At 45.9% G+C, this 57,671-nt stretch carries 49 protein-coding genes (2 of these 49 cut by a window edge); 33 read left to right on the top strand and 16 right to left on the bottom strand.

The genetic code is table 11. The features are described from left to right. From E8M12_RS05645 to E8M12_RS05570, 16 genes are all read left to right on the top strand, one after another. Positions 1–303, top strand: partial view of a hypothetical protein gene (locus tag E8M12_RS05645; protein WP_136735120.1) — the 3' portion only. Its footprint begins 111 nt before the window's first position; only the last 303 of its 414 coding nucleotides appear in the window; its start codon lies beyond the left edge, outside the window; its stop codon occupies positions 301–303. A 1,341-nt stretch (positions 304–1,644) separates the two neighbouring features. After that, positions 1,645–2,766 (top strand): polysaccharide export protein, encoded by a 1,122-nt coding sequence (locus tag E8M12_RS05640; RefSeq protein WP_169303046.1) that lies wholly within the window; start codon positions 1,645–1,647, stop codon positions 2,764–2,766. Between the two features lie 20 nt (positions 2,767–2,786). After that, positions 2,787–3,218: a low molecular weight protein-tyrosine-phosphatase gene (locus E8M12_RS05635; protein WP_136735119.1), complete on the top strand. Its 432-nt coding sequence runs from the start codon at positions 2,787–2,789 to the stop codon at positions 3,216–3,218. A 136-nt stretch (positions 3,219–3,354) separates the two neighbouring features. Then, positions 3,355–4,335, top strand: a complete 981-nt coding sequence (locus tag E8M12_RS05630) for a KpsF/GutQ family sugar-phosphate isomerase (RefSeq protein ID WP_136735118.1) — start codon at positions 3,355–3,357, stop codon at positions 4,333–4,335. A 17-nt stretch (positions 4,336–4,352) separates the two neighbouring features. Beyond that, positions 4,353–5,132, top strand: coding sequence for an ABC transporter permease (locus E8M12_RS05625; protein ID WP_136735117.1), 780 nt, complete (start codon positions 4,353–4,355; stop codon positions 5,130–5,132). Further along, on the top strand, positions 5,129–5,800 hold the full coding sequence (locus E8M12_RS05620) for an ABC transporter ATP-binding protein (protein ID WP_136735116.1): 672 nt from the start codon (positions 5,129–5,131) through the stop codon (positions 5,798–5,800). Before E8M12_RS05625 ends, E8M12_RS05620 begins: the two co-directional genes overlap by 4 nt. Then, positions 5,784–6,983 carry a KpsE/RkpR family capsule polysaccharide export protein gene (locus E8M12_RS05615; protein ID WP_136735115.1) on the top strand — a complete coding sequence of 400 codons (1,200 nt, stop codon included), beginning with the start codon at positions 5,784–5,786 and terminating at the stop codon, positions 6,981–6,983. The genes E8M12_RS05620 and E8M12_RS05615 overlap by 17 nt, the downstream gene beginning before the upstream one ends. Beyond that, entirely contained in the window at positions 6,980–8,629 is a 1,650-nt protein-coding gene (locus E8M12_RS05610) for a polysaccharide biosynthesis/export family protein (RefSeq protein ID WP_136735114.1), read from the top strand. Before E8M12_RS05615 ends, E8M12_RS05610 begins: the two co-directional genes overlap by 4 nt. A 72-nt stretch (positions 8,630–8,701) precedes the next feature. Next, positions 8,702–9,226, top strand: coding sequence for a hypothetical protein (locus tag E8M12_RS05605; RefSeq protein WP_136735113.1), 525 nt, complete (start codon positions 8,702–8,704; stop codon positions 9,224–9,226). Between the two features lie 168 nt (positions 9,227–9,394). Further along, a complete protein-coding gene (locus E8M12_RS05600; RefSeq protein WP_136735112.1) occupies positions 9,395–11,440 on the top strand; it encodes a glycosyltransferase family 2 protein in 2,046 nt (681 codons plus the stop codon). Further along, entirely contained in the window at positions 11,440–12,372 is a 933-nt protein-coding gene (locus E8M12_RS05595; RefSeq protein ID WP_136735111.1) for a DUF6492 family protein, read from the top strand. The genes E8M12_RS05600 and E8M12_RS05595 overlap by 1 nt, the downstream gene beginning before the upstream one ends. A 2-nt stretch (positions 12,373–12,374) precedes the next feature. Then, entirely contained in the window at positions 12,375–13,541 is a 1,167-nt protein-coding gene (locus E8M12_RS05590; protein ID WP_136735110.1) for a nucleotide sugar dehydrogenase, read from the top strand. Between the two features lie 29 nt (positions 13,542–13,570). Further along, a complete protein-coding gene (locus E8M12_RS05585; RefSeq protein ID WP_136735109.1) occupies positions 13,571–15,757 on the top strand; it encodes a glycosyltransferase in 2,187 nt (728 codons plus the stop codon). Then, complete coding sequence (locus E8M12_RS05580; protein ID WP_136735108.1) at positions 15,754–17,817, top strand: glycosyltransferase; 2,064 nt, start codon at positions 15,754–15,756, stop codon at positions 17,815–17,817. The genes E8M12_RS05585 and E8M12_RS05580 overlap by 4 nt, the downstream gene beginning before the upstream one ends. A 1-nt stretch (position 17,818) precedes the next feature. After that, positions 17,819–19,855 carry a capsule polysaccharide biogenesis protein gene (locus tag E8M12_RS05575; protein WP_211244987.1) on the top strand — a complete coding sequence of 679 codons (2,037 nt, stop codon included), beginning with the start codon at positions 17,819–17,821 and terminating at the stop codon, positions 19,853–19,855. Continuing rightward, positions 19,837–21,099 carry a capsule polysaccharide biogenesis protein gene (locus tag E8M12_RS05570; RefSeq protein WP_246034025.1) on the top strand — a complete coding sequence of 421 codons (1,263 nt, stop codon included), beginning with the start codon at positions 19,837–19,839 and terminating at the stop codon, positions 21,097–21,099. Before E8M12_RS05575 ends, E8M12_RS05570 begins: the two co-directional genes overlap by 19 nt. A 514-nt stretch (positions 21,100–21,613) precedes the next feature. On the opposite strand, the gene E8M12_RS05565 is transcribed toward E8M12_RS05570, so the two are convergent. Both E8M12_RS05565 and E8M12_RS05560 read right to left on the bottom strand, forming a co-directional pair. Then, positions 21,614–22,780 (bottom strand): nucleotide sugar dehydrogenase, encoded by a 1,167-nt coding sequence (locus E8M12_RS05565; protein WP_136735107.1) that lies wholly within the window; start codon positions 22,778–22,780, stop codon positions 21,614–21,616. Between the two features lie 144 nt (positions 22,781–22,924). Next, complete coding sequence (locus E8M12_RS05560; RefSeq protein ID WP_136735106.1) at positions 22,925–23,455, bottom strand: acyloxyacyl hydrolase; 531 nt, start codon at positions 23,453–23,455, stop codon at positions 22,925–22,927. A 1,396-nt stretch (positions 23,456–24,851) separates the two neighbouring features. Here E8M12_RS05560 and E8M12_RS05555 point away from each other — a divergent pair. From E8M12_RS05555 to E8M12_RS05505, 11 genes are all read left to right on the top strand, one after another. Continuing rightward, on the top strand, positions 24,852–25,199 hold the full coding sequence (locus tag E8M12_RS05555; RefSeq protein ID WP_169303045.1) for an SH3 domain-containing protein: 348 nt from the start codon (positions 24,852–24,854) through the stop codon (positions 25,197–25,199). 166 nt (positions 25,200–25,365) lie between these two features. Next, positions 25,366–25,956 (top strand): outer membrane beta-barrel domain-containing protein, encoded by a 591-nt coding sequence (locus tag E8M12_RS05550; protein ID WP_136735104.1) that lies wholly within the window; start codon positions 25,366–25,368, stop codon positions 25,954–25,956. Between the two features lie 193 nt (positions 25,957–26,149). Next, positions 26,150–26,686, top strand: coding sequence for an AraC family transcriptional regulator (locus tag E8M12_RS05545; protein WP_136735103.1), 537 nt, complete (start codon positions 26,150–26,152; stop codon positions 26,684–26,686). Between the two features lie 21 nt (positions 26,687–26,707). Then, positions 26,708–28,792 carry a tetratricopeptide repeat protein gene (locus tag E8M12_RS05540; RefSeq protein ID WP_136735102.1) on the top strand — a complete coding sequence of 695 codons (2,085 nt, stop codon included), beginning with the start codon at positions 26,708–26,710 and terminating at the stop codon, positions 28,790–28,792. Further along, on the top strand, positions 28,789–31,674 hold the full coding sequence (locus E8M12_RS05535; RefSeq protein ID WP_136735101.1) for a tetratricopeptide repeat protein: 2,886 nt from the start codon (positions 28,789–28,791) through the stop codon (positions 31,672–31,674). The genes E8M12_RS05540 and E8M12_RS05535 overlap by 4 nt, the downstream gene beginning before the upstream one ends. After that, a complete protein-coding gene (locus tag E8M12_RS05530; protein WP_136735100.1) occupies positions 31,661–32,398 on the top strand; it encodes a tetratricopeptide repeat protein in 738 nt (245 codons plus the stop codon). Before E8M12_RS05535 ends, E8M12_RS05530 begins: the two co-directional genes overlap by 14 nt. Continuing rightward, complete coding sequence (locus tag E8M12_RS05525) at positions 32,391–32,768, top strand: hypothetical protein (protein ID WP_136735099.1); 378 nt, start codon at positions 32,391–32,393, stop codon at positions 32,766–32,768. The genes E8M12_RS05530 and E8M12_RS05525 overlap by 8 nt, the downstream gene beginning before the upstream one ends. Positions 32,769–32,880: 112 nt before the next feature. Next, positions 32,881–33,522: a MotA/TolQ/ExbB proton channel family protein gene (locus E8M12_RS05520; protein WP_136735098.1), complete on the top strand. Its 642-nt coding sequence runs from the start codon at positions 32,881–32,883 to the stop codon at positions 33,520–33,522. A gap of 14 nt (positions 33,523–33,536) precedes the next feature. After that, entirely contained in the window at positions 33,537–34,097 is a 561-nt protein-coding gene (locus E8M12_RS05515) for an ExbD/TolR family protein (protein WP_136735097.1), read from the top strand. Continuing rightward, complete coding sequence (locus tag E8M12_RS05510) at positions 34,097–34,648, top strand: ExbD/TolR family protein (RefSeq protein ID WP_136735096.1); 552 nt, start codon at positions 34,097–34,099, stop codon at positions 34,646–34,648. The genes E8M12_RS05515 and E8M12_RS05510 overlap by 1 nt, the downstream gene beginning before the upstream one ends. After that, positions 34,648–35,622, top strand: a complete 975-nt coding sequence (locus tag E8M12_RS05505; RefSeq protein ID WP_136735095.1) for an AgmX/PglI C-terminal domain-containing protein — start codon at positions 34,648–34,650, stop codon at positions 35,620–35,622. Before E8M12_RS05510 ends, E8M12_RS05505 begins: the two co-directional genes overlap by 1 nt. Before the next feature lie 213 nt (positions 35,623–35,835). Here the strand turns inward: E8M12_RS05505 and E8M12_RS05500 are convergent, their stop codons facing one another. The 3 genes from E8M12_RS05500 to E8M12_RS05490 form a co-directional block, all read right to left on the bottom strand. Continuing rightward, on the bottom strand, positions 35,836–36,810 hold the full coding sequence (locus E8M12_RS05500; protein WP_136735094.1) for a HupE/UreJ family protein: 975 nt from the start codon (positions 36,808–36,810) through the stop codon (positions 35,836–35,838). A gap of 2 nt (positions 36,811–36,812) precedes the next feature. Next, positions 36,813–37,589 (bottom strand): peptidyl-prolyl cis-trans isomerase, encoded by a 777-nt coding sequence (locus tag E8M12_RS05495; protein WP_169303044.1) that lies wholly within the window; start codon positions 37,587–37,589, stop codon positions 36,813–36,815. Between the two features lie 111 nt (positions 37,590–37,700). Then, positions 37,701–39,287: a glutamate synthase-related protein gene (locus E8M12_RS05490; protein WP_136735092.1), complete on the bottom strand. Its 1,587-nt coding sequence runs from the start codon at positions 39,285–39,287 to the stop codon at positions 37,701–37,703. A 164-nt stretch (positions 39,288–39,451) separates the two neighbouring features. Between E8M12_RS05490 and E8M12_RS05485 the strand changes: the two genes are divergently transcribed. The 3 genes from E8M12_RS05485 to E8M12_RS05475 all read left to right on the top strand — a co-directional run bounded on the left by E8M12_RS05485 (position 39,452) and on the right by E8M12_RS05475 (position 42,504). Further along, entirely contained in the window at positions 39,452–40,141 is a 690-nt protein-coding gene (locus E8M12_RS05485; protein WP_136735091.1) for an SDR family oxidoreductase, read from the top strand. Positions 40,142–40,167: 26 nt separating this feature from the next. Continuing rightward, positions 40,168–41,745 carry an FG-GAP repeat domain-containing protein gene (locus E8M12_RS05480; RefSeq protein ID WP_136735090.1) on the top strand — a complete coding sequence of 526 codons (1,578 nt, stop codon included), beginning with the start codon at positions 40,168–40,170 and terminating at the stop codon, positions 41,743–41,745. A gap of 417 nt (positions 41,746–42,162) precedes the next feature. After that, positions 42,163–42,504: an MGMT family protein gene (locus E8M12_RS05475; RefSeq protein WP_136735089.1), complete on the top strand. Its 342-nt coding sequence runs from the start codon at positions 42,163–42,165 to the stop codon at positions 42,502–42,504. 358 nt (positions 42,505–42,862) lie between these two features. Here the strand turns inward: E8M12_RS05475 and E8M12_RS05470 are convergent, their stop codons facing one another. The 9 genes from E8M12_RS05470 to E8M12_RS05430 form a co-directional block, all read right to left on the bottom strand. Beyond that, entirely contained in the window at positions 42,863–43,114 is a 252-nt protein-coding gene (locus tag E8M12_RS05470; RefSeq protein WP_136735088.1) for a hypothetical protein, read from the bottom strand. 595 nt (positions 43,115–43,709) lie between these two features. Then, positions 43,710–44,927 carry an FAD-dependent oxidoreductase gene (locus tag E8M12_RS05465; protein ID WP_136735087.1) on the bottom strand — a complete coding sequence of 406 codons (1,218 nt, stop codon included), beginning with the start codon at positions 44,925–44,927 and terminating at the stop codon, positions 43,710–43,712. Then, positions 44,924–45,529, bottom strand: coding sequence for an isochorismatase family protein (locus tag E8M12_RS05460; protein WP_136735086.1), 606 nt, complete (start codon positions 45,527–45,529; stop codon positions 44,924–44,926). The genes E8M12_RS05465 and E8M12_RS05460 overlap by 4 nt, the downstream gene beginning before the upstream one ends. Continuing rightward, a complete protein-coding gene (locus E8M12_RS05455; RefSeq protein ID WP_136735085.1) occupies positions 45,530–46,327 on the bottom strand; it encodes an alpha/beta fold hydrolase in 798 nt (265 codons plus the stop codon). Between the two features lie 9 nt (positions 46,328–46,336). After that, a complete protein-coding gene (locus tag E8M12_RS05450; RefSeq protein ID WP_136735084.1) occupies positions 46,337–47,812 on the bottom strand; it encodes an aldehyde dehydrogenase family protein in 1,476 nt (491 codons plus the stop codon). Positions 47,813–47,866: 54 nt separating this feature from the next. Further along, positions 47,867–49,300, bottom strand: a complete 1,434-nt coding sequence (locus E8M12_RS05445; protein WP_136735083.1) for an aldehyde dehydrogenase family protein — start codon at positions 49,298–49,300, stop codon at positions 47,867–47,869. Between the two features lie 7 nt (positions 49,301–49,307). Further along, entirely contained in the window at positions 49,308–50,582 is a 1,275-nt protein-coding gene (locus E8M12_RS05440; protein ID WP_136735082.1) for an acyl-CoA dehydrogenase family protein, read from the bottom strand. Between the two features lie 75 nt (positions 50,583–50,657). Beyond that, positions 50,658–51,386, bottom strand: coding sequence for a hypothetical protein (locus E8M12_RS05435; RefSeq protein ID WP_136735081.1), 729 nt, complete (start codon positions 51,384–51,386; stop codon positions 50,658–50,660). 65 nt (positions 51,387–51,451) lie between these two features. After that, the gene (locus E8M12_RS05430; protein WP_136735080.1) at positions 51,452–53,110 is read right to left on the bottom strand and encodes a nitrilase-related carbon-nitrogen hydrolase; all 1,659 of its coding nucleotides are present in this window, start codon (positions 53,108–53,110) and stop codon (positions 51,452–51,454) included. 200 nt (positions 53,111–53,310) lie between these two features. Between E8M12_RS05430 and E8M12_RS05425 the strand changes: the two genes are divergently transcribed. Together E8M12_RS05425 and E8M12_RS05420 are read left to right on the top strand one after the other, a co-directional pair. Then, entirely contained in the window at positions 53,311–54,036 is a 726-nt protein-coding gene (locus E8M12_RS05425; RefSeq protein ID WP_136735079.1) for a hypothetical protein, read from the top strand. 169 nt (positions 54,037–54,205) lie between these two features. Beyond that, positions 54,206–55,522, top strand: coding sequence for an MFS transporter (locus E8M12_RS05420; RefSeq protein WP_136735078.1), 1,317 nt, complete (start codon positions 54,206–54,208; stop codon positions 55,520–55,522). Positions 55,523–55,685: 163 nt separating this feature from the next. On the opposite strand, the gene E8M12_RS05415 is transcribed toward E8M12_RS05420, so the two are convergent. Together E8M12_RS05415 and E8M12_RS05410 are read right to left on the bottom strand one after the other, a co-directional pair. Then, positions 55,686–56,141: a DUF2141 domain-containing protein gene (locus E8M12_RS05415; protein WP_169303043.1), complete on the bottom strand. Its 456-nt coding sequence runs from the start codon at positions 56,139–56,141 to the stop codon at positions 55,686–55,688. An 86-nt stretch (positions 56,142–56,227) separates the two neighbouring features. Further along, a complete protein-coding gene (locus E8M12_RS05410) occupies positions 56,228–56,998 on the bottom strand; it encodes a GntR family transcriptional regulator (RefSeq protein ID WP_136735076.1) in 771 nt (256 codons plus the stop codon). Positions 56,999–57,325: 327 nt separating this feature from the next. Here E8M12_RS05410 and E8M12_RS05405 point away from each other — a divergent pair, with 327 nt between their 5' ends. After that, on the top strand, positions 57,326–57,671 hold the start of the coding sequence (locus E8M12_RS05405) for a maleate cis-trans isomerase family protein (protein WP_136735075.1). The gene runs 443 nt beyond the window's last position; only the first 346 of its 789 coding nucleotides appear in the window; the start codon lies at positions 57,326–57,328; its stop codon lies beyond the right edge, outside the window.

Genomic DNA, 57,671 nt, shown 5'->3' with positions numbered 1-57,671 from the left:
AATAAATTAAAACTACCATCACAAAAATTATTAAATGCATTAAAAAATGAAGGCTTTGATCTGGCGGATTTAGTCGGCAATGGTCCTGCTAAACCGGCAAAAGCCCAACCTACCAAGCGAGCGCCTCGTAAACTGGTATTGGAAAACCAAAGCTTTGCCATTCTTGATGAAAAAAATAAAGAGCTTGCCCATGCGGTAGGGCGAGGTGTCACTTCATATAAAGACAAAGGTTTTAAAGTGGTTAAATATGACGAACTTCCTGCGGCCCTGCAGAAGGTAGCAAAGGATTTGATAGCCAAGTAGCAATGCTGACGCATCGCTACTGTTGAAGAGGTAATCTTCGATGGTGGATTAAATGCTCTCGCTGTCGCATTTACGGTGACAGACTAGCGTCGGTGACAACGAATAGCCTTACACTTGGTCATCCCGGCGACGGCCGGGATCTCGCTCTTTGATTTTTGCTAGGCACAATCTTCGATTGCATGCCCGGATCTAGTTTATCAGCGTGCTAGAAATGGATTGTGCTAGAAACGCAGTATGCTATAGAGCATCTTCCACCTTCCACTTCGACCATAACTCTTCCAGTTATCCGCCCTTTGACTTTCCTCAAAAGTCAACCCTAAAAACACATTTCACTGCAATCATTTACATATTTTTTGGTAGCAATTTGTACGCAATTTCCCTATAATTTTTTTCGTTTTAGAGCAAGGACTCTGAATTTGTTATTAACGGCATTCCAATAAAAACAACAGCCAGTTAGTACCAAAAACAAGTGGGGTAAAGCGTGTTTTGCATGCCCGCTGGATGCTAGCAGTAACAGCATTGGATAAATAACAAAGAAGATTAATGTGCTGTGGATTAGTACCTTATAAAATGTTTAAGGTACTGATGAGTACGCATAACGACAGGGAATTGTCGAAAGATCAACTTCGGTGTGATTTAAACACGCCGTATCACTGATTTACTTCTATTTATATCAATCCGTTGTTTACGCATATCTGCGAAAAATAAAATGTGGCTCAGGGGGATGCGCTAATCCTGCCAAAAAGCCAAGCTAAGCACCGAGGCTCGCGTTTCGGTGCTTTTAAAAGGTCTCCGGTCTCGGGTTTCAGGTTTCTGAAATTTGACAATGGTATTTGGTTTTCTGAGACCTGAAGCCTTAATACTAAGTGTCGATGCTGTGCATCGTCACTGTTAAAAATTATTGGTGTCTAAAGGTGCCAAAGGGTGACTAAGGTTGTCAACGAACAGCCTTATTCGCTTGGAAAAGGCACCAAGCCTGAAACCTGCGCGCTATTATTACTAACTTTTTCGTTGTAGGCGGAGAGTTTTTCGCTTTTGGGAGCTAGACCCAAGGGCGGAAGCGTGGGTAAACAAGCTACTAGCACACTAAATCGAAAATTTAGTTCCTAGCACATGATTGAAAATCATTCCTAGCATGCAATCAAAGATTACGCCTAGCTACTAGGAGCGACAGCGTGCTAGGAATGTAATGTGCTAGGAATGTAATGTGCTAGGAGTGCAACGTGCTAGAAATGCAATGTGCTCGGAGCGCAGTGTGCTCATAGCTTATTTCAAAGACCAAAAAGCCATGGTATTTTAGTCGGTCAAAGTCGAAGTAAAATTAAAACAAAGACAATTTACATGAACAAATTAAAAGCAGTAACAATTTCCCTGATGTTGGCCGGTTTATCGGCGTGTAGTTTGGTTCCTGGTGGCCATGTTGACGATATCGAGCGCAATGAGGCGGAAAAATCTTTCGATATCTCCGAGAAAATTAATGCCATGTTAATGACGCCGGACGTCATTAATCGCCTTAAGGCCGCCGAGCCTGTTGCTCAACAAAACAAAGTATTAGAAGCTGAAGTAAATAATTACAGCTATATCATCGGGCATGGTGATGTACTTAACATTACCGTCTGGGATCATCCTGAATTAACCATTCCTGCTGGTCAGTTCCGTTCCGCCGGTGAAGCGGGGAATGTGGTTCATGCTGATGGCACCATCTTTTATCCATACATAGGTAAGGTAAAGGTAGCCGGGTTAAGCGTTAGCAGGGTGCGTGATTTGATTACTGAGCGCTTAAGCCGCTATATCGAAAAGCCGCAAATCGATGTGTCAGTCGCGGCATTCCGTTCACAACGCACGTTTGTAACCGGTGAAGTAAAACAGCCAACCGTACTGCCAATCACTAATGTGCCGATGACGTTGCTGGATGCTTTAAATACTTCAGGTGGCCTGGGACCAAACGCCGACTGGCGTTCCGTAGTGTTAACCACTAACACTGAGCAGGGCAGTAAAGAAGAAGTTTTGGATTTATACGCTCTATATCAAAAAGGGGATATGAGCCAAAACCGCTTGTTGTCACACAATGATATTATTCATGTACCACGCAACGACGCATTAAAAGTGTTTGTGATGGGCGATGTGGAACAACCGACTACCCAGCGTATCGATCGCGAAGGCTTAACCCTGGCAGAAGCACTGAACAACACCGGTGGTATCAATGAAGCCACCGCAGACGCCAGTGGTATTTTTGTATTGCGTGCGTCGCAGCAGGCGGACAAGTTAGTGGATGTTTACCAACTTGATGCATCCAACGGTGCGGCACTTATCCTAAGTACCCAATTCGAATTGAAACCGATGGATATCGTGTATGTAACATCTGCTCCGGTTTCACGTTGGAACAAAGTATTAGTTCAGCTGTTCCCGACCTTCAACGCCATTCGAAATATAAGCGATAGTGTCGATCGTTTCCAAAACTAATCGGAATGTAAAGTAAGGCCATGTTCAATAATATCCTCATCGTTTGTGTTGGAAATATCTGCCGCAGTCCTGCGGCAGAGCGTCTATTGCAACAACAACTGGCTAATAAATCCGTTACCTCGGCTGGTCTTGGTGCGGTTATCGATCATGGCATTGAAGAGAGTATGGCTCAGTTATTGACGCAAGATGGCATTGATACTAAAGGTCATCAGGCTCGTCAGATTACTGAACAAATGGTTGCTGAAGCGGATTTGATCCTGGCAATGGAGCAGCGGCATATCAATGCCATTCGTACTAAGTACCCAACCGCATCCGGGAAGACGATGCTGCTGGGTAAATGGAACGGCGACGAGGAAGTCCCGGATCCATATAAACGTAGCCAGGAAATTTTTGAATTGGCCTACGGATTAATTAACAAGCATTGTCAACAGTGGGCGGAAAAGCTTACTTAAAGGGCTATAAAGCTGCTTACCGGTATCATCGCATAGGGAAGTCATGGATTTCCCTATGCGCGTTTTACGAGCATAGAAATCTGTCGCCGGCGAGTTGTGTAAGTGTTAGATAGCCAGTTGAGACAGAGGAGTGAATATGGAAGAGTTTGAGATTAAATTACCCGAGCTGGATCGCAGTGCAGAGGATGCTTTAATCCTGGCTCAGCAGACGATGATTGAACAAGCACGTCAGGTTCAACGCATGGCCAATGGTCTTGGTCAGTCGTTTATTGATGTGCTGAACCTGCTATTTAACTGTTCAGGCCGGGTGGTTGTATCAGGCATGGGCAAGTCCGGTATTATCGGTCAGAAAATCGCTGCAACTCTTGCCTCAACCGGAACACCATCGTTTTTTATTCACCCCGGTGAAGCCTTTCATGGTGATCTGGGCATGCTACGTGCCAAAGATGTGGTGGTATTAATCACCAACAGTGGCGAAACCGATGAAGTGTTAAAGCTGGTTCCTTCTCTGCAGGCATTTGGTAATAAAATTGTTGGAATTACCGGCAATCCTGAAAGCACACTGGCTCGCAACTGCGATATCGCCCTGGAAATACAAATTGAAAAAGAAGTGTGCCCGAATGAGTTAGCACCTACTACGTCTACTACTGCGACATTAGTACTGGGCGATGCGTTGGCCATCGGTCTGATGCACATGCGTGACTTTCAACCACAGGACTTTGCTAAATTTCATCCTGGTGGCAGTTTAGGACGTCGATTACTGACTCGGGTAAAAGACGTCATGCATAAAGACAACCTACCGTTTATTCCGAAAAACGATCCGATGCAGCATGCCATTATGGTGATGACAAAATCACAACATGGTATCGCAATCGTGGTCGACGGCGATAAATTGCTCGGTGTTATTACCGATGGTGACTTGCGTCGAGCCTTAGTTTCAGGCGAAAACCTAAACACCGTTGTCGCTCAGGACATAATGTCAACCGACCCAATCACCATCAATGAAGATGCCAAAGTGATCGAAGCAGAGAACCTGATGCGTGACAGTCATATTAAGCAACTTTTGGCGGTTGATGGTACCGGTAAGGTATCCGGCCTGTTGAGTTTTTATCAGTAATTATTTCGAAGCAGTCGATGATAAAAAGAAACTCCTGGCAAATCATGGCGGACACGGTCAATGCGCTATTACTTCGTGAAGTAAAAACACGCTTTGGCTCAAATCGGCTGGGCTACTTCTGGGCTCTATTTGACCCCATTGCTCAGGTTGCGTTTATGGCAACTATTTTCACATTGATTGGGCGGGAGAGTATTACCGGTGTACCAATTTCTCTGTTTTTAATAGTCGCAATCTTACCCTATAAGTTGTTTTCCAAACTCTTACCCCAGCTATCCGCTGCGGTATCCTCTAACAAAGCCTTATTTGGTTACCGCCAGGTTGCGCCGATCGATCCGGTAATTACCAGATTATTGATTGAGTTGGTTGCCTTTGTCGTAGTTTACCTGCTGGTAGCGTTAATTTTAACCTGGTTAGGTATCGACGCAGTTCCTGATGATTTTTTAAAGCTATTGCTTGCTACCTTGTTATTGGTTGTGATGTGCCTTGGCCTTGGGCTGGCGCTTTGTTCTGCGACAATATATTGGGAAGATACGCCAAAACTACTCAGTATTGTTTTGATGCCAATGTTTTTTATTTCCGGAATTTTCTTTTGCGCGACCATGATACCAGCTAAGTACTGGTTCCTGTTTGACTGGAACCCTGTATTTCACGTCATGGAATTAAGTCGGGATGCGTTTTTCTCTAGTTATCAAACACCTGTTGGTGATTGGGCCTATCTATCTGTGGTATCGTTGGGATGTCTGGCATTAGGGCTAGGCAGTTATCAAATTAATCGTCTTAAGTTTGTTACCCAATGATTAAGCTTGAAAACTTAAGTAAGTATTACAAAACCAAACAAGGTCGGCATTACATTTTAAAGGATGTGAGTATCGAATTGCCGACCGATCGTAATGTCGCCATTCTAGGTCCTAACGGTGCAGGTAAATCAACTCTGGTTCGGATGCTGGGAGGTGCCGACTTGCCTAATCGTGGCAAGATATCCTCGGATAAACGCATTTCCTGGCCCCTGGGTTTGCAGGGCGGTTTACAGGGATCGATGTCTGGGCGTGAAAATGTTCGTTTTGTCGCTCGAATTCATGGGTATAAAGATACTCGTGAGATCGAAAATAAAGTTCGTGATTTTGCCGAAATCGGCAAGTTTTTTGACGAGCCAGTAAAAACCTATTCCAGTGGCATGCGCTCCCGCGTGACATTTGGGCTTACCATGGGGTTTGACTTTAACTTTGATGTTTTACTCATTGACGAACTGTCTGCCGTTGGTGATGCCAATTTCAAGAAAAAAAGTGAGGCGTTAATGAAAGAAAAGTACGCCCAAACCAAGTTAATCATGGTCAACCACTCTGTCGCCGAATTAAAACGATTCTGCGATGCTGGCCTGGTGATATATAACCAACAACTGCATTATTTTGACTCCCTTGATGATGCCATAGAAGAATACGAAACTCGTTATGTCTCAAACCGCTAATCAGTTGACGCCATTGCAGCGTAAAGTGCGCAAACTAAAGCGCGACCCTAAGTTATTTGTTGCCGACTCGAAGGCTTTTGTCAGCACCCGAAAAACCCTTTATCTCACCTGGGCTAAATTTGGTTCATTTGCCATTGTCCTGGCCGCGTCTTTAATGGTCGTTGTTTACTATTCAATGCTGGCAAGTCCGCGCTACGTTTCAGAAACTCAGTTTGTGGTAAAAGAGTCTGGAAGTAATGACCTGGCACTTGGCGGGTTAGCAGCTTTAGGTGGTAGTTCGCCATCCATGCGCGATGCATTAATCTTGCAAAAGTTTATTGAGTCCAGGGAAATGGCAATGAAGCTGAATGAGACGGTTGATCTTAAAGCGCATTTTGAAAGTTCTCAATGGGATTACTTTTCCAGGCTCAATGAGAACAGCTCGAATGAAGAGTACATCAAGTATTATCAAAAACGGATTACGGTGATTCATGATGAAATGTCAGATGTTCTTTTGATTGAGGTACAGACATTCGATGAAGACTACTCACTACAGGTAGCCAACCAGTTACTAACGATCAGTGAATCCTTCATTAATGACTTAAGTCATAAGATGATGCAGCAGCAACTAGACTATGCTGAGCAGGAAATCGCCCGCGCTCATCAACAACTCTCAACCCAACAAACCAATCTGGTGAAATTTCAGGATGATTACAAATTATATAGCCCTGAGGTTCAGGGGGGCGCTCTGGTTGAAGCGATTAACCAGATGGAAATGGAACTTATTAAAGAACAAACGGAATTAAAGTCTCTTCTGGTAGTGATGCGCGAAGACTCGGTGGATGTACGCACCAAAAAAACTCGGATTGAATCGCTAAAAGCACAAATTGCTCAGGAGCAGGCACGATTGACTGAAAAAGATCAGGTGTCGCTGAATAAAGTAAACCGGGACTTTGCCGAGATTAAATTAAAGACTGAGTTGGCGGCTGATTTGTACACTTCAGCGTTGGTCAATATGGAAAAAGTTCGAGCGGATGCGTACGGTAAGGTCAAGCATTTATTGGTGATTGAATACCCAGCATTAGCACAGGAACAAAAATATCCAAGACGTATTTACAGCATTATTACCTGGTTTGTCTCTTTACTCCTAATGTACGGAGTCGGACGCATGATTTACACAATAATAAAGGAACATCAAGAATGATGAAGGCATTGTTACTTGCTACAAGCTTGGCATTGTATGCAGGGGTTGCTCATAGCTCGATTAGCATTTCCCAAAGTGCCACGGATGAAAATAAAGCAACGATAGACCAAAGTAACCTAAAAAACCTCTACGGTGACTGGGTTTTCAATGGTGGATTCAAAGATACTTCATTCTCTGCGATTAATCCTAACTATAAAATTACCCAGGGAGATTTACTGTTGGTGCAGCTATGGGGCGGCGTCAACTTTCAGGAAACCCTCACCGTAGATCCCCGCGGCAATATCTTTATTCCCAAAGTCGGGCCAATCAAAGTATTGGGAGTCAGCAACGCTGATCTTAACGAGCTGGTTAATAAGAGCGTACAGCGAGTTTATAAAGCCAATGTTGAAGCGTACGTAAATTTAGTTTCCAGTCAGAAAGTGAAGGTCTTTCTATCCGGGCTGGTGACTAATCCAGGGCTTTATGAAGGCCAAAGTGCTGATAGCATTTTTCGCTTTATTGATTTGGCCGGTGGTGTGCGTCAGGACATCGGCAGCATGCGTAATATTCAGGTAAAACGTGATAACGAACTTCGCTACGATATCGACCTGTATGATTTCCTGCAACGTGGTGAACTTCCGGTCATGCAGTTGCAAGATGGCGATGTAATATTTGTTGGTCCAAAGCAGGGTGAAGTTGAAATTGAAGGCGAAGTTGGGTTTCAGGGTAAGTATGAAATCAAACGAGCCAGTGCAAAACTTTCCGATGTCATGGCAGCTGTTATTCCAAATGATAAGGCCACCCATATTACCATCATTGAACCTCAGCACAACAAGGTTCAAACCGGCGCAGTTAAAGAAATACAAGCGTTGCAATACCCGCTTAACAAAACCGATTTGTCATCGATTGCCGTTGAGCCTGGGGCATTAATCAAAGTCTCTTCACAACTAAAACCCACCAGTATTAGTGTCGACGTACTTGGCGAGCATGACAGCGAGTTTGAAATGGTGTTGCCATGGGGCGCAAGCCTTGCTGATTTGCTGGAAAAGGTCGAATTTAACAAGTTATCAAATGACAGCGCTATCCAGCTGTTTCGCCGCTCTGTGGCTCGTCGACAAAAAGAAATGTTAGACGCTTCATTAAGCTCACTGGAACAGACGGTTTTGACAGCGCGTTCAAACTCCGTTGAAGCGGCGCAATTACGTGAAGCCGAAGCCAAAGTTATCTTACAATGGATTGAAAAAGCTCGTCAGGTGCAACCTAAAGGTCAGGTGCTGCTGTCTGAAGGCTATGCTCCGGATAAAATCATCCTGCAACAAGGCGACCAGGTAGTCATCCCGAGCAAGCGCAACCTGGTAATGGTACACGGAGAAGTGCTTTTCCCAACAGCTATCGCGTTTAAAGCAGATATGAGCGTGGAAGATTTTATCGCTAAAGCCGGTGGTGCTAATGACGATTGGGATAACGTTAATATTTTACTGCAAAAGCCCAATGGCGATTTTGTCAAAATTGAAGGCCGCCAGTTAACTAAAGAAACCTTAGTTGAGGCAGGCGATGAGATTTTCGTTCTGGCAAAGCCAGATATGAAAGAGTGGCAACTTACCAAGGATATCTTCCAGGTTATTTATCAAATCGCCATTTCTGCAGCTGTTGTGATAGGGATTTAATTCCAACTTATCCTGGTGATGAGTTCTTTTTTCTACTACCCAAAACCTGAAACGCCATAGGGCATTAATAAAATGACAAAAAAGAAATTTAACAATAAAAAAGTGAGTCGCGAACCGGCCGGTTATAACTTAGATGCTCTTAATCAGGCATTGAGTTCGCAAGTGAGCTTGTTACAAGTGCGCCTGGAGCGCGTAACTGAGCAAAATGAATTACTGAATGCTGAAAATATCAGATTGAATCGAGAACTTACCGAAGTCAATGAGCAAAATCTAACGGAGTCTCATTTGGAGGAAAAGCTAAAAACTGATCATGAAAGCGAGTCGAAACTTGAATTAAGACTGAAAACGTTAGAGCAAGAGAACAGCCTAATTTTATCTCAATTGCATCAGGTGCAACAAAAATTTGAACATTATTATGAGCTCGCTAACAGTAAGCCTCAGCCAGATAACAGTCGGGCACAGAGTTTTAGTGTCAAAGTACCTACCGTTAAACCTCGTCATTCAGCGATGGGAAGAAAATTCAGAAAATTTAAGAAAACGCCATTTTTATTTTTTAGTGATGCCGCTAAAAATATGTTTTCTGTGACAAGCAAGTAACCATAATTAGTTCTATCGGTGTTAAAAATAATAATTTCAATAATAAATAACCATCTCAAAAAGCACCTGATCCCATAAAAGTTTTACAGCAACCAGAATTTATACAATCTGAACGACAGGATTTGTTCAGCGTTGTTACTAATAACCCCCACAAGAAGAAAATAATTGATGAATAAAAATATTTTTGATCAAGCTCAAAAATTATATTTTTCAGGAAAATATAAACAAGCCCTTGAAAAATATGAGCTTGCCGCTAATAAATACGGCGAAGAACTGGTTCACGTAAACATATTATTGTGTAAGAAACAATTGGGACAGGATGTTTCATTAGAACCTTACCATGATGATATTACCCGGCTAATGCTCGCGAATTCTGGTGATATCAAGTTAGATCGACAAGAGCGAGCTAATCTAATCAACCATCTTAAAACCCTGCATCAGAGAAAATCTGAAGACGTCCCAGTCAAACCCGTAAATCCGATTCCTGGGGATTGGCCCAAAGACTTGGAGCTTCAACCGTTACCTGACAGTACTAACGATTTTATTTGGAAAATGAAAAATAACCCTAAGTCAGAACAGAAGCCTAAAAAAGACCTGGGGTTAAGTGTCATTATTCCTACATTTAACAGGCTGAATATCTTAGATATAACCCTTGCCTGTTTAGTGAATCAGATTACGGATTACCCATTTGAAGTCATCGTCGCAGACGATGGTAGTCAAGATGCTGTCGATACCATTGTACGTAAATACGAAGACAAGTTAGATATCAAATATGTGCGTCAGCGTGACAATGGTTATCAACTTTGTGCCGTTAGAAATTTAGGGATGAGAACGGCAAAGTATGACTTCGTTTCTATCCTGGATTGCGATATGGCTCCGAATAGGAAGTGGGTTCAATCCTACATGGAACTTCTTGAGCAATCTGACGATGTGGCCTTAATTGGCCCGAGAAAATACATCGACACCAATGGCATGTCTGCTAATCAGTTTTTAGCGAAACCAAATCTAATATCTACTTTACCGGAAGTTATCACCAATAATGTGGTTGCCGGTACCATCAGTAACCAGGTGTCAGTTGACTGGCGACTTAGCGTATTTGAGGAGACCGAGCAGCTTAGGCTGTGCGATTCTCCGTTTCGTTATTTTAGCGGAGGCAATGTTGCATTCGCAAAGAAATGGCTGGAAATTGCAGGATGGTTTGACGAAGAATTTACCCATTGGGGTGGTGAAGATAATGAGTTTGGTTATCGCTTATACAAACATGGTTGTTTCTTTCGTTCTGTTGATGGCGGTATGGCCTATCACCAAGAGCCTCCGGGTAAAGAAAATGAAACTGACAGAGCAGATGGTAAGCTAATTACCAGTAAGCTTGTGGCTGAGAAAGTCCCTTATTTTTACCGAAAAATTCAAGAGGTAGAATCTGCGGTATTGAAAAGAGTACCACTTGTGTCGTTCTACATCCCCGCATACAACTGTGAAGATTACATTGAACGCTGTGTCGATAGCGCCCTGAACCAAACGGTAACAGATATTGAAGTCTGTATTTGTGACGATGGTTCAACGGATAACACCCTGAAAATCCTGAAAGCGCGATATGGTAGTAACCCCAGAGTGCGTATTATGTCTCAACAAAATGGCGGGATCGCCAAAGCATCTAATTCCGCAGTCAAAATGTGCCGTGGCTATTACATCGCACAACTGGATTCTGACGATTATGTAGAGCCGGACGCGGTTGAATTATGTCTTAATGAGTTTATGAAAGATCATAGCCTCGCCTGTGTTTATACAACAAACCGTAATGTAGATGGCGATGGTAATTTAATCGCCAATGGCTACAACTGGCCTGAGTTTTCGCGCGAGAAACTAACCACAGCGATGATACTTCATCACTTTAGAATGTTTACCGCTCGGGCGTGGTATCTGACGTCAGGGTTTGATGAAACGATTGAAAACGCTGTTGATTACGATATGTATCTAAAAATCAGTGAAGTTGGCCCTATTAAGCACATCAATAAAATATCCTACAACCGCACTTTGCATGGTGAAAATACCTCGATTAAAAAGCTAGGAAAGCAAAAAGAGAACCACTTTAAAGTGGTTAATAAAACATTCGAGCGTCAGGGAATTAACCAGTGGAATTATCATCCATTAAACATTGATGATGATGCTTGTCGTAAATATCTATTTAAGAAACAATCAGCGGAGTTACTTTAATGATATCTCTTGTATCTATCGTTTTTGGAAAAGAGCTTCCTCTTCTTCAATTACAAGCCAAATCCATAGAACTCCATACGAAAAATTTAGATATTTCTCAAATAGTAGTGATCGTGAATGATGATTTCTCCGATGAGACATATGTATTGTTGAAGTCCGTATATCAATCTTTCTTAACAGAAAGTTGCGAATTACTCATCATTTCGTCTGAGGAATTACTGCTAGACTCAAATATTCCTCCGACTCGGGATTGGTATACTCAACAAGCTTTAAAAATATTAATTTCTAAGCATATCAAAAACGAAAATTATTTAATTTTGGATGCGAAAAATCACTTAATTAAAGGTCTTGAATATAGTGACTTGTTTTATGGTGATAAACCTATCACATATATGGAAACTAACGTTGCTCTATGGGGAAACTACTTAAACGCAAGTGGCGAGATCATGCAACTAGTCGATCAAAATGTTGATTCTTTTATTTCACCAGCCACTCCATACTTAATGATAACTAAGCATGCTCTCGGGCTGTTGGAATTTTTAGAGCGAGAATATGATAAAAATATTGCCGAAGTCATCAATGGCAATAAATACGTAACAGAGTTCTTGTTATATTTTTCTTACCTTAAGAAATACGATTTATTAGAAAGTAGTTATCATATAGGCAACCCTGGAGACAGGATATGGGCAACATTTTTTGCTAAGTATCCTGATACAGAAGACTCCATTGATAGAGTCTTGAATGTTGTTAATGGCTGTAAAGTTAAGTGGATAGGCTTACATCGAAACCGATTTGTAAAAAATGGAGAGATTCCTCCAGCCCTCGATATAAGGGATAGGATTGTCGATGTTTGGTTGGATGCCAAACTATTTAACTCTCGCAAAAGTGCCAATGATTTTTGGAACAACATAGCGTTGATAAACGAAAAATGAACATGAACATTACCATTGCCGGCACAGGATATGTCGGCCTTTCCAGCGCCGTTTTGCTGGCGCAATATAATCAAGTTATCGCTTTGGATATCGTTCCAGAAAAAGTTGAACTGCTAAATAATAAAAAATCTCCAATTGTCGATGCCGAAATTGAACAGTTTTTAAATGAGAAAACGCTTAATTTTACAGCGACGCTTGATAAAGAACTGGCGTATAAAAACGCTGATTTTGTCATTATCGCCACACCTACAGATTATGATCCGGAAACGAATTACTTTAATACCAAATCGGTTGAAGCGGTGATTAAAGATGTGATGGCGATTAACCCGAACGCTGTCATGGTGATCAAGTCCACGGTTCCGGTTGGTTTTACGGAAAATATCAAGAAAGAATTGAACTGTGAAAATCTGATGTTTTCTCCTGAATTCTTGCGAGAAGGCCGAGCCTTGCATGACAATCTTTACCCATCAAGAATCATCGTTGGTGAGAAGTCTGAGCGTGCATCAATTTACACGGAATTACTGATTCAAGGTGCGGTTAAGCAAGATATTGATGTTTTATTCACTAATCCCACAGAAGCCGAAGCCATCAAGTTATTTTCAAATACGTATCTGGCGATGCGCGTAGCTTACTTTAATGAACTCGACACCTATGCCGAGACACATGGCTTAGATACTCGCCAGATTATTGAAGGGGTGGGGCTGGATCCACGAATAGGGACGCATTACAACAACCCGTCATTTGGTTATGGCGGATATTGCCTGCCAAAAGATACCAAGCAACTGCTGGCTAATTACCAGGATGTGCCAAATAACATGATCCAGGCTATTGTTGATGCCAATGTTACCCGCAAGGATTTTATTGCCGATTCAATCATAAAGCGCAATCCCGAAGTGGTTGGTATTTACCGCCTGGTGATGAAATCGGGTTCCGATAATTTTCGTGCATCTTCTATTCAGGGAGTGATTAAGCGAATTAAAGCTAAAGGCATTGAAGTGGTCATATATGAGCCGGTGATGGAAGAAGATGAGTTCTTCCATTCCAAAGTGGTTAAAGACCTGAATGAATTTAAGCAAATGTCGGATGTCATCGTTGCTAATCGCCTGACCGACAATATTCGTGATGTCGTTGCAAAAGTGTATACCCGTGACCTATTCGGTAACGACTAACAACATCATTTGATTTATCCCATCGTTTAATGAGTTTATTTCGACAGGCTGCTATGGCCTTTGATAGTGGTGATTATGGCAAGGCGCTCTCTCTGTATGAATTAGCAGGGGAGCGCTTTGGGCGATCTATAGTGCAGGCTAACATGCACCTGTGTAGGCAGCGACTTAATCACCCATCGACTACTGACTTTCAATTACCAAATGTCGAACAAAGAATGGCGGAAAGCTTTGCGTCAAAGTTCGATGGTGTTTTTGTGGTTAATCTGCAACGAGATGTTGAAAAACGCTATAAAATTGCTCATCACCTTAACCGTCGAGGTATAAATTTTGAGTTCTTTAATGCCATTGATGGGCGCAAGGGCAGAGCACATGAGACTTTTCAGGCATATCAACAACGACCGTTAGGCAAACTGCAACATTTTCCCGCGTATTCCGAGCTCGAACAGAAGCGATCCGTTGGTTTTATCGAGTCAGCGGGTGCGGTCGGATACTTGTATACCTACATTGAACTGTTGCAGCAGGCTAAAGCAAAGGGATTAAGCCGTATCCTGATCCTCGAAGACGATGTGGTTCTGGCGAATGACTTTCACCAAGCATCTGGTCAACTGATTAGCTCGATTCCAGAAGACTGGAAAGTGTTGCATCTTGGCGCCTCTCAATACGATTGGAGTGGGGTAGATTTAGATGAAGCCAAGCGGTTAGGATATTATCAGGCGGAATGTCTGGCAACTTGTGGGTCTTTTGCATTGGCGCTGGACGTATCAATTGCAGATGAGTTGATTGAGCTGGCCTCTGGCTTTGAAGCGCCTTTTGATCATTTACCACTGGGACATATCTATAAAAAATACCCCCAGCAGTGTGTGGTCGCTTATCCAAATATCGTTATTCCGGATGTGCGCACAAGCGGTATTCGAGGTAACCGTTGCCAGGAAACGCAGGCTCAGCAAATGCGCTGGGCAATGCAAAAATTCGATTTTCCATTGCCTAAGCCGAGTATCAATGTATTTATTAATGATGCTCAGAATCTGAAATATCTACCGTCTTTTAGCGAAGCAGCGAGTCGGCCGTTCGAGCTAAGGATTTTCCGTCCAAGTGTTGATGGGCCACGTCCGGTCCATCAGTTCTCAGGGGAAAGTTTGTCGGGCTTCTCAGTCATGGACGAACAAGCATTGACCGCTGTTAATGCTCCAGAGGCGGATTTCTCTGTTCAGGTAACCGGTAGCGAGCCGCTTAGCGAATTTGATGTCAACGCATTTATCGATGCTAAATTTCCGACTGTCAGTTCAAAGCCCCTCTCCAACGATTGTCGGTTGAGGGAGATGAAGCCTCAATATGGCTCTATGGTTAATGGCCGTGTATCTGTGATCATTACCACATATAAGCGCACCAGCAGCCTTGCTTTGGCTTTGCAGTCGGTGATTGAACAAGATTATGTTGATAAAGAGATTATCGTTGTCGATGACAATGGGCTTGGCTGCGAAACGCAACGATTGGTCGAAGATTTAGTAACGCAGCTGAAGCAGCAAAACCCGACCACGAACATTGTCTATATTCCTCATTCGGAGAATCGTAATGGCTCCGCAGCGCGCAATACCGGGATTTTTGCCGCTTCAGGTGAATACTTGTGCTTTTTAGATGATGACGATTGTTATTTGCCTGGCAGGCTGTCAAAAAGTGTTGAGGTATTAGCAATGACACCAGCCGAAATTGGCGCGGTTTATTGTGGTTATAGAAACGGTAACGAGAATGGAAATGCAGAAAAACGCTTTCTAGCCGGTGACCTTACCGAGTATATCCTGACACTGGATTATCAAAAGCATTATTTGCATACCAATACGGCAACTTATAAACGTGAGGCTGTGTACCGCCTTGCAGGTTTTGATGAAAGCTATCGCAGGCATCAGGATTTGGAATTTAATCTTCGTTTTTTTCAGCACTTTAAAATGGGCTGCGTTACAGAGGCTTTGGTGCAGCTTAGACCTCAAGCTTCGGTAAATGAAAATAAAGTGTACAATCAAGAGCTGTTTGACTTGAAGGTTCGATTTCTGGAACAGTTTCGTGGAATAATTGGCCAATTTTCACAAAGAGTGCAAAACAAAATTTATCGCGCCCACAGCGAAGAAATTATCGCGTTCAGTCAAAGCAAAAAATCCTTGAAAGCTGCGTTGAAAGCGCGATGCAGCAACACGTTCTTCCAACTTTATAAGCATTTATGACGATACCTTATCTTAATCAGGGCGAGTATGAATTAAGCGTAATTGTGCCGGTTCGACTGATAGAGTCCAGACTTGACATACTCGAACGAATCGAGTTTTGCTGTGAAGCCCGCAACAGCAAGGTCGAATTTCTTATTGTTGATGATGGTTCCGAACAGGCATATGCAGATAGTATTCAAAATAAGTGTTTTGAATTAGGTATACGTTACTTATCCACCCAGGCGGATCCCGAATCTCAATTTAATCTGGCGAGAGCTCGAAATTTTGGCGCGCTGCATGCCAAAGGGCAGCTTTTGTTAATCATGGATGTTGACCTGGTGCCATACCCGACATTCTATGATGATATCCTTATCGAGGCTGAGATGCTCGATATGAAGAATACCGTTGATCACCTGTTAATGTGTCCGGTGATTTATCTGACTGATTCGGGTTATCAACAATACAAGAATACGGCGCTTGCACATCGTAAGTCGTTTTGTATTAACCAGATGTTGTCATCTAATAAAGATAACGTGGAAAAATATTCCCATGGTACCTCAGTCGTTGTCGTTAACCGCTATTTCTATTTAAGTTGTGGTGGCCAGAATGAGAACTTTGAAGGCTGGGGATATGAAGATTACGAGTTTAATACCCGACTGATACGCAAAAACATGCGATACCCTCTTCCTAGAAAATGGAGTTCGATGAAGGGGAACTTTATGAACATCAAAAAGTACAAGGGCTGGAAGTCTATTTATCGTCTTTATGGCGATTGGTTGGGGGCGAAAGGCATTTACCTGGTACATGTACCGCATCAGATAAGTTCAGAATATCACGCTAACAAAAAGCGTAATGAAAAACTTCTCAAGCGCCAACTGAACCGCGATTTTGATATGCTAGAGCCAGCACCGCTGGTTTGGGGACAACAAAAAACCGCCGTGCTCGAAGCAAGTGTTTATACGGCCAGTCGTTATCTGGCAAATGTGTTTGGTGAGCTCGTGAAATTTTCAGCTGTACCATTAGAGACGTTTGCAGATATCTCCCGTTGGGTGGAAGAAAACCATATCACTCAGTTTGCGTTTAAACTTCCTTTACATGATGTAAAGTCCGAATTAGTTTATCAATGGTGTAAACAAAACGATTTTGATTTTTTTATGCTAGGCCGAGGGGCCTTGCCTAATTCAATATTTATAAACAAAAATGATCAATGGGATATTCGACGTCCTTTATCCGAAAGCCTCTGGAATAAAGAACTAAATGGCTCTGATTTAGCTGACGTGACTCGCTATCTGCTTAGCAACGAAAAGAAGCGTCAAAGACGCCTGGCAAAACTGAAAGCGGAACCTTTCGCGAGTTCAGGTAAGAAGGTGTTATTGATTTCAAATATTGAATCGGGCTCGTTATCGGCAAAAAGCCGAGCGTTAAAAGCGATCAACTATCTGGTAAATAACTTAAATGAAGGCTGGGTGATCTTATATCCAAAGTCAGATTTTAATATCAGAAGTAATCGAGAAAGATTATTTGCACTGCAAGACAAGGATATTTTTGAAGCTGAAGAGCTTGCTGATGCAATCGTTGCATTTAATTCCTATTCAGCTTTGCACGGTGCGATATGTGGTAAAGCGGTCTATCTTCTTTCAACTAGCTGGTTTGCTCACAAGCAATTAAATGTTCTCGCTACAAGTCATCAAGATCTGTTAAGTAAAGTTCAGGAAGGCTTTAGTCCAAATCGAGAAATGGTGCTGCGGTTCGTTAACTACCTGAGGTTTAAATGTTATTCGTTCGCTTTCACGCTGGAACAGCCTGGAAGTTCTGAGGCACACGTAATCGAACGGGTTACATCTTTGAAGTTTTATGAACTCAGAGGCTTTTCCGAAAGCACGATATATTTTAATCGGGGTAGAGACATTATTCCGTTTAATAGCCCTCAGTTTGACCGTTACTGGAGCGATCGTTATCAAAAACTTAGTCGCTTTAGAACGGTTATTTACAATAAAGCCTCCTTAAATGCTTTGGTTCAGGGAATGAAGAAAATATTCTTCAAACCTGGCATTCGATACAACAATACGAATTACAAGTGACATGACGATTTGGATTTCATCCGCCGGGATTATGAAGAAACGCTCCAGTATTGAAGCATGCATGGGCGAGCCCTTGCGACTTCCAAAGCGCTCTTTGCCAATAGGTAAGCGAGACAGCTTCGCCGGTTGGGGGCAAAAAGCTAACACTGAAAACGTGCGGGCGTTGGCGCAAAAGCATCAGTGTCAGTACCTGAGCCTGGAAGATGGCTTTATTGGCTATATTGGTCACCCGGCTAAGAACGGACATGCGGTATCTTTGGTGAGTGATGATACCGGGATTTATTACGATGCGAGGCAGGCGTCACAGCTTGAAGCGCTGATAAAGACAGAGAAACAGCCGGAAATTCTGGCCCGCGCCGAGCGGTTAATCGAAAAAATTCGCAGCCATTGCATCACTAAATACAATTGTTATCAATCGACGACGCTGCCTGCTGACATCGCTGAAAAGCTTAGCGCCGTATCAGGAAAAAAAATCCTGCTTGTCGATCAGGTGGCCGGTGATTTATCGGTAACCGGTGCCCTTGCCACGGAAGACGATTTCATGGCGATGGCCGAACAGGCACAAAAAAATAACCCTGACGCTACCTTGGTTCTGCGTACCCACCCGGATACCCGTTTAGGAAGTAAGAAAGGTATTTTAGCCCGTGCGAATTTGCATAATGTGCTGATCATCAGCGAGGCCTGTCATCCACATGCGTTAATCAATGCGGTTGATGAAGTGTATACAGTTTCCTCGCAAATGGGCTTTGAGGGATTATTGCTCAATAAACCCGTACATTGCTTTGGTATGCCGTTTTATGCGGGGTGGGGCCTGACCTTTGATGCCAAACAATGTGCTCGCCGGAATAAACAAGTTTCGTTGCCAGCGCTTGTTGCAGCGGCATTGATTGAGTATCCCAAATATTACAATCCGATTAGTCAGCAACGCTGTGAAGTGGAAGAGATCGTCGATTTGATCGCTGCGCAGTATTCATCACAAGAGACACTGTCGGCAGAATCGCAAAAAATCGCTAGCAAGCCTTATTCGACGATTTACCTGGTTGGCTTTTCGTTGTGGAAACGCGCTTTTATTAAATCATTTTGCGCTCACCTGGCGGATACGCTGAAATTTGTATCACAGCCTGTTTTACAACCAAAAGCCGGCGAACAAAATGTCGTCTGGGGCGGTAAGTACCCCGAGCTGGAAAATTGCATTCGCATCGAAGATGGCTTTATTCGTTCCAGCGGCCTGGGTTCGAATTTATGTCGCCCCTCATCTTTGGCCATCGATTCTCATGGTATTTATTTTGATAGTCGTAAGCCAAGCGATCTTGAAATTCACTTAAATACCTTTGCGTTCGAGCAAGACCATAACCGACGCGGAGAAAACCTGATTACCTTGTTGCAGCAAACCGGTGTCAGTAAATACAACGTAGGTATAAAACAAACCTATCAACCGGCCTCGAATTCGAAGCGAAAACTATTGGTCGTAGGGCAGGTAGATGGTGATGCATCGATTAAAACCGGCAGCCCGAAATTACAGTCAAATGAAGCGCTATTGTGGGTGGTGCGAGAGAAAAATCCCGATGCTCATATTATTTACAAACCGCATCCGGACGTGGTTGCGGGTAATCGTGGTGGTCAAATAAGCGCTGATTGCCGGCAACAATGTGTTGATGAACAGGTTGTCGAACTATCACTGAATTCACTGTATGCCCATATCGATGAATTGCACACCATGACTTCATTGAGTGGTTTCGAAGCGTTAGTACAAGGCGTACCTGTGGTTACCTGGGGTCAGCCGTTCTACTCGGGCTGGGGGTTAACAACGGATCAGTGTCCGCCTGCGCGTCGGCGAAGAAAGGTTTCACTTAGCGAGCTTGTCTATGCTACGCTCGTGCTATACCCCCGCTATATCGACTGGTCTACGGACCTGTTTTCTACGCCTGAACTTGTGATTTCCACGATGGCTCAACAAGGCTCAAGCGCCATTACCGCTGATAATTACTGGCAACGTCTGGTAATTAAAAGCAGGTATTTATGGCAAACGTTTTTTTAATATCAGGCTCAGCCGTTTATATGCAACACGTATTATTCTTACAAAGTCCGCTAGGTCCATTTTTTAAATACCTTGCAAAGCATTTTTCCAGCCAGGGACATCGCACCTACAAAATTAATGTTAATGGTGGCGATACCGTCTACGCCTGGGCCGATAAACAATTTAACTATACCGGCCATGCCAATAACTGGCATGACTATCTTGCTGGTTTTATCGCTCAGTATAAAATCACTGATATTGTGCTTTACGGCGATTGTCGCTTTTATCACAAAGTCGCCGTACAGTTGGCTCAGTCATTGAACTTAAAGGTCTGGTGCTTTGAAGAGGGTTATCTACGCGCAGGCTTTATCACTCTCGAGCAGGGGGGCTGTAATGGCAATTCCAATCTGGATGTAAGCCTGGCTCGGATTCAGCAACATAAGAAAAAATTTGTAAAAAGTGATATGCAAGTTGGGCCTACATTTAAAAAGCGCTGTTGGTACGCGATTCGCTATTATGTGCAATTGCATCGGCAAAAGAAGCGTTTTTGCCATTATCAGCACCATCGTCCATGGACGAGTTTGCAAGAGGGTATTAATTGGTTAAAAAGCTTTAAACAAAAGATGGTATCGAAACTTACCGATCCATTTATAGCCCGTAAATTGATTCGCCAACATTCTAAGAATTTATTTTTGTTGCCACTGCAGGTACGGGTGGATTATCAACTGCGCCAGCACTCGCCATTTTCGTCGGTAGACGAAGTTATTCAAAAGGTTATCCAGTCTTTTGCCAACCATGCGAATAAACACGACGTATTGGTGATCAAACATCATCCTCAGGATCGTGGCTTTGTTAATTATCAGAAACTGATCAGCAAGCTGATTCGTTTCTACAATTTGGAAGGGCGGGTTTATTATCTGCACGAACTGAATTTACCTAAGCTATATAATCACTTAAAAGGCCTGGTGACGGTGAATTCTACGGTCGGTTTATCTGGCCTGTTACACAACGTTCCAACCAAGGTATTAGGGACGGCTTTATATGATATCAATGGCCTGACCTGGCAACACGATTTAGATACCTTCTGGCAAAGTGAGTTTCAGGTAGATGAAAAGCTTTTCGCTAAATTTCACAGCTACCTGCAGCACCACACACAAATCCCCGGCGATTTTTATAAACAACGTGACCGTTTGATCGCACGCAGTTATCAGCAAATAACACAGGCGAGCGAAGTTACGGCAGAGACGTTGAAGAAGATCGCTTAGGTGGTGATACTAGCGTATCGCCACCTAAGCGTGGCACGCAACATAAAAGGTTGCTTCTAGCACACAAAATTGAAAATTTTGTTCCTGGCACACGATTAAAAATCGTTCCTGGCATGCAACCAGAGGTTGCGCCTAGCCGTGACAAGTTGCCAGGAGCGATAGCGTGCTAGGAATGTAATGTGCTAGAAGTGAAATGTGCTAGGAGCTGGCTTGCCAGCATGCTCATTAGTTAAGCCTAAGGCCGTTCGCCCTCCGAGACCTGAAACCTGAATCCCGCCAACTTTTAATCCGAGATTTCCTGTCGTGGCAGGAAATGACGAATTTTGTTGGTTTTGGAGTTTAGCCGTGTTTAGTCGCTAGGAGCGATAGCGTGCTAGGAATGCAATGTGCTAGAAATGTAATGTGCTAGGAGCTGGCTTGCCAGCATGCTCATTACTTAAGCCTAAGGCCGTTCGCCCTCCGAGACCTGAAACCTGAATCCTTAGACCTCGATAAAGCAACTGTTGCTTTATCGCTAATCTAATCCGAATAAATCCCTCGTATACACCTTCTCCTGACATTCCAGCAAATCCTGATGCATGCGGTTTGCCAATATCACGTCACATCTATCGATAAACGTTGCTAAGTTATTCTCAACCTGGGAATTAAAAAAGCTCGACGTTTCAATAACCGGCTCATAAACAATCACTTCTATGCCTTTGGCTTTTATTCGCTTCATAATGCCCTGAATCGATGATGAACGAAAATTATCTGAGCCTGTCTTCATAATCAGTCGGTAAACGCCGACCACTTTCGGCTTTTTAGCGATAATCGAGTCGGCAATAAAATCCTTGCGGGTGGCATTCGCCGCGACGATGGCGCGAATGATGTTGTTTGGCACGTTCTGATAATTTGCCAGCAACTGTTTGGTATCTTTAGGCAGGCAATAGCCACCGTACCCAAACGATGGATTGTTGTAATGATCGCCAATCCGTGGATCGAGACAAACCCCTCTAATGATTTGCCGGCTATCGAGTTGCAATGATTCGGCGTAAGAGTCCAGTTCATTGAAATAAGCAACCCGCATCGCCAGATAGGTATTGGCGAATAATTTAACCGCTTCTGCTTCGGTTGAATTAGTCAATAATACCGGTACATCATCTTTTATCGCCCCCTCAACAAACAAACTCGCAAGAAACTCAGCCCGATCCGATTGTTCGCCAACGATAATGCGAGAGGGATACAGATTGTCATAAAGGGCTCGGCCTTCACGCAAAAACTCTGGGGAGAAGAGAATATTGTCGGCATTAAGCTGAGCTTTTAGCTGTTCAGTAAATCCGACGGGTACGGTTGATTTGATGACTATTGTGGCGGTCGGGTTTATCGCCAAAATTTGCTTAGCGACTTGTTCAACACTCGAGGTGTCGAAAAAATTGCACTTAGGATCATAATCGGTTGGCGTGGCAATAATGACAAAGCTGGCATCGCAGAATGCTTCTTCCGGCTCCGAGGTTACCTCGAACCTTGCGCTTTTATGGCGGAGGTAGTCACTGATCTCATTATCGGCAAAAGGGCTGAGCTTATCTTTGAGTTGCTGAACAATATAAAGATCAATATCAAATCCAAGCACATCATTATGTTGCGCCAATAGCAGGGCATTGGATAGTCCGACGAATCCTAATCCAGCAACGGCAATTTTCATAGACAAACTCCCAGTGAACTATCGTAATTGGTATTCGTAGTGTTTCCATACAACCTAAAGTCCCAAGGTGTCGTTTTTGTGACTAAATTCAAAATTATTTATGAAAGCCTAGATGCCGATACCTCAAAAGGCTATGTTCACATCCTAAAAGGCGAAAGAAAAATAGACCTGATAGGTATTCAAAGCCGGGTTTGAATCATAACGATTGCCATTGGATATATGCTGATATGACAGCCCGAGCAGGGTGTTTGGCCAAATGTTATAACCCATGGAACCTTTATAGTAGAACTGCATTGGGCCGCCATAATCTTTATAGGCAACTCCTGGCTCGCCAAACTGATAATCGGATAGCCAGTACATGCCACCTTCAACATTAAATTTAAACTTATCGGTTAAGTAAGTTGCCAGGCCAAGGCCGCCGCCTAGCATTTCTCCTCTGCCATCTGATGTATGCAGTTGACCAAGATTGACGACTGGATAGTGATAGATCGGCCATCGCTGGGTCAGCGATTTTTCTTTAAACAGGTAACTGAGTTCAACTTTTTCGATATCGATATTTTGAGCGCTACTTGGATAGGCGTAAGACAAACTCAGATTGGGTTCCAGGGCCTTGCAGGCAAAGGTTGATAGGAAATACAAACACAATAATCGACTAAGGAAGAGAAACTTTGGCATTGGGAGCAGTACCTTTCGTAATTGCAAGTATGCATTTACTTACTTGCACGATTAGCCGGTAACACTCCGCGACTATAGCTGCTCCATGTCAGGACAAACACCGAACGGAAAATGTTTCAATAATTTAAAGTTAGAAGAGAAAAAAGAAACAGGCAAGAACGGAGAAGGTCAAAGGACTTTAGATCCAGGTTTCAGGTCTCAGGTTTCGGAGGGCGAATGGCCTTAAATTTAAGCACCTAGCACGTTTCACTTCTAGCACATTGCATTCCTAGCACGCTATCGCTCCTAGCTACATGTCACGGCTAAACTCCAAAACCAACAAGTTTCGTCATTTCCTGCTACGACAGGAAATCTCGGTTATCAGATCTCCATTTACATGGAGATGACGATTTAAAAGTTGGCGGGCTTCAGGCCTTGGACCGATCTTTAAGTACACTGCGTTTCGGGTACATAAACCTACTGGGTTTATTTCGGGTACGCCAATAAACAACATTGGCTCCGGGTACGTAACTCAAGAGTTACTTCGGGTAGCGCTGGAGCTACGAGCAGGTTTCACTTCTAGCACATTGCATTCCTAGCACGCTTCACTTCTAACACATTACATTCCTAGGACGCTGTCGCTCCTGGCGACTAATCACGGCTAAACCCTAAGGCCCAATAGGTTTCGTCATTTCCTGCTACGACAGGAGATCTTAATTATTAAATCTAGTTAAGAGATCTCCTTTTACAAGGAGATGACGACTTAGAAATTGGCTGGTTTCAGGTTTCAGGCTTTGGGCCGATCTTTAGGTACACTGTGTTTCGGGTACATAAACCTACTGGGTTTATTTTGGGTACGCCAATAAACAACATTGGCTCTGGGTACGTAACTCAAGAGTTACTCCAGGAAGGGGGAGGCTTCGAGCAATTTTCATTGCGCCTTACAATAGCTCCTGAGCGAGATCCCGGCCGTCGCCGGGATGACAAGTGAAATCTGAATATACGGGGTGTCGTTGTCACCCTTAGTCACCCTCCGACACCCTTAGTCAGCCTTCAACACCCCTAGACAGCTTCAAAAACCTAAACCATCCCGAAGCGATGTGTTTCATCGCGTACCCGGAGTGACGTTTTTTGTCACGTACTCGAAACAATCTTTGATTGTGTACCCGAAGCAACGCTTTTTGTTGCGTACTCAAAAATTGAGCAGCGAATGTAACAAGTCGTTACCTGTCCGCTTATTTTTGCTGAAAAAACTAGAAAAACCCCCTGCATTGCTTTATGGTTCAACTTGTACAATAACAAATTTACGTCCGCAGCTTTAATGGTTTATAAATGCGCAGTGGCAGGGAGCAACTCCTTGATTCGCATGTTGCCTTTGGCTAAACCGTGCCGACGTTACCGATATGGTTTATCGATTATGAACATACTAAAAAAACATGTAGCCGCATTACTCACTCTTGCTATCTCTGTTGGCGCAGTGTTCCATGCTAATGCTGAAGAAGCTCCTCAGGTTCGTGTTGACAGTGACTTTATTAATATCCACTTAGGGCCAGGTAAAGAAACGCCGGTATTCTATGTCGCCGAGAAAGACGAGTGGATCGAATTAACCAATCGCCGCACTGGCTGGTTTAAAGTTAAAACCGAAGCTGGGGTTGAAGGTTGGATTGATGAGTCTGAGCTGAAATTCACGCTTGACGAGAACGGTAACCGGGTTACCTATAATCCATCCGTCGTGAAAGAATTTATTACCAGTTTATCTAAATAACTGATTATAATGAAAAGAGATTTGCAAGCCCCCCGCTTGTTGCCACTATATACATAGGTTATAGTGGCGGTTGGAGAGATGGAACCCTCATCATAATCTGAGTTTTGTCTCTTTATCGTTTTAAATGCTTTACCAAGAACACGAATAAAAACAGGAGCAAAACTCAGTGGATACTTTTAAAAGTAGACTTATCCAGCTAACTCTGGCCAGCGCCCTAACCACGGTAACTTTATCGAGCGCATCCGCCGAAGAAGACGTCGAACAGACTGTCATCGACCCCGTAATTGGCCAGCCTACCATTGAGATGCATTCTAAGGATTTTGAAGTCACTGGTTTTGCTGGCTTAGCAGGCCTTGATCAGGTTACCACTAATGGAATGTTTGGGGTGCGGTTTGCCTACCACCTGACAGAAAATATTTTTGCAGAAGGCTCATACAGTGTCACCGGACACAGCAATAGTGTTACTTACTACGACGGAGTTATCGGTTATCAGTTTCCAGGTCAGTTATTTGTCAGCCAGAACTATCGCTACAATACCGCAACATTTCTAGTGTTTGGTGGCGGTAAAACCGACTTTGAAAACACCGGTGGAGCCTATAACACGATTGTTGGTGGTGGCGGCTATCGAGTAATGATTACCGACGATTTTAATGTTCGCTTTGATTTACGTGGTCATGTGCATCACCAAATCGAAGGCGACCGTGACGGCTGGTCGATTGACTTTGAAGCGGCTGTGGGTCTTGGCTATTATTTTTAATTGAGCTTTATTTTAGAAATAATTAAACAACTGTAAGCTGTTGTAACAAATGGAAATGCATTAACCTCTCTGCAAAACCTCGGTTTTTGGTTAAAGGCACGGTTGTTTTAAATGGGCTGATAGTGTTAGTTTATGTTTATATCCGAACATTATTGCTAGTGACAAACCGTTTAATTCGTGAACAGGTTAACCAATGAAATACAATAATAAGAAAATGGCAATGATTTTGCTCCTGGTGTTGCCATTTTTCGCATCTTTTAACGCATTTTCGCAATCAGAAAGTGAATCAAAAACCTCATCCACAGCGTTGGAATCAATGAAGCCGGAAATCGTCGATCTGAGTACAGAATTGCGCCTTCTTGAAGAAAAACTGTTGTACCCGGATGCGGAACAAATTTCGATTTACCTGTCGTTTAATACTCAGGAACAGTTCATCATTGATAACCTTAAAATCAAACTTGATGGTGAGGTTATTGCTGCCGGTCAGTATGAATCGCGGCAGGTCAATGCGTTAAACAAGGGCGGTATTCAACGTGTCTTTTTGGGGAATATCACTCCAGGCGATCACACGCTAGTTGCTTTCTTTACTGGCGTCGACGGCTATAATAAACCTTATAAGCGTGCCGCAAGTCTGGATTTCAACAAAGGTAGTACTGCAAAAGCCATTGAGTTGAAGGTATCGTATTCAACTCAGTCCTTACAGCCGATCTTTGAAGTTGTTGAAAGATAACAAGCGTTTACGAGCATACAAATGAGAAGTCAGCAGTATTCAAATTCGTTAGCGGACACTCCACGCAAAATTAAGCAGTATTTGACAGACGGGTGCAAAGCAAAATTAATCATTGGTAACCGGCCGGACTACCAATCGTTTTCTGTGGTGAAAAGTGCCGGAGCGGTTAGTCGCGCCCTGTTGGCAGCGATCGGGCTGACGACATCCTGTTTTGCAATTGCCCAAGAGTCCAGCACCGAGACATCCAATCCTACCCCAGCAACTACCGTCGCCGAACAACTTACAGAACACAAGGTCAAAACCAATAAACTGGATTTACCAACGGCGTTGGCGGCTTATGAGTATTATCAGGGTAACTATTTCGACGCGTTAACCGAGTTAAGCCTGGGTAAGGCAGAGCTCGGAGATGCAGTTACCGCCAATGGCGAGTTATTTGCTGCCGGGTTAAATCTTCATTTTGATATCAACAGCGATGCTGCGAAAAAATTTGAAGACTCCCTCAATGCCATCGATGATCCGCAATATCGTGACAGCGCCTGGTTTTTACTGGCAAAGAATTTCGCCAGTAACCAAAATGTTGCTGCGGCGACTCAGGCCCTGAGCAAGGTTTCAGGCAACTTGCCGGAATATATGCTTGATGACTACTACTACCTGCTGGCGCAAATGCATATTGCCAATGGGCGTATGGAGTTGGTAGGCCAGGCTCGTTTAAATATTCCCAAAGACTCGATTTATCATTGCTATATCACGTTTAATGAAGCGGTTAAATGGGTGGAGCTAGGTGATTTACAACAGGCGACCCGTCATTTTCAGCAAACCGTATCTCTGGCCAATCAATTACCCGTTTCTGATGAAACCGAAGCCTTAAGCGATCGCGCGAATGTGGCAATGGGGTATTTGTTTATCAAGCAGGGGATGAATGACCGGGCCATCGCCGCCTTTAAACAGGTTACTCAGAATAACCTGGATACTCACTCGGCAATGCTGGGTTATGGCTGGGCGTTGTCCAGTAAAGAAGAATACTATGCGGCAATCGCTGTCTGGCAGCAGTTAACCGCGCAACCGATGCAGACTCCATTTGTCCGTGAAGCGTTTATTGCCGTTGCTTATGCTTATGAGCAGCTGGATGATATTGAAACCGCTCATACGGCTTATAACAACGCATTGCAGCACTTCTCCCGTCAACAAACTTTGACTATCGGCGCCCTGGACATGGTAAAAAGCGATGCGTTTTTTGATACCGTGGTGCAACACAGCATTGATAGCAGTGACGTCAATAAGCGCCGTGGCCTGAAAGGCGCGGATGTCAAATTAACGTTACCGCCGCAATTGCATAGTTCACAACTTGCTGCCAGTCGCGAGTTTCAGAATAAGTTAAAGGATTTACAAGACGTTAATGCCATCATTATTCAGCTGTTGGAATGGCAAAAGCGGGCCGACAACTTAGCTCAGGCCTATTACGGTACCCTGACTGATGATCTAAACATGTCTTATGATGCCGAGCAGCAAGTTAACCAGCAGCGTATCCAGGCATTTATGCAGAGTTTTGTGCAGCACAGTGAAAGCCTGAATAGTGAATGGAAACATCATTCTGGTCGCATTTATCAGGACAGCAACCTGGAAGACAAACAGACCAAATTGCTAAGTGATTTGGCCGAGTATCGACAGTTGACGGAAGCATTCAATGCTCAGGCTAACGTAGATAAAGACTCCGAGCAGTACAAGCAGAACCTGCAGCGCCTAAACCGCATTGGCGGCGTTTTGTTATGGCAACTGGGAGATTATTATCTCGATCAGCAGGGAGCCATGGACAAGTTTGATACCATCATTGCTGCCGGTCGCTATCAGGAAGCAGCCACCACTGAGTTGACGCCAATCAATAACCTGCAAAACAAACTGGAAGGGAAATTAAATGATGCGTTGCGGGTACGAGCGCAAATTACCCGCCAAATGCAAACCGAATTACAGATCAGTCTGACCACGCAATTGCAAGATATCGATCATTATGTGCAACAGGCAGAGTTGGCTATCGTCCGCCTGCAAAATGCCGGTTTTCAAAAGGACAATGAATTTAATGACGAAAATCAGGGCGGAGGTCAGGAATGATGAATAAAAGTATCTTAGCGCTTTGCGTCTCTGCCGCCTTATTAACTGCCTGTTCGTCAGTGAATGACGAAGATGCCCGATTAGCCGATGCCAGGGAGCGCCGGGCAACGCTGGCTGAACTGGATCTGCAACCTTCTCCGTTAGTGAAAGTCGAACTTCCTAAAATGGAAGCCAGTGACTTAAAAGCCGCCTTTCATGAAGTGTTGGGTTTAGATATTCCGGAAGAAATCAAAGCGAATATCCGTCAACGGGTAGCCATCCTTGAACTGCTTGAGGCAGAAGAAGCGCAATTAAACGGCACCCCAGGAAGTCATTATTATAATGAGGCCATTGCCGCCTTGACGGCAATGATCGACCAGAACCCTGGTGGGGTAGGTAACGATCGCCTGTTATACCAACTGGCAAAAGCCTACGATCTGCAAGGACAACAGGCGCAAAGTTTTGCCGCCATTGAGCGTTTGATTGCCGAACATCCTGATAATGACTACATGCTCGAGCTTCAGTTCCGTCGTGCCGAGATTCTATTCTCGCAAAAACGTTATAGTGAAGCACTGGCCAGTTACTCTGAAGTCATCGCCACTCGGGATAACAACCCGTTTTACCATATCGGCCTGTATATGCATGGCTGGTCACTGTACAAGATGGAAGCGGATGAGCAGGCACTGGTGTCTTTCACCCAGTTACTTGACGCCTTGATCATTGCCGAGTTTGAAAACATCTGGACCCTTGATGAGATGGCGATGTTAATCCCGAAAGGTGATCAGCAGCTACTGCGTGAAACCTTTGATGTGATGACCCTGATTTTCTCTTACAGCCCGGAAGGCGGCGGTGACTCGATTGCCGCTCATTATGATCGGCAGGGCGAGCGTCCCTATACCTACCTGAACTATCAGGCGCTTGGTGAGTTTTATCTGGAAAAGCAACGTTATACCGACTCGGTCGATGTGTATGATGAGTTTGTAAAGCGTAATCCCAATCACCCGGGCTCAGTATGGTTTTCGAAGCTGAAAATGGATGCGTTGGTGATGGGTAACTTCCCGACCCAGTTAATGGAAGAGAAGCTGAAATTTGCCGCGACTTACGAACTAAACTCACCGTACTGGGATGATAAATCCGAGCTTAACAAACAAAAAATCACCCCAGTGTTAATGGATCTGTTGCAGGAGCTGGCGCAAAATGCGCACGCGGACGCCCAGGCAAAACGTCGCATTGTTGACACTGCTCAGAATCCAACATCCGCGCAGAAAACAGCGATGGCCGATGCTTACCAACAAACGGCGCGCTGGTATCAACTGTTCCTGTCAAACTTCCCGGGTCATGAGCGCTCCAATGAAATCATGTTTTACCTGGCAGAAAGTTATTACGAGACCGAACAGTATCGTTTAGCGGCGAAATATTTTGAACAGGTCGCGTATCAGCAGGAAAATGATCCAAATGGCGCTGAAGCCGCCTATGCCTTGATTCTCAGTCAGGAGAAACTGCTGGCACAACTGCGTTCCGCTCCGGCAATTTCGGAAAATAATATTCTACTGCAGGAATACAAAGCCCAGTTTATTCTGCGCTATGGTGACGACCCACGGTCGACCATGGTACAGAACGATATTATTCAGGAGTTTTTCAAAGAGGGCGAATACGAGAAGGCATTATTATACGCCAACAGCGCGTTGGAGAATGATCCTCGCCTGACCCTTGAAGAAAGAATTTCAGCCTTGTTAGTGATTGGTCACAGTCACTTTGCGATGGAAGATTACAAGCAAGCTGAAATGAGCTATGAAAAGCTGCTGGTTAAGTATGACCATACGCTAAAACGTTACAGCAATATCAATGACCGACTGGCTGCCAGTATTTATCGCCAGGCAGAAGAGGCAATAGAAGCCGGTGAATTGCAACAGGCGGTCGATCATTTTGCCCGCATTATTCGCAAGGCGCCGGACTCACCGATTCGCCTTAATGCTCAATACGATATGGCGACCTACCTGCTGGAAATGGAGCAGTGGCATAATGCCATCGATCAGTTACATGAGTTTAGGGTACTGTACCCGAATCATCGCTTGTCGAAAGAACTGTTAACCAAACTGGCGTTTGCCTATCAGCAAACCGAACAGTGGGAACAGGCAGCAAATTACCTGAAAATGATCTGGTCCGAGAAACCACAAAGCGAAGAGACCCGGGAAATGCTGTGGTTAGCCGCAGAAACCTATGAAAAAGCTGGAAATCGTTACCAGGCGTTGCGCTCGTATCGGGTCTACGCCCATACCTATCCACAGCCATTGTCGGTGAATATGGAAGCGCAATATAAAATGAGCGAGTTCTATCGTGAAAATGGCGATACAGAAAAGCGTGAATTTTGGTTGCAGAAACTGATTGCTTCCGACAATAAGGCCGGTGAGCAACGCTCTGACCGCTCTAAATACCTGGCTGCAATGGCATCGATTAACTTTGCCGAACAGGCGATGGACCAATTCAGTCAGACCAAGCTGACCCTGCCGCTGGCGAAAAGCCTGAAGAAAAAGCGGGCACTGCTGGATACCGCCCTGGCTGAATATAACAAAACTTTATCTTATGGTGTTGCCGAGTTTACCACCAAGGCGAATTATCAAATTGGGGCGATTTACAATCAGTTAGCCGCTGATTTAATGAATTCGCAACGCCCACAGGGCCTGGATGAGCTTGAACTGGAGCAATACGATATTCTCCTGGAAGAACAGGCTTTCCCATTCGAAGATAAAGCCATAGCTATTCACGAACAAAACGTTCAGCGTAGCTGGAATGGAATGTATAACGAATGGATACAGGAAAGCTTTACCGCGTTAAGTAAATTATTGCCTGGTCGCTATGACAAGCAGGAAGTAATTGTCGAGGTTGTTGATGAATTTTACTAAGCCTTATATGCAAAACCGTAATCTTCGCCAAGGTCTGCTGGCGTGTCTGTTACCGCTAGTCATGTTTGGTTGTGCGTTGAGTCCGGAAGAAGAAGCTGCGTTATTAGCAGAGCAGCAGCGTCTGGAAGAGGAGCAACGCCAGGCCAAATTACAGGAAGGCCGCAGTGAAGAGTATTTGCGTTTAATCGCGATGCCGAATAAGTACAAGCAAAGTGCGGTGCAGGTGCAGCCACCCTTATCGGTAGAAATCAAAAATGCGATGGCAAAAGTCGATGGCGGTGCAGTCAGCGATGGTCGTAAAGCCTTGGAAAAAATTTCCATCAACCATCCGAACCTGTCAGGAATTAAGTTAAAGTTAGGGGATATCGCCCTTAAAGATAATAATTTAAAGCTAGCCCAGGTGTATTACCAGCAGGCAATCAGCGCCAACTCCTATAACTATTTTGCCCATAACCGTCTTGGCACAGTGTTGCGAAAATTAGGAAAGTATGCTGAAGCCAAAGAACATTACCTGGCCGCCTTAGACAGCTGGCCAGCGTTCGCTCCGGCGCACCATAACCTGGGCATCTTGCTGGATATCTACCTGGGCGATAAAGCCGGGGCGATTAACCACTATCAAACTTACCAGGTATTAACGGATAACAAGAACCGCAAAGTAAATGGTTGGATTGCCGACAGCTCTGCTCAGTTATCAGCGCTGCAAAAAGGTAATAATAATGGCTAATAAATTAATCTCAGCGACTATGTTATTGCTGTCTTGTATGTTGCCAGCGTCCTACGCTTTGGCGCAACAACAGGAGCCACAAGAGGCTCCGGCGTCAACAAATTCTGAAGAGGTGAGGGAAGAAAACACGTCTTCAAGTAATGCTTCAGCCACTACTGCCCCCAATCGTGGTGGCTTTATCACCTTGGAAACCACCATCGTGGGTAACAAGGAACAACCAAAAGTTTTGTCTATCGTGCCCTGGCAAAACCCGGAGCAGGCAGGTAGTTTATCAACGGAAATCACCTCACAGATTGAGCAGGTATACCGTCCACTGGATAAACAGAGTTTGCAACGGGAGCTGGAGTACTTTAAGCAAAGCCAACAATAACAAAAAGGAACTTTGGCGGTCGTTTGTCCGCGTTTTATTTAGTAAAAATTTAACGTATTTGTCGATACGTTATGGTGTATTTTCAGATTACAGAACAAAAAGGTGAGGACCTATGTTTGAGACAATTATTCGATTTTTCCAGGAAGGGGGTACCTTCATGTTTCCTATCGCTGTGGTACTGGCGGTAGGGTTGGCTATTGCACTAGAACGCGCTATCTACCTGTCGCGCGCGTCACGACTGAATGGTAAAGCGTTAAAGTCGATTCAGCCGCTGTTAATGCGCAAAGACTTCGACTCGATTGGCCGAATTTCTGATAAGTCGGCGATCACCAGCATCTTTACTGCCGGGGTAAATCGGATGAAAGATTCAGCCGATCGCGATGAAATTGAGTACGCGATGGAAGAAGGCGTAATGGAAGTGGTTCCGCGTCTGGAAAAGCGCACCTCTTACCTGGCAACTTTGGCGAATATTGCCACGCTTCTGGGCCTGTTAGGTACTATCATCGGTCTTATTGCCGCGTTCTCGGCAGTTGCATCGGCAGATCCTGCTGAAAAAGCCTCACTGTTATCTGAGTCGATTTCGGTTGCGATGAACACCACGGCATTTGGCTTGATTTCAGCGATTCCGCTACTGCTATTGCACTCTGTGTTGCAAACCAAGACCACAGAAATTGTTGATAACCTGGAAATGGCTGGTGTCAAATTCCTGAATATCATCAGTAAAGATAAAACGGCTAAGCAAAACGCACAATAAGGCGGGTCTTACGAATGCTAAGAAAGCCCCGAATTAAGCGCGAGGAAGCTGAACTGGACATAACATCATTTATGAATTTGATGATTGTTCTGGTGCCGGTGCTTTTGATGATGATGGTATTTTCCCATATTACCGTTCTGGATCTTAAGTTGCCGGATTTAGCAGATCCCGCCCAACAGACCGAGCAAAATGACGAAGAGATAAAGAATCTTGAGATCATGGTCCGTCAGGACGCGATTGAGGTTTATTATCCCCAGTCTTATTTGCTCAAATATATTCCTTCGACGGAAGAAGGATACGATTATGACACCCTGGTGGCGACCCTGAAACAGGTTAAGCAGTTGCTGGCTAAGCAGGGCATTGAGAAGCGCGATTTGTCGTTGTTACTGGAACCGGATATCGAGTATCAAACCATTGTTACCTTGATGGATAAGGCTCGCTCCTATAAAGCGGTTGTGGTGGCATCGGTCGTTGATGCTGAATTGTTCCCGGATATTTCCCTTGGTGATGCACCAACATTGAAGAACCCTGAGGCAATCAGCCAGGGCGTTGCAGCAGCAGGAGGAAGTGAATAATGAAGCAATCATTACGCGCAAAACGCATGCAACGTCATCATCAGCGTAACTCCAAGGTCTCTAAGTTGAGTCTGGTATCGCTGATGGATATCTTCACTATCCTGGTTTTCTTCCTGATGGTGAATGCATCTGATGTCCAGGTGTTGCAAACCAATAAATCGCTTGAATTGCCGGAATCGGTTTCGGAAGAAGCTGCTGAAGACAACCTGCTGATTATGGTTAATGCCACCGATGTGATTCTTCAGGGCCGACAAATTATCTCGGTTGATGAGTTAATGACATTGGAATCAGTGATTGTCGAGCCGTTGAATGATGAGCTGGAATATCAGAAAAACCGTAAGCAGCTGAGTGAGCAGGAACTGGAAAATGGCCTGGCGATTAATATCATGGCCGATAAGTCCGTTCCCTATGCGCTATTGAAGAAGGTGATGCAAACCTCGGCGTCTGCCGGTTACACCAATATTTCTCTGGCGGTTGAGCAGGTTTATGCCAACACCGATGAACTATTGCAACAGGCTGAAGCGGAAAACAAAGGGGAGGCGGGACAGTAGTGAGCAGTCAACAAACCCCGGTTATTATCCCCTGGCGTATAGGTGAAAATAACAAAACCTTTAATCGTATTACCGGAGTCATGCTAGCGCTGACCCTGATCTTTACGTTAATCGTTATGTTAGTCACTCTGCCGGAGCAGACCCGGGAAGAAAAAGAAAAGATACCGCCACAGCTGGTTCGAATCATGGAGCGTAAGGTGGAAGTGGTTCCTCCCAAGCGAGAGCCAATTCCTGAGCCTAAGGCGGAAGAGGAAGTACCACCAGAGCCTGAGCCCGAACCTGAGCCAGTGAAAAAAGAAGAGCCGAAACCAGAGCCTAAGCCACAGCCTAAACCGGAAGTGGTAAAGGAAGATAAGGTGAAAAAAGCACAGGAAAAGGCGAAAAACTCCGGCCTATTGGCTTTATCCGATGAGTTAAGCGAAATGCGCGATACTCTGGATATGGGCAATTTGCAGAATGAGAATCTCAGCAATGAGGGTGGTAATGCCGAGCAAACCCAACGGGTGATTCTCGCGGGTAAAGCCAAAGGCACCTCTGGTGGTGTTAGCAATGCAACCTTATCTACGGATGTTGGTGAAGGTGCGCGCCTGGCTGGTCGCAGCAGTACCGAATTTACTGCCAAGGTCATGCCGACCGGTGGCAATGAATCGGTGGCAGCTCAAAGCCAGTCGGAGATGTTATCCGGTAGCCGTACCACAGAGTCAATTCGCCAGACCTTCGATAAGAATAAAGGCGCATTGTATGCCATTTATCGCCGTGCGTTACGCGCGGATCCTGGCCTCCAGGGTAAGGTGACGGTAAACCTGATCATTCAGCCAAATGGTAGTGTATCGCTTGTCGATATCGCCTCCAGCGAAATTGATGTGGATGATTTCAAACGTAAACTTCTTGCCCGTATTAAGTTAATCAATTTTGGTGCGGAAGATGTGAACGAAACGAAACTGTCGTACACCTTTAACTTCCTGCCGTTCTAAGGAACGGAGTGGACTTAAAAAACCGGCTTAATGCCGGTTTTTTGTTTTTTGATAAGCACGTAAATTTAAACATTTACTCCTAGCACACAAAATCTAAGATTTAGTTCCTAGCAACTAGCAACTAGCAACTAGCAACTAGCAACTAGGAGCGTCAGCGTGCTAGGAATGTAATGTGCTAGGAGGGGGTCACCCCATGCTATTCGCTATGATTTACTAAAAAGCAGCAAGCCGCTGAAACAGCCAATACATCGCCACCGAACCACAGCAATAACTCACCGCAAACCGCAGCTTATCCAGGGTTATTGATTTGATAAGCAACCGGGATAGGGCAAACAACACATACAAGGCGGCAACGAATAGCAATTGCCCGATTTCAACACCAATATTAAAGCTTAATAACGCCTGCCACTTTTCACCGGGAGGCAGGCCAATGTCGCTAAGAACCGAAGCGAAACCAAACCCATGTAATAAGCCAAAACTGGTGGATACTGCGACCGGATATTTCAGGGTCAGGCTATGTTGGCGGTTTTTAGCAATTTCCCAGGCTAGCAATACAATACTCAGTGCGATCACTGCCTCTACCGGTGCTATCGGGAACACCAGGGTATCGGTTGTTGCCAGGATCAGCGTTAATGAATGGGCAATCGTAAAACCGGTAATAGTAAGTAGCAATTTTCTGCCGCTTCGGGATATGTAAATCAGGCATGCAACGAACAACAAGTGATCCAGGCCAACAAGAATGTGCTCGATACCGAGGATGGTATAAGCAATAAAGGTATTCTGATCCTGATATTTATCCTCAATAGTGAAGTGCTGCTTATCGGCATTAAGTACCGTAGTGATGGTTTGTCCCTGCAAATCAATAACACGCACTAACACATCCGCGGCATTTTCATTGAAGCCCTCGATACTGATCCGCATCCCTGCTAATGCTTCTCGTTCGATTTGCCAGCTTTCAATATAGGCCTGGTTACTAAACTGGCGATGTCGCAAGCCCGATGGTTCGGTCTTATCATCAAAACTGACATCAAGCTTAAGCCTGGCATTTTCGCGAGCTGGGACTTTAAAAATAACATCAAACGAGCTTGCTTCGAGTTGTGAGATGGTCAGTGAAGCCGGGCGCATATCGTCGGCCTGGCATAGAGCGGTCGACAGGAAAAATGTCAGTAAACTTAAAATCGCGCGCATGGTTATTCCCCGGCCAGTAGCATCGACATATCAACATTGATTTGATAACGCTTCAGCAATTCCTGTTCAAACTTGTCCTGGAAATCCTGATCCTTTTGATAGCGCCAGTCGGCGATGACTTTATCTTTAATGTCGGCTAATGCCGGCAGGGTACCGGGTTGGACATCCTCAATATAGACAAAGTGTTTACCATAGCCGGACTCAATCGGGCCATACCATTGTTCTATCGGCGAAGAGGATAATGCCTGTGCAAAATTATCACCAAACTGGCGGGCGATATGGCCAGCGCCGTGATTGACCAGGTTGGCCGGCAGTAACGATGAATGCCCCTCCGGTTCCAGGCCTTTGGTGATCCGCTGCTGCTGTTGTTCAAGCCAGCGATTTACCTGGTCGGGTTCTTGATCATCGCTGATAAATACCTGCTGAAAACTGTAACTGTCCTCTAATCGATAATTATCCTGATGTTGCTGGAAAAACGCCTGTAACACATCCTGCTCTGGTGGTTTGGCGGTGCTGATATCCTGCATCATAAATTCCAGTTTCTGCCGCAGGCGTTTGCGAATCACGCTGTCGTTTTCATCCAGCCCCATGGACCGGGCCTCACGAGCATAGATTTCGTCAAGCACATATCGGTTGATTAAACTATCCATTTCCTGTTGCGTGGGGGTGCGTTGCCAGACTTTGACAAAGCGTTGATGCAATTGTTCGACCCGGCCGCTACTGACATTGATAACTTGTTGATCGATATCCGCATCGTCGTTGCGCAGATCGTACGTCACAAATAGCACCGCTGCGATTACCATGAAGTGAAATAGAGGATCCTTGAAGAAAGCTTTCAGCATATTGTTGTCATAGCTCCTAAGAGTGTTAATGCGTTATTCTGCATGCAGTTATAAGCGAGTCGCCTTATAACCAGCATAGTCAATACCAGCTAAATCGGCGACCTGGCGATGCCAGCTTGCAATATCGTGACGATTAAAGCCGCAAAGGTGCTGATGACCACAGGCCCTGGCCATCACCTGCATTAATTCGGTCGAAGCCCGTAAAAAGCGATTCAGGCGCTGGGCGCTTTGTTCCACGTTGAGGCGCTTGGTTAATTCTGGATCTTGGGTGGCTACCCCGGATGGGCAATTATTGAGATTGCACATCCTTGCGCCGACGCAGCCTATCGCCTGTATCGCCGAGTTAGCCAGGGCAATGCCATCGGCACCGAGAGCCATGGCTTTAATAAAGTCGCTGGGGGTGCGCAGGCCGCCGGTAATGATTAAGGTAACCTTTTCTGTGGCGCCGATTTTGTCGAGGATATGGCGGGCACGAGCCAGTGCTGGAATCGTCGGCACGCTAATGTGATCGCGAAACAGCGCCGGTGCCGCTCCGGTTCCGCCGCCGCGACCATCAATAATGATGTAATCGGCACTGGCCTCAACCGCAAACTTAATATCGGCCTCGATATGGTTGGCACTGAGTTTAAAGCCGATTGGAATACCGCCGGTGATTTCCCGGATCCGGTCGGCGAAGTGGCGAAAATCGGCGACCGTCGTCAGGTCTATGAATGTTGACGGGGAGATGGCATCGGTACCGGGTTCTAGGCCTCGAACTTTAGCAATGAGTTCGGTATTTTTATCCGCTGGCAGATGGCCACCCGTACCGGTTTTTGCTGCCTGTCCGCCTTTAAAATGAAATGCCTGAACGTTTTTTAATTTTTCTTCGTCATAGCCGTAGCCGGCACTGGCATATTCGTAAAAGTAGCGTTGATTATTTTCCTGCTCATCGGGCAGCATGCCACCTTCTCCGGAACAAATGCCGGTATTTGCCAGTTGTGCGCCCTTCGCCAGTGCCACCTTGGCATTTTTTGACAGGGCGCCAAAGCTCATGTCCGAAACCAATAAAGGGATGGCCAGTTCTAACGGTTTTTTTGCTTGTTTACCGATAATGAGTTCAGTGCCCACTTCCATATCGTCGAGTAGTGGTTTATGAGCCAGCTGTGCGGTCATAATTTGAATATCATCCCACGTTGGCAATTGGTTTTTAGGCACTCCCATTGCCACCATAGGCCCATGGTGGCCAGTTTTTTCCAATCCATGTTTAGCCAACTCATGAATGAACTCCAGCGTAGGCTCTTCCTGGGTTGCTTTGGCTTTTGGCGGCTTGTTCTTCTCGTCACCGCTGTTGTCAGAACTACCATTGTCCTCTGACTCATTGTTTTTTGCATCCGGTGAGCTACCAATATCTTCCTCACTGAACTGCTTATGAGAACCATCACAGTAAGGCAGGTTATTGGATTGTTTGCATTGACACAAATAAGCGGTTTTATCTTCATCAACACTGATCTTAATGGGCGTAATCGAGGTAGAGCTATGTGAGCCATCGCAGAAAGGTTGGTCGGACGATAAGCCGCAGGCACAAAAGTAGCGGTCTTTATCCTTGGTCAACGATGCTTTTGCCGGCTTGATATCGGCGATAACGGGTTTGCTCATAATGGCTCTCTTTGGGTAATTTATCTTCAGTATAGAAGTCCTGCATAGGTTTCAATATCAGCCAGATTGTTTTTAACGATTTCCTTTGAGGATAAATTAATGTGATTGGTATTACCTTGCAGTACACTGAGAAGAAGGCATGAAAGCAGTAGGAAGAGTTTAGTATGTTAAAATCGGATCCCTTGTCTGTAGTAATCACTGGCGCTAATCGGGGCATTGGACTGGCAATGGCAGAAGTATTTGCCAGGCGGGGAGACAGGGTGTTTGCCATCTGCCGATCTTCCTCAGAGGCACTCAACACCTTACAAAATGAATGTGATGTGACGGTGGTCGATGGTATCGATGTCGCCACGGCGGAGGGCATCACGGCATTGCAGCAAGCGCTGGATAATGTCGTCGTTGATCTTTTGGTTAATAACGCTGGCATCCTCAGGGATGAGTCGTTGCAAAACTTTAATCCTGAGCAAATTGAACAACAGTTTCGGGTCAATGCGTTGGCACCGTTATCCATATGCCAGGCACTGCAAGGCAACTTACGCTCTGGCAGTAAAATCGCACTGATTACCTCTCGTATGGGCTCGATTGCCGATAACGGCTCAGGAGGTCGCTATGGGTACCGGATGTCGAAAGCCGCATTGAACGCCGCGGCGATGTCGTTGTCAAAAGACCTGTATCATCAGGGAATTGCGGTTGGTATTTATCATCCAGGGTATGTACAAACCGACATGGTCGAAGGTCGCGGAGATATTTCCGCTCAGGTTGCCGCACAGCGCTTAGTAGGGCTTATGGATGATTTATCGTTATTGGATTCCGGGGTATTCCGGCATTCAAACGGGGAAGTGTTACCCTGGTAATCACATCGTAAAGGAGAGGGGTTCTGATGCTAAAAATACGTACAGTTCGAAATCTGTTGGCGTTGATTCTGGTTTTTGCCACGATGAACGCCCGGTCGCAGGACCTGACCCTGAACTCTCAAACCATTTCAGCACCATTTTCTATCTCTCAGGAGCCTCTTCGCGGTAATTTCCTGCCAAACCCAGGCAAGGAAATTATCTTGATCGGTGAGAAAGAAGGGCGAGGCCAATTGGCCATTTTTGCCGTCGATACGCGATCTGGTGAATATGAGTTGTATCGGCACCTGCCAATCGATGCCAGCTACTTTGCCTTTGATTCGGATGCAGAATTAAAAGTGGTAGGTAAATCGTCGATTGCAGCGCAGCGTCCATTGCATCGCCTCTATTTTCTGACCAGTACAGAGATCATCGAATTGCAGCCGGAGCAGGCGGAACAACCGTTTCAGCCGCTGTTAAAGGTGCAATCGATATTTATTAAGCAATCATCGAACTACTTAAAGCGCGGTAATTTCGTCCGCTATTTAAACCACGACCGACACCCTGATTTTGCGCTTGCTGATTTTAACGGCTTGAACCTCTATGTGTCATCGCCACTGCAGGCCCAGGGGGAGGCAAAAGGAGAAGCTCCTGTTGATATTGGTTACGAGCGCCAGCAATTGCCAATTACGCCGGTTGTCGAGGTGTTTGAGTCGAGCGTCAGTTATACCAGGCGAAAATGGTTTCTGGCCGATATGAATCAGGATCAGCTTGCTGATATTGCCTGGGTAGATGATGGTAAGCTTCTAGTTTATCTGGCATCGCCGCTGGGCGAATTTTCGTCGCAGGCCCAGCAGGTGAACATCAATTCGAGAATTTCTGGGCAAAATTGGTGGGATACCCGCAATGCCGATGGTTCGAATCTGGATCAAAGTAATCTCGATCATCAGAACCTGGAAAGCATGGACGATATCAATGGCGACGGTATTGTCGACCTTGTGGTGCGGCACAGCACCAGTTCCGGGGTCTTAGATCGAAGCAACGATTATCAGGTGTTTTTTGGCCAGGTTAGTGACGGTAGTGTTAGCTTCCAACAACAACCAAGCACCGTGCTGGCCAGTGACGGCACCGTCGGAGATATTCAATTTATTGACCTGAATCGGGATGCGAGACAGGAAGTACTGATGTCGTCATTCGATATTTCTGTGTCACAGATTATTGGTGCATTGCTCAGTGGTAGCGTCGATCAGGATGTGTTGATTTATGTGCAGGATGCTAGCTCTGGAGCATTCAGGAAAAGCATCAGTAAAGAAGTCGAACTTACATTTAGTCTATCTACCGGAAAAAGTGGCGCCCCCATCGTTAAACTGGCGGATTTAAATGGTGATGGCTACAAAGAGCTGATCCTCAGCGCTGACGAAAACAAGCTGAAAATCTATGCCGGTGTTAACGGTGATAAATACATTACCAATAGAGCACAACGTTTCTCTCTGCCATTGCCGCAAAACGGCGTGTTTTTGACGAGCGATGACTTAAACGATGATGGTAAGGAAGAGCTGTTGGTGCGCTATGGTGATGAAGACGATGCGCAGTATCATGACGATTTGGTGATCATCAGCGCTAAGTAGCGCTGATGATCAGCAAATCGAGGAGGCAGGTTTCAGGTTTCAGGTTTCGGAGGGCGAACGGCCTAAGTAAAGCTAATAGCACATTGCATTCCTAGCACGCTGTCGCTCCTAGCACGCTGTCGCTCCTAGCACGCTGTCGCTCCTAGCACGCTGTCGCTCCTAGCACGCTGTCGCTCCTAGCACGCTGTCGCTCCTAGCACGCTGTCGCTCCTAGCACACTTCGTTTCTAGCATGGTGTCGCTTCTGACTTATTTCACTGCTGGCATGCTATCGCTTCTGGATGTTAGACTCCTAACAATAACAAGCTACTAGGCGCAATCTTCGATTGCATGCTAGGAACGATGTTTCATCGTGTGCTAGGAGCTGAATCTCTGATTTAGCGTGCTAGGAGCAATAAAGGATTGCGTGCTTTGACTTATGAAACCTAACGAAAACCATCATCGCATCTGGACCCTGGTTGCCCTGATCCCACCGGGCAAGGTGGTTAGCTATGGTCAACTGGCGGATCTGGCTGGCTTGCCCGGGCGAGCGAGATTGGCGGGAAGGGCACTGAAACTCGCTTCACCGTCACAAAACCTGCCCTGGCATCGAGTGCTGAACAGCCAGGGAAAAATTTCGTTGCAAAAAGGTAGCGACGCTTATCAACGGCAGGTAAAGCGGCTGCAGGAAGAGGGGATTGTAGTGATTGGTGGTAAAGTAAAGCTCGCGGATTTTCAATGGCAACCAAGCCTCGGTGAGTTATTGACTTTGCCGTTTTAAAAAGCACACTGCGTTCCTAGCACATTACATTCCTAGCACGTTTCACTCCTAGCACGTTTCACTCCTAGCACGTTTCACTCCTAGCACATTACATTCCTAGCACGCTAACGCTTCTAGTAATTGTTAACCGCTAGGCGCAATCTTCGATTGCATGCTAGGAACGATGTTTCATCGTGTGCCAGGAGCTGAATTTCTGATTTAGCGTGCTAAGAGCTATCTTTAATTAACCGCTAGGCGCAATCTTCGATTGTATGCTAGGAACGATGTTTCATCGTGTGCCAGGAGCTGAATCTCTGATTTAGCGTGCTAGGAGCAACCATAGGTTGCGTGCTAAAACTAAAAGGAAGCGATGCTCCTTTTATTTTTGCTTAGCTTTGTTTCCAATAATCTTAAACGCTGGTGTGCCTCGCACCAGGGTATCCCGGGCAAATTCGGTGTGGCAATTCGGACAGATCCCAGGTTGCTCGGTATTGTCTTCGACGATGCGTTCTTTGAAGCACTTAATCAGCGCACCGGTCCCACCTTTTTTGTACTTGAACAATAACTGATTACAGCTATTGCAAATGACTTTGACGGTTTTGGTGGGAAGTTTTTTATTCGGTTTGGGCATAAGTAAACAAGGTTTCGGGTCTCAACGTCAGGTTTCAGGTTTCAGGTCTCGGAGGGCGAACGGCCTTCAACTAAGCAGGTAGCGCACTGCGTTTCTAGCACATTGCATTCCTGGCACGCTATCGCTCCTAGCATGTAATCGAAGATTACGCCTAGAGGTTGAGTCATTTCCTGATACTACAGGAAATCTTAACCAGAATCAGAGGAAGATCTCCATTTACATGGAGATGACGATCTCTTTTACGACGCAGTCCTCACCGACAGCGTCCTCAGCGACAGCGTCCTCACCTAATAACCGCCCAGCAGGCGCAGTCCACCCTCAGAACAATTACCAAACAATAATTATTCGTATCGCATTGCATGTAATCGAAGATTACGCCTGGCTATTGAGTCATTTGCTGATACTACAGGAAATCTTAACCAATAACAGAGGAAGATCTCCATTTACATGGAGATGACGAACTTTTTACGACGCAGTCCTCAGCGACGAAGTCTCCCTCGACAGCGTCCTCATCCTTAGAACAATTACCAAACAATAATTGTTCGTATCGAATTCTTATCCCCGTGCAGCAGAATTTAAATTAACCATAAACCGGTTAATTAACTTTCAACGAGTCGCGCAAACAATTAAACATGGCGCGCTCCATCACAAAAGCTTTGGCTTTTTTTACATCAGCGGCCGTTTCCATAAACATTTTCTGGCGCTTGGCCTGAATGTCCGGGTCGGTCGATTCCATCAGCTTTTTATTTTCTATGGTATGTTTTTGCACAAACTGCACGGCCAAATCTTTTCGCTGTCGGTCATAGAGGGCAAACAAGTCCCGGTAGTCCGCCTGATTGTGGATAATGTCGACCAATTTCTCCGCCAGGTTAAAGGCATCATGGAGCCCGCCATTCATCCCCATCCCACCCAGCGGGTTATTAATGTGGCAGGCATCGCCGGCTAGGATAACTCGATTCTTGAAGTAGGTTTCGGCAACCCGTTGGTGAACATTGTACAAAGTGCGATGGCCAATATGGTAATCACCAGCCTTGTCATAAAGGTGATGCAGGCGCTCCTGTATAAACTCATCGGTTAAATATTTATCTAAGTTAGTTTCATCAGGATCCGTTGGCCACAGCACACGCCAGAGCTTGTCGGTACGAAGAATGACGCACCATTCGTCCGGATCGGAAACATAATTCACGTATGACAGGTTGTCGAACACGTTTTCAAAAGCAAAGTCAGTGCTAACCACCAAAAACTTTTCATCATAGGTAAAGCCGGAAAATTCAATACCGGCGGCTTTACGAACCTTGCTCGATGCGCCATCGCAGCCAATTAAAAAACTCCCCCAAAGGCTCTTTTCGCCGGTTGGTGTTTTCACTTTGACCTCGACGCCGTGCTGGTCCTGGTTAAAATCCACCACTTCATGGTTAAACAGGGTTTGCACACAATCAAACTTAGCCAGTTGCCCGGCAATGATATACGTCAGTTCATACTGTTCCAGTTGCAGGCGATAGGGAAACCGGGTCTCATCGGCTATCACCGACATATCAAATTCCGCCACGTCGCCTGTCTTTCGATCCCGATACTGATATCGATCGACAATGAGCCCTTTGTCGATCATTGCCTGGGCCACGCCAAGATCATCAAGCATCTCCAGTGACGGTGGGTGGAAGGTTGACGCCCTTAGGTCAATGGGCAGGGAGTCACATTTTTCCAGTAACAGCACATCAATGTTATGTTGTGCCAGATACAGTGCCAATACTGAACCGGCTGGACCGGCACCGGCAATAATGACCGGCAGCGTCTTTGAAGTATGATTAGTCATGATGCGACTCCTGTGTGCTCAAGGTAAGAAATTATGTCGCGGCAATTCATCACATCCGCATATTTGGCATGCATATCATGTAAATTGGCCAGGTGTGCCTGCTCGTTACGATCGCCGACCGCCTCTTTTGCGACAACCACCGGGTAGTCATGCTGGAGTCCATCGACCACCGTGGCTCGTACACAACCGCTGGTGGTTAATCCGGTAACCACCAGGGAATCGGCACCGCTGGCTTTAAGCCGTTCATGTAAGTCGGTTTTAAAAAAGCCACTGGCCCAGCATTTTTCGATGATGGCTTCGCCATTAACCGGTGCCAAGCGCGGGTCTACTTTGACCCAATCGGAGTCTTCTGTCAGTAGGTTAAGGGCGTTGATACGGGCTCGGAACACCCGAGCCTGATTATCATTTTGATAGACCACGGTGGTGAAAAATACCGGTAATTGTTTTTGTCGAAATGTCGTTAACAGCTCAGCATTATGGGCAACCACCTCCGGGCAGTAACTGCCAAGGGGGCATTTGGGATCGGTAAAGCCATTAATCATATCGACAACAATTAATGCGGGTCGATGTAACAGGCCGATGTGATTACGCGCTAAATCCATTTAAAACTCCTTTATCAGCCTGGCCACCTGTGCTGGGTGGGTTTCACACACATAAGTCGAGGTATTGCCAATTTCCGCCCGGTGAGCGTTTGCAGACAAGGCAAGGGCATGGGTTAAATAGGGCTGCAATGCATCCTGATCCCCGGCAAACATCAGGGTCGGGCACTGCAGGTTTACCAGCGCATTCTCCAGGTCGTAATCGAAAACCGCCTGATACGCCTTAGGATAATTATCACCAAGCTCGATGGCGGACTGAGTTTCCCTAAGTGCTATCGATTGTGGTGCAGCAGGATCTTTGCCATTCACTTTCTGCCAGTAGTACTGGAAACGTTGTTCATCATCAAGGATGTCAGGTAAGGCAACACTGTTTATCAGTGTCGATTTTACCGTTTCTGGCAACAGTGGCGGGCCGGACAGGATCAACTTTTGCACCCGAGCGGGTGTGTTGGCGGCAATTTCTGCTGCCACAGCTGCGCCGGTGTGATGGCCAAACAGGGAGAGTTTACTATCAGGCGCTGTAACGAACAGATATTCAATCAGATAACGAACCGCACTGGCCCAGCCCTCTACACAAAAGCTGTCTGGTTGCAGTAATTCACTGTTGCCAAATCCCGGCAGGTCTGGGGCAACACAATGAAAATCATCACTAAGGCATAGCATGAGATCATGATACATGCGGCCGTCACTCGGCGTTTGATGCAACAGCATTAAGGTAGGCAACTTGTTATCACCACAGCTGTAAAAATGGACCTTGCCGTTTGGCGTATCCAGATAATGGGCATTGACTACATTTCGCATCACTGACTTCTACAAGGTTGCTTTGACTTCAATGCTGACCCATTTCACGTCGGTAAACTCTTCGATGGAATAGCTACCGCCACTGCGGCCTAAACCGGATAATTTACTACCGCCAATGGGAGCAAGAGCATTACTTTGAAAGGCGTGCATGCCGATATGAACCGCACCGGCTTTTATTTGCCGAGCCGCCTGCATCGCCCAGTTAATATTTTTCGTCAACACGCTCGCAGACAGGCCAAATTTGGAATCATTGGCAAGAGCAATGGCTTGTTCAAGCGAAGAGGATTTCACCACATTAGTTAACGGCCCGAAGGATTCGTCACACCAGGCACTGGCATTATTGGGTGTATCCAGTAATACCGTGGGTTTGTATATCAGGCTTGGTGAGCCATCCTGATATAGAAGTGACTCGCCGCCGGTTAATAATCTCGCGCCCTGGGCCATGGCCTGCTCAACGTGTTGCTGGATTTTATTCACCGCGTTGCGGTTGATCAGTGGGCCATAGACGGTTTTCGGATCTCTTAAATCGCCGATGGTCAAAGCCTCTGCCTGTTGCTTTAATGCAGCGATAAATGCTTCGTAAATGTTTTCATCGACGATCACCCGGCTGTTGGCCATGCAAATTTGTCCGCCATGGGTGAATATCCCCTGGGCAACGATGGCCGCGGCTTTTACCGGATCGACATCAGCGCAGACAATGGCCGCGCTTTTGCCACCCAGTTCAAGCTGGGTCTTAATCATCCGTTTCATCGCAATTTCACCAATACGAATACCTGTCTGGGTGGAACCGGTCAGGGCAATGCCATCAATATCCGGGTGTTCGACCAGCGGCTGTCCGCATTCGTGGCCAAAGCCGCAAACGACATTAACGGCTGCTGGCGGGAGTCCCGCTTCTACCAGTATTTTTGCAAACTTAATGGCGATCACCGGGGTTTCTTCCGAAGGCTTAATGACTACGCTATTACCAGCGGCCAAGGGAAACGCGGTCATTTTGGTCAGCAGGCTGAGCGGCGCATTGTAGGGTGAGACGACGGCGACAACCCCTAAAGGCTCACGAAATACCATAGACAGGCGATCGGGATTATCATTCGGGAAGGTCTTTTCATACAACCGCCTCGCCTCTCCGGCGGCGGTACGCAGCAAATCAACGGTATAACGAATCTCAAAACGAGCTTTACTGATTGCCGAACCACTCTCATCAATCAGGCAATCAAGCAGCCGTTCTTCGCCTTGTTGTTCGATAATATCGGCCGCCTTTAACAGCGCCGCTTCCCGGGCAGAAGGGGCGAGGGAGGACCAGGTATTAAATCCGTCGCGAGCACAGCGAACGGCAATATCGACATCGAGATGGTTGGCTTTGGCAACTTTTGCAAATAGCATTTCCGTCGCTGGGTATAATACGTCGAAATAATCGCCGGTTGCCGGTGCAATGGATTTACCATCTATAAATAAGTCCACCAATGAATCTGAATTTACCGCTGTCATAATCGCCTTTCTTATCTATCTGCTATGCCGTTATTGGTATTAATTTAGGTTTTTTCAGGCAATACCCACCACTCGGGTACCGCGGAAAAATTCAAAGGTTTCTTTTACCCCTTCGTCGCCAAGACCCGATTTTCCCCAGGCGGCCCGGGGCAGGTCAGGACGCAACGCAAACAAGGACACGTCATTGATTTTGACCACCCCGGCGCGAATTTTCTTCGCCATCCGCCAGGCCGTAGAAGGCTCTGCAAACACATAGGCGGCAAGCCCATAGTCGGTTTCATTGGCCATGGCGATGGCTTGTGATTCCTGGTCAAACGTATGGACGGTGGCGACGGGGCCAAAGGTCTCTTCTAAGGTTTGTGTACTATCAAGTCCAGTAATTAGCGTTGGAGGATAAAACCAGCCGTTGAGATTTGGCATTGGTGTTACCTGCAATAGTTGTCCACCAAGGTTTTGGTAATGCGCCACCCGGTTTTTGATGTAGTTTAAATGGCCATTGTGCACCAAAGGCCCCATGTGTGATTCGGTGCCACAGGAGTTTCCTAATTGTATATTTGCCAGCAAGTCTGCAACTTTGCTAAGTAACGCTTGCTCAATGCTGGCGTCACAAATTAACCTGCCCAAAGCCCGACACCATTGTGCATTCATGGTGACCAGGCCATTCACAACGCCCTGGGCCGCTTTATCTAAATCCGCATCGGCCATGACTAACAAGGCATTATTACCACCGAGTTCAAGCTGTGCTGGCTTTATTTGTGCCCCACAACTTTGCCCCACGGCTTTACCCCCCTGAGCACCACCGGTAAAGGAGACGGCCGAAACCGCCGGATGATTGCTGAGCATCGCGCCAACCTCAGCGCCGCCATGGACGAGTTGAAATACGCCTTCGGGCAGTTCCGCTTCGCTGATAGCCTCGGCAATAAGCTGCGCCGATCCTGCCGCCCACTCTGAGGGTTTAAAAATTACCGGGCAACCGGCGGCTAATGCACTGGCGATTTTATGGCAGGCGATGCCTGATGGCGCATTCCAGGGCGCAATGATTGCGGCAACGCCGAGTGGCAGTCGTTCAAGGATGATGTCATTGTCATGCTCGCCCTTTAAGTGCTGCTGTTCGGGGAGCTCTTTGAGGAGGTTGGCGGCAGCAATAAAGGCTAATGAACACACTTGTGCGAATTGTCGGGTGAAACTGATCACTACACCGGTTTGCACCGCATCAAGCTCGGCAATGGATTCTGCTTTTAACGACAAGGCATCGGCAATCTTTAATAAATACCCGGCTCTGTGATGATAACTTAACTCTGACCAGTAACCAGCATTAAACGCTGACTTGGCACATGCAATGGCAGCATTAACCTGCTCAGAGGATGACATGGCCTGATAGCCCAGCAGCTCGCCGGTATTGGCATCGTGCAAGGTATCGCGTCCTGTGTCTGCAGGCGTTTGCCATTGCTGGTCAATATAATTTAATGCTTTCGGTAATGTCATCATCTGCTACTTACTGGTTCTGCCCGACGCTAAACTGATGTTGCTCAGCCCCTTCAACTTCCATTTGTGCCGCCATTAAGCGCCCGCGTTCGGCCGGAAATGCCTGTACCAGCGCCATCGCCATTTCCCGTAAACCGTGTGCACTTGGATGGGAGAAACTGGTACCGGATGTGCCGGTGCACTTAAGGGCATTAAGAGCCACTTTATAGCCATATTCGGATACCTGGCCTTTACACAGGCGCCAACGCTTTACCACTTCATTTTTAGGCAGGATCTCTGGCTCTGCGGTTTCCAGCTCAAGCTGGCGCCGCAGCCAAAGCATCGCCGTTTCCAGATCGGCCATCATCTCGCCAATCAGTTGCTGATGCATCGGGGAGCTGGCGATGGATTTACCGGAATCGCCGAATTTTGCTTTGGTCAGGGTATCCAATGTGGTGTGATATACGGACCAGGCCTGTCCCAGGTAAACGGCGATGCTGGCTAATTGATTACCGACAAAACTACCGCGACTGACCTGCATACAACGCACAAACGCAGAAGGGATGGTTAATGCATCGGCATCAGTGACAAAAACATCCTTCAATATCAGGCCATGGGTTTCGGTACCGCGCATGCCGATAGCATCCCATTTTTGTCGCTCACTAACGCCTTGTGCGTCACGATTGACGAAAAATGTCGAAAGGCCACTCGCATCGTCAATGCCATCAAGACCCGCGGTAACCAGGTATTGATCGGCAACCCCGGTGGCACAACCAAAACTCTTGACGCCATTGAGCAGGTAACCGCCATCGACTTTCGTTGCCTTGGTGCTGATATTAATCGCGGATTTCTCCGACTTCACCGCTTCCGAGGCAAAATTAGCCAGCCACTTGCCGTCCCGCCCCATGGTGGTTAACACTTTTTCAGCAAACGCTTTTACCACCGGCGCTTCCGTTTCGTTAAATAACCCGGCTTCGATAGCCTCAATGGCAAGCAGGCCTCTGGATGCCGACGAGCAATGAAAGAAAAAACATAGTGCCGTGGAAGGGCAGACGGTGCCCAGGGCAAATGTGGCAGCGGCTAAATCGCGCAGGCCGCCGCCGAGGCCGCCATATTGTTCAGGAATGATTAAGCCCAGCAGACCCGCATTGCTCAGGGTTTGTACGTGCGGTCGATAAAACTCACCATGGCGATCTACATCGGCGGCCTGCTCCTTGATTGCAGGCAGGATACTTTCAACAATTTTTGCCCGGGCCTGCTCGGCCTCGGTCATGTGTTCAACAAAATGTGCAGCCGTTAATGTCATTGAATTTGCTCCGTTTTATCTGTCGGCAATTACAATCTGAGATTGAATTGCTGTCCTAAATTACCCGCGGTTCCGTTACTCACCACGCAATAAGGCGCGCAGTTGTTCACCAACATCTTTACCGATCAGGCCATCAACGCGGCCCCATACCGGATCGATTTCTGGACTGAAAATCGCACTGCGGTTGGCTTTATCCCGTGTCACTAACTGCTCAGTGCCTGGTGCATTTCGAACGCCTTTTTGAATCAACTCAAACCAGTAATCGCGGTATTGTTCGACATGATCAAATAATTTAAGGAAGGCACCTTCGGAAGCCCGGTGCACCAGCATCCAGGGCGACATAATGGCACGCTGTCGCGGTGAAATATGCGCCGGTTGCAATCCCTCTACGCTCTCCGCGGCGTCATAAAGCGGCGTCAGCGGCTCGAAGACTTCGTTCATGTAGGCAATGTCTGACCCTAAATCGGAACGTGGCGTTAAATCCAGGTGAAACGCAAAATGTTCACCGGCGGCAACAGAATCTAAGGTGAAGTGGGGAATTGCTGAATCCGCAGGCATAAAACCGTAAAGCATATGCGAGTCCAGTTGCATTTGTTCAACCACAATAGAACAGGTTACCAACCTCGCCAGTGGCCCACCGGTAAACACCCGGACACTGCCGACACTGCCCTGTACCATGGGGAGTTGGCTCTGCAGGTCGATATACGGACCACCGTTATCTGCGGTCACTTCCTGCATATTAAAATGCTCAACAATGGCATGTAATGTCGTTTCTGATAAACGGCGTGGATGTGATTCGCTCATAACTTTTGCCTTTCTTTGTCTTTTATTGTTAATGAAAAACCGTAAATTGATTAAGCATGTTCTCGCTATAACATGGGCTGTAGTAATCGCCAGGGACGATTATTGATTAAATGGGTACGATGCGAACAAACCTTATTGGCGGCTGCCTTTGGATGTACAACACCTTGAGTAATCGCATTTTCAGAGCCACCACGCACGCATTCACAGGCGCTAAGCAGGCCATCAAACTGACGTTCCTGCCAGGGAGTCATGATGGTAAATTCTTTTTGCAGTACGCAAATCTGATTGTTGGCGCTGTTTTTATCGGCAGCGATAACATTAACCCGGTTTTCCGAAGCCCGTTCGCGAAGACCGGTGGTCGTTTGCCAGCCTTCTTGTGTGGCTAATGGTGCCAGCACCGTTTGCGCACCCTGCATGGCGATTAACCGATAGGTTTCCGGATAAATAGCATCATCTTCGAGAGTGATGGCCAGGGTGCCGAAACGACTTTGATAAACGTTAAATTCATCACTCAGTGCCGACCAATGAAAACGACTGGAAAAGTGCACCTGGCCTTGCTCAAATACAATGCCGTTGCTAGCGATAATCACGCCCGTGTGGCAGAGCTTATTATCATTGTGGGTAACGATGCTGGTAGCGATAAGTTGTCCGGGAGAGCAGGCAGCGCTAATTGCCTGGACTGCAGCACGACTTAGCTCTACCTCCTCATCTGTACCCTTAGGTTGTTGCAAAAAAAAGCACTCTGGCAGGCAGATTAACGAGGCAGTGGACGACGCATTGATTAGCTCGACGGCCTCATCAAGAGAAGTGACGCTGATCGCAGCACAAGTCACATCTTCTGGCGCCTCAAAGTCCTCAATCGACTGCATGGCGGGATCCTCACCAAGGCGCTGGTAGAGTTCTGGACGTCGATTGCTAAAAATATCGCTGTGGTCCGGACGTAATTTATGATTCGCTTGCTCGACATCAATATCCGCCCAGATGACGTCTTCTTCTTTACCGGCCATCGCCAGTATTGTGCCGTCAGGGGCTACAATCTGACTGTCGCCAGCACCAGATAGAAAATTGACCGGAATATTGATTGCCTCGGATATAGGTTGTAAAACTTCTTCCGGGATTAATGGCCCGACTTTGTTGGCGGCAACCACAAATACCTTATTCTCCGCCGCCCTGACCGGAATGTGGAGATCACCTTCATCGATAGCAAAAGAATTGAGGCTGTTGCAAAGCACCTGGGCACCGCGCAAAGATAAGCATCTTGGGGTTTCGTTGATCACCCCATCCATGCAGGAGTACATGGCCAAACGGCCAATCGGCGTGTCTACGATCGGCCCTTGCTTATTGGCAGGTTCGAGAAAGTCATTTTCATGGCCGACCAGCACTTGTTTATTGTTCTCGCCCAGTAACTCACCGGACGGGGCATACATTAAGCTGGTACCGGTAACCTTGTTATCCGCACGGCGGACGGTACAGTTGACCACAAGATAAGCATTGGCTAGTTGTGCTGCCTCGGCGATTTGGCCAAGGAAGTGACCATCAAGCTCGACCGAAACCCGGTAACAGTGATCCTTATCGTCGTACCAGGAGTTATGGTTAACAAATTCAGGTAAAACAATTAAATCGGGAGAACATCCTGCCGCTTGCTTAATCATTCTCAGGCAGGTTTGCAGATTTTCTTCGACATTGTTGGTTACAGCAAATTGCGCGGCGGCAACACGGATCATAACTATTCCCTTACTGGCAGGCTCACAACAAAAAACAGTGTCATGGAAATACTTTATTTGTTATAAAGTAATAACATTAATTCATTTAGTCAATCGTGCTGATTAAATTGTCTTCACATCAGACTTTAATATTGTTATTACAGTACGTTAATAGATTTTGATGGGTTTGTAACCAAACAAATTTTTAGGGAGAGCCGTTTATGAAAGAAGAATATCAATACAGCTTAGCGCTGGCGCTCTTTGACTTTGTGCCGGTGATTTTTTCCTCGATTGGCTTGATACTTATCGCCCGAATGATTGCTGCTATCGAGCCTAAACTGCAACGCATCGCGCAAATCTCGGTGGTGATGATCATCATCGGCGGTACTGCTAAGGTGACCTGGAAAACGCTAATTGCTGCCTTTGATATCAATTTCATGGCTCTTAATCACAGCTTGTTTATTTTTATGGCACCAGGTTTCACCCTGTTGACTTACGCCCTGATTCTCACTCGACGCTCATACAATCGGGTCGAATATTCCTCCAAAGGCTGGCTCTGGCCCGCCGGCTTTATCGCCGTTTTTGCATTAACTGCTGGGTACCTGGCAATCAACTTCCCGGACAAACGCTTCTGGTTTTTATCGTTATTGGTGTTGCTCACCGTAGCTAATATGGTGTTTATCTGGCACGCGGTACGCCACGCCTGGCAAATTAAACAAAAAGGCGCGGGGGTGTTATTTATCGTCAACCTGGTCGGTATCTTTTTATTGTCATACCTGGCTCGCCAGGGCGATCAGAGTGAAGCTGCTCAGTGGCTGGCGGAAATTCTCAATAGTATTACCCAGGGGGCACTGGCGTTGGGAGCATATTGGCTATATCGGGCGACTAGCCGAGAAGTCGAAAATGCAGCAGCTGACGTTCATCCGGTCCTGGGGGTCAGGTCTTGAATTGTGCTGTTTTGGGGTCAGCGGTTGTGGGGTCAGGTCTTGAATTGTGCACTGGAAGTGCAAAATTCAAGACCTGACCCCACAATAGATAAAAACCTGACACCATAACAGATATGACCCCAAGACTGATAACCAGGCATAAATAGAATAATAAACGAGGGAACTCACTATGACCACGCAAGCAGCGGAAAATAAGTATCTGTTTATCCAGGTAAATGAAGGTGTAAGTGGATGGAACATGTCGGTGTTCTATCTGACCTGTATCGCCAGTATTTTGCTCGGTACATTTATTAATGCATTCCAGCCATTTCTATTTACCGAAGTTATGAACATCCCAAAAGCCGAGCATGGCATGGTTAGCGGTAAGCTGAATTTTTGGGGGGAGATGGCAATTATCGCCTCGGTCGGAGTCTGGGGAGCCGTTTCCGATAAAATCGGCCGACGTACGGTTATGGTATCGGGCTTTGCACTGATTGCTTTGGCACTTTATCTGTATCCGGGAGCGGCAAGTGTTAATGAGCTCGTGGTGTATCGAATGGTATACGGAGTCGGGATTGCGGCGGCGACCTGCATGATTGTTACCTTGTTAGCGGATTATGCGGTGAACAAAAGCCGCGGCAAGGCTGCCGGTCTGCAGGGAGTCTGTAATGGCATTGGTGCCATGGTTGCGCTGTTTTTGCTTTTGCGTTTGCCATCGGTGTTTCAGAGCAATGGCTGGTCGGTCGTTGATTCTGGGTTTGCCACCTATTACGTTGCCGTCGGCTTGGCAGTTGTGGTCGGCCTCATATCATTAAGAGGTCTCAAATCTCACGAAAAGATAGAGCATGAACAAAAGCCAGGATTGGCAACGCTAATGGTAGATGGCGTAAAAGCTGCCAAAGATCCGGGCATTGCCCTGGCTTACGGTGCTGCATTTGTGTCCCGCGCAAATTTAAGTATTGTTGGTGCCTTTATGACGTTATGGCTGTCCAACTATGGTACCTCCGCAGATGTTGGAATGTCAGCAGCGGATTCATTGAAAAAAGCCGGTATGTTTGTTGGTATTGCTCAGGGTGTCGCGTTGTTAACCGCGCCTTTGTTTGGTTTGTTGACCGATAAGATTAACCGGGTTAATGCCCTGGCGGTTGCCTGCCTACTCACCTTTATCGGTTATGCGGGGACATACTTTGTAACCGATCCGTTTGGCGGTTTTATGATCGCCATCGTTATCGTGGTGGGGTTAAGTGAAATCGGCGCCATCATTACCTCTGGGGTATTGATTTCTCAGCAAACGGCTGAGAAAAACCGCGGAGCGGTTATCGGCATCTTTAATCTATGCGGTGCGATTGGTATCCTGGTCTCCAGTGTTATCGGCGGTTACCTGTTCGACCACTGGAAAAATGCAGGTCCTTTTGTTTTTGTCGGTTTTTGCGGTTTGATTGTGTTTATCTGGGCCCTGGTAGTGAAGAATAAGGTTGTCCCACATGCCGAGCAATCGCAAAGCTAAAATTACCTAAAAAAATCAAGGGGGTCAGAGTTGTTGAAAATCAACAACTCTGACCCCCTTGATTTTTGACTTGCAGTTAAAAGCAGCTTACTGCCTGAATTGTGTCGGTATGACTAAGCATAGGAAGCAGCTTACCGCCTGTCGCTTGCAGCCTGCAGCTACTTTAATCAATACTACTAAGGGTGATTTTAAGCTTGGTACCTTCAGAGGGGACATTAAACAGCGCATCGTCGAAATCCGGTGGGCCCATTTTCCCTTTGGCATCATTCGACGTACCAACCGGTTCTTTCGGAATACCAATCCAGTTGGTTTTCATCTCGCTATCCATATCAAGATCCTGATATAGGAAAAGGGCGTAGTCACCTTCTGGCAGGTCAAAATTGATCATTTCCGGATCGCCAGGTTGCTCTTCTGTAAACGAGTGGATATGGGTCATAAAGGACTCACCTTCGTCTTCTGACATCCAGTTTTTCTGTTGTTGATAGACTTTGACAACAATCTGCCCCTTGGCGGATTGCACGGGACTAAGGGCGATCTCCACCGGCGCCGCCGTGGTAATAAACGACAGGCCCGCCAGGGTTGTGAATAATGAAGGTACAGCGAGTTTGATTATTTTCATTGTTGTTCCTTTCATAATTATTGAAAACACAATGGCCAAAAGCGACAGGTAAATGGTTAGCTGTCGGAACCACTGGCCAGTAAGAGTTAATCGTCGACGGAAAACTCCATTTCAAACTGATATTGATCCGGTCTGTAGATAGCGTATAAGTGGTCAAACAGATTACCGTCTTTATCAAACATTGAGCGATCAATGACTAGCAATGGTTTGCCAATCGGGATATCCAGATGCATTGCCGTTTCCACGTTTGATAATGTCGCACTGACGGTCTGCTTAATTTTTCCCAATTGGATGCCGGCCGCTTTAAAAATCTCAATACGCGACATTTCCTGCATTTTTTCCGGAGTATAGATGTCGCCGATATCACGGGTCCAGCTGCCGTAATAACCAAAGGGCACACCATCTGATAGGCGGATTCGCTGTGATTGAATCAATGGCGTGTTACTGTCGGTACCAAAGCGTTGCTGAATATCCAGAGGCGGAATGGCAGCGCCAAATAGCAGTGATTTCACCTGGGACTCGCGGCCGAGAATTTTTAAATTTTCCAACAGTCCGCCCATCGGCGCAGCAACCTGTTCAGCCCGATGTTGGTACGTCACGTGTGAGCCCTTGCCACGGCGGCGGGTTATATAGCCTTCCTCGGCGAGTTCATCCATGGCCCGTTTGGCGGTGATACGTGACACCCCAAAAGCATCGGACAAATTGTGTTCGGTGGGCATCTTTTCACCAAAGGGAATTTCGCCATTGTGGATTTTCTCTTTGAGGAACAGGTAAACCTGGTGATATAGCGGTGTTGGCATATCACTTTTTAAGGCCGATTTTAATCTTGGATTTGCCAATAACTCATCAAATGACATATTGATATATCTCTTTGTGCTGATACCGAAATTTTTTTCATCTTAACAGATAGTGTAACTCGGTTCTAATATATAGATATCAAGGGTTAAGCTCAAAAGAGCAGTTTTTATGTTCTAAAGTTATATGTTTGTTACAAATATAACAAAGCCACGCAATTTGCAAACAATGGCGTGCGTGTCTCTAAAAATACCTATAGCGCGCTGCGACTGAAAAAGATCATTCCCGATAAATATTTACCCCAGTTTTTGATGTCTCAGCAGGATTGTTATTAATTATTAAATGTTATAACGTTATATCATTATAAGTGGCAGCGTAGGGATCTTGTCATGCACAATTATCAGATAGCTCGTCGGGCGCAAATCGGCGTGATTATTCCATCGACCAATACCGGGGTCGAATATGATTTACAGAAATTCCATCTCGATGGGGTTAGCTGGCATCCATCGCGGTTCTATATTGAACTGAGAAACTGGGCCGATGAAGTCGAGAAAACAGGCAATGATGAAAACCAGGTATTTGAGCGTTTCCTGGAAATTATGCGCGGTGAGATACCCGGTTCAATCCGTAATATCATGAGTGCCAAGGTCAATCACGTCATGCTTGGTATGTCCGCGGAAACTTTCTGGGGAGGTCTGGAAGGAAATATCGAATTTGAACAGGATATTCGCAATC

Origin of the sequence: Thalassotalea mangrovi, assembly GCF_005116735.1 — a bacterium.
Taxonomy (GTDB): Bacteria; Pseudomonadota; Gammaproteobacteria; order Enterobacterales; family Alteromonadaceae; genus Thalassotalea_A; species Thalassotalea_A mangrovi.
Note: the sequence above shows the minus strand (reverse complement) of the source record. Positions and strands in the feature narration are given on the sequence as shown.

What these genes read in the sequence shown, in the direction of transcription:
- E8M12_RS05640 (WP_169303046.1), top strand. Translation starts at nt 1,645, where the DNA reads ATGAACAAATTAAAAGCAGTAACAATTTCCCTGATGTTGGCCGGTTTA.
- E8M12_RS05635 (WP_136735119.1), top strand. Translation starts at nt 2,787, where the DNA reads ATGTTCAATAATATCCTCATCGTTTGTGTTGGAAATATCTGCCGCAGT.
- E8M12_RS05630 (WP_136735118.1), top strand. Translation starts at nt 3,355, where the DNA reads ATGGAAGAGTTTGAGATTAAATTACCCGAGCTGGATCGCAGTGCAGAG.
- E8M12_RS05625 (WP_136735117.1), top strand. Translation starts at nt 4,353, where the DNA reads ATGATAAAAAGAAACTCCTGGCAAATCATGGCGGACACGGTCAATGCG.
- E8M12_RS05620 (WP_136735116.1), top strand. Translation starts at nt 5,129, where the DNA reads ATGATTAAGCTTGAAAACTTAAGTAAGTATTACAAAACCAAACAAGGT.
- E8M12_RS05615 (WP_136735115.1), top strand. Translation starts at nt 5,784, where the DNA reads ATGTCTCAAACCGCTAATCAGTTGACGCCATTGCAGCGTAAAGTGCGC.
- E8M12_RS05610 (WP_136735114.1), top strand. Translation starts at nt 6,980, where the DNA reads ATGATGAAGGCATTGTTACTTGCTACAAGCTTGGCATTGTATGCAGGG.
- E8M12_RS05605 (WP_136735113.1), top strand. Translation starts at nt 8,702, where the DNA reads ATGACAAAAAAGAAATTTAACAATAAAAAAGTGAGTCGCGAACCGGCC.
- E8M12_RS05600 (WP_136735112.1), top strand. Translation starts at nt 9,395, where the DNA reads ATGAATAAAAATATTTTTGATCAAGCTCAAAAATTATATTTTTCAGGA.
- E8M12_RS05595 (WP_136735111.1), top strand. Translation starts at nt 11,440, where the DNA reads ATGATATCTCTTGTATCTATCGTTTTTGGAAAAGAGCTTCCTCTTCTT.
- E8M12_RS05590 (WP_136735110.1), top strand. Translation starts at nt 12,375, where the DNA reads ATGAACATTACCATTGCCGGCACAGGATATGTCGGCCTTTCCAGCGCC.
- E8M12_RS05585 (WP_136735109.1), top strand. Translation starts at nt 13,571, where the DNA reads ATGAGTTTATTTCGACAGGCTGCTATGGCCTTTGATAGTGGTGATTAT.
- E8M12_RS05580 (WP_136735108.1), top strand. Translation starts at nt 15,754, where the DNA reads ATGACGATACCTTATCTTAATCAGGGCGAGTATGAATTAAGCGTAATT.
- E8M12_RS05575 (WP_211244987.1), top strand. Translation starts at nt 17,819, where the DNA reads ATGACGATTTGGATTTCATCCGCCGGGATTATGAAGAAACGCTCCAGT.
- E8M12_RS05570 (WP_246034025.1), top strand. Translation starts at nt 19,837, where the DNA reads ATGGCAAACGTTTTTTTAATATCAGGCTCAGCCGTTTATATGCAACAC.
- E8M12_RS05565 (WP_136735107.1), bottom strand. Translation starts at nt 22,780, where the DNA reads ATGAAAATTGCCGTTGCTGGATTAGGATTCGTCGGACTATCCAATGCC.
- E8M12_RS05560 (WP_136735106.1), bottom strand. Translation starts at nt 23,455, where the DNA reads ATGCCAAAGTTTCTCTTCCTTAGTCGATTATTGTGTTTGTATTTCCTA.
- E8M12_RS05555 (WP_169303045.1), top strand. Translation starts at nt 24,852, where the DNA reads ATGAACATACTAAAAAAACATGTAGCCGCATTACTCACTCTTGCTATC.
- E8M12_RS05545 (WP_136735103.1), top strand. Translation starts at nt 26,150, where the DNA reads ATGAAATACAATAATAAGAAAATGGCAATGATTTTGCTCCTGGTGTTG.
- E8M12_RS05540 (WP_136735102.1), top strand. Translation starts at nt 26,708, where the DNA reads ATGAGAAGTCAGCAGTATTCAAATTCGTTAGCGGACACTCCACGCAAA.
- E8M12_RS05535 (WP_136735101.1), top strand. Translation starts at nt 28,789, where the DNA reads ATGATGAATAAAAGTATCTTAGCGCTTTGCGTCTCTGCCGCCTTATTA.
- E8M12_RS05530 (WP_136735100.1), top strand. Translation starts at nt 31,661, where the DNA reads ATGAATTTTACTAAGCCTTATATGCAAAACCGTAATCTTCGCCAAGGT.
- E8M12_RS05525 (WP_136735099.1), top strand. Translation starts at nt 32,391, where the DNA reads ATGGCTAATAAATTAATCTCAGCGACTATGTTATTGCTGTCTTGTATG.
- E8M12_RS05520 (WP_136735098.1), top strand. Translation starts at nt 32,881, where the DNA reads ATGTTTGAGACAATTATTCGATTTTTCCAGGAAGGGGGTACCTTCATG.
- E8M12_RS05515 (WP_136735097.1), top strand. Translation starts at nt 33,537, where the DNA reads ATGCTAAGAAAGCCCCGAATTAAGCGCGAGGAAGCTGAACTGGACATA.
- E8M12_RS05510 (WP_136735096.1), top strand. Translation starts at nt 34,097, where the DNA reads ATGAAGCAATCATTACGCGCAAAACGCATGCAACGTCATCATCAGCGT.
- E8M12_RS05500 (WP_136735094.1), bottom strand. Translation starts at nt 36,810, where the DNA reads ATGCGCGCGATTTTAAGTTTACTGACATTTTTCCTGTCGACCGCTCTA.
- E8M12_RS05490 (WP_136735092.1), bottom strand. Translation starts at nt 39,287, where the DNA reads ATGAGCAAACCCGTTATCGCCGATATCAAGCCGGCAAAAGCATCGTTG.
- E8M12_RS05485 (WP_136735091.1), top strand. Translation starts at nt 39,452, where the DNA reads ATGTTAAAATCGGATCCCTTGTCTGTAGTAATCACTGGCGCTAATCGG.
- E8M12_RS05480 (WP_136735090.1), top strand. Translation starts at nt 40,168, where the DNA reads ATGCTAAAAATACGTACAGTTCGAAATCTGTTGGCGTTGATTCTGGTT.
- E8M12_RS05475 (WP_136735089.1), top strand. Translation starts at nt 42,163, where the DNA reads ATGAAACCTAACGAAAACCATCATCGCATCTGGACCCTGGTTGCCCTG.
- E8M12_RS05470 (WP_136735088.1), bottom strand. Translation starts at nt 43,114, where the DNA reads ATGCCCAAACCGAATAAAAAACTTCCCACCAAAACCGTCAAAGTCATT.
- E8M12_RS05465 (WP_136735087.1), bottom strand. Translation starts at nt 44,927, where the DNA reads ATGACTAATCATACTTCAAAGACGCTGCCGGTCATTATTGCCGGTGCC.
- E8M12_RS05460 (WP_136735086.1), bottom strand. Translation starts at nt 45,529, where the DNA reads ATGGATTTAGCGCGTAATCACATCGGCCTGTTACATCGACCCGCATTA.
- E8M12_RS05455 (WP_136735085.1), bottom strand. Translation starts at nt 46,327, where the DNA reads ATGCGAAATGTAGTCAATGCCCATTATCTGGATACGCCAAACGGCAAG.
- E8M12_RS05450 (WP_136735084.1), bottom strand. Translation starts at nt 47,812, where the DNA reads ATGACAGCGGTAAATTCAGATTCATTGGTGGACTTATTTATAGATGGT.
- E8M12_RS05445 (WP_136735083.1), bottom strand. Translation starts at nt 49,300, where the DNA reads ATGATGACATTACCGAAAGCATTAAATTATATTGACCAGCAATGGCAA.
- E8M12_RS05440 (WP_136735082.1), bottom strand. Translation starts at nt 50,582, where the DNA reads ATGACATTAACGGCTGCACATTTTGTTGAACACATGACCGAGGCCGAG.
- E8M12_RS05435 (WP_136735081.1), bottom strand. Translation starts at nt 51,386, where the DNA reads ATGAGCGAATCACATCCACGCCGTTTATCAGAAACGACATTACATGCC.
- E8M12_RS05430 (WP_136735080.1), bottom strand. Translation starts at nt 53,110, where the DNA reads ATGATCCGTGTTGCCGCCGCGCAATTTGCTGTAACCAACAATGTCGAA.
- E8M12_RS05425 (WP_136735079.1), top strand. Translation starts at nt 53,311, where the DNA reads ATGAAAGAAGAATATCAATACAGCTTAGCGCTGGCGCTCTTTGACTTT.
- E8M12_RS05420 (WP_136735078.1), top strand. Translation starts at nt 54,206, where the DNA reads ATGACCACGCAAGCAGCGGAAAATAAGTATCTGTTTATCCAGGTAAAT.
- E8M12_RS05415 (WP_169303043.1), bottom strand. Translation starts at nt 56,141, where the DNA reads ATGAAAATAATCAAACTCGCTGTACCTTCATTATTCACAACCCTGGCG.
- E8M12_RS05410 (WP_136735076.1), bottom strand. Translation starts at nt 56,998, where the DNA reads ATGTCATTTGATGAGTTATTGGCAAATCCAAGATTAAAATCGGCCTTA.